This is a genomic window from Paenibacillus sp. NAIST15-1 (assembly GCF_001894745.1).
Classification (GTDB): domain Bacteria; phylum Bacillota; class Bacilli; order Paenibacillales; family Paenibacillaceae; genus Paenibacillus_B; species Paenibacillus_B suaedae.
Map to the genome: position 1 here is coordinate 1 of NZ_BBYF01000006.1, position 57671 is coordinate 57671.

The window sequence follows — 57671 nt, forward strand, 5'->3', positions numbered from 1 at the left end:
CTGGTGCTACTGGTGCTACTGGGGCTACTGGTGCTACTGGTGCTACTGGTGCTACTGGTGCTACTGGTGCTACTGGTGCTACTGGGGCTACTGGCGTTACTGGTGTTACTGGCGCGACTGGCGTTACTGGCGCTACTGGCTTTACTGGTGCTACCGGCGTTACTGGCTCGACTGGCGTGACTGGTATTACTGGCGCTACCGGCGTTACTGGAGCTACGGGCGCTACCGGTGCCACTGGCGTTACTGGGGCGACTGGTGCTACTGGGACGACTGGCGCTACCGGCGTTACCGGCGCTACCGGGTCTACCGGTGCCACTGGTGCCACCGGCCCTACTGGTGTGACCGGCGTTACTGGCGCTACCGGCGTTACTGGCACTACCGGTGCTACTGGCGCTACAGGTGACACTGGAGCGACTGGTGCTACGGGGGCTACAGGAACAAGTACAACTGCAACTTCTGCATTCGCTGCAAATACAACTGGTGCAGCGATCTCCGTTATTGTTGGAGGAACCCTCGTACCACTTCCAAGTGCTCAAAATATTGGCCCAGGTATCACTATCAACGCAGCAAATGACACATTCACTGTCTCCACTGCCGGTAGATATTATATAACCTACCAAGTCAATTTAACTGCCGGTCTACTTCTCGGGTCGCGTCTAATTATTAACGGCGCTGCGAATGTCGCATCCACCATAACGCCAGTGCTTACGCTATCCAGCTTTAATAGTGATGTCATCGTAACTTTGGCTGCAAATTCAACGATTTCCCTTCAATTGTTTGGACTCCTTGGGACAGCTACATTAATCAATAATGGTGCCGGTGCAGCGGTAACAATCATCCGACTCAGCTAAATGCATATATTTATAATCCTCCTTGATAGCCGTGTGAATAGCTTCTATTCGCACGGCTATCGTTTTCATTTGTAAGGTCAATTTCAGCACAACGGAAATATATATCTACTAGCAAGCACCTACAACCTTGTTCGAATGGAGGGATCAACTTGCCAAGCATAAGCCTGTGCATGATTGTCAAAAACGAGGAAGATACGTTGGCACGTTGTCTGTCTTCAGTCGCTGATTTTGTAGATGAAATAATCATCGTAGATACAGGCTCCACCGATCAAACCAAAGAAATCGCTCGTCCATTCACAAGCGATATTTATGATTTCGTATGGATAGATGATTTTGCAGCGGCACGCAATTATGCATTCAGCCAAGCTACAATGGAGTATATCCTCTGGCTCGACGCTGACGATTTTTTACGTAAAAGAGACAGAAGCAAATTTGCTGAGTTGAAAGGCACTCTCGATCCTAGCGTGGATTCCGTCACCAGGGAATACCATCTTGATCACGATGAATACGGCAATGTTACAGTGAAGAACCGACGTAATCGGCTCGTCAAGCGAAGCAACTCATTTCGCTGGATCGGCAGGGTTCACGAGTATCTAGAGGTGTGGGGACATATTATCAACAGCGATGTTGCCGTATCCCATGCCAGCATGCATCATGACAGGAATCGGAATATCGCCATTTATGAAAATGCGCTGCAGCGAGGTGAAACTTTTTCACCGAGGGACTTGTATTATTACGCAAATGAACTGCAAGATCATGCACGTTATGAAGAAGCCATTCAATATTACGAGCGCTTTCTTGAAACTGGCCAAGGGTGGATCGAGGACAATTTATCTGCTTGCGGAAAGATGGCTGACTGCCATCATGCACTTGGAAACGAGCAGCTCGAGTTAGAGAGTGCGATTCGTTCCCTTCAATATGCCGCTCCACGTCAGAAATTTGCTGTCCCCTCGGATTTTACTTTTTGCAAAAGAGTGAATGGCAGAGCTCCATCTTTTGGTACAAAACAGCCACTACCCTTAATCCATCTGACGATGTTCTTGGTTTATCGAATACAGCATGCTCTACATGGCTCCCCCACTTGCAATTATGTGTGTGCTATGATCGCATCGGAGAACATCAATTGGCCTCAGCGCATAACGAATTAGCCGCTCAATATCGCCCAGACGAACGAGCGCTGCACAATCGAGCTTATTTCGAGTCCATCGTCTCCCCATCAGACACCCCTATTACAAGTGATGCATCTCATTAATTCTTATGTTCAAGCTCTCCTTCTGCTTGCTGCTGCACAAATTCAGATACATATCTTCAATACGTGATTTCATGCAGCAGCAAGTACGAGGTTTAATCTTATTTATGTAAGATACTTCTCTAACTACCGATGGATAGTTTGAACTTTTGACGTGAGCCCCCTTCTGGGCCATTCGGAACCATCTCATCTAGAGGCACAAATCCAAATTTCTGATACAGTCTTCTTGCAGGTTGTCCATCTGGAATATCTTCACCGAACGTAATAACGAAAACTTCCGCAGGAGGATTTACCAAGCTTAAAATATGTTCAAGTATTGCCGAACCCACTCCTTGTTGTCTGGCATGGGATGACACCGATAGCCAATGAATTTTATAGATCGAGGCATTCGATGAGGAGAAGAGTACCCCGCCTAGCAGCGGTGCACCAGGGCCTCCGTCATTCTCTCTTATGCAAAACGCCCTTCCCATCTCGATGCTCTTCTCAACAGCTTCCACAAAATGAGGATCGTCCACCATTGGGCCGAATAAATATTCCACCTCTGCAGCCAATTTCAGCCACTGTTCAAGGTCTTCATGTGCAGCTCTTGTGACTTTCATAATATGTACCTCCTAATCTGCTGTACTCTAGTTGTTTGCATTACTTCGATTACCGTGAATTGCGCAGCATGCCAATCAGTTTTTTTATCACGTATACAAGAAGAATGATTAGAATGCTAGAAAAGTATACAAAATACGCGAGTATTAGAAAATAGTAACCTAATAAAGGTATGCCTTCGTTATCATCTGTACTAAGAGTAAGATATTCAATTGGTACAAATTCCTTTTTCCCTTTATCTAAAATGAATTCATTGTTTGAGCAGGGAATTTCCCTTATGCTTATCACTTCTTTTCCGTAATGGCCTGTTACTGACGGTGCTACCTTCGAAGAAGTCGTCGCCCTCCATTCATTCACCGCACCACCTGGCATAATCGAGAAAGGCTGCAAAATGTCTGCTCTTACTACGATCTCTTCCACATTCTCATGGCAAGTGTCTCTATACAATTTATGAAGTGCAGTTTCTATTTTACCCAACGTGTCATAGTGCTGTAGGACTTTCACGAAAAGAGGAAGAGTAAGAAGGACAAAAATAACGATGTACGCGATAACTACTTTGTTTCGAATCCACCTGTTCAAGAAATTTCCCCCTCCGTAAGAAACAAAAGTGTCCTGCTATTGTAGTTCAGACAGAAAAACGTAAAACTCAAGCTTAAGCTTCTTTTTTACCTATACGCTTCCTTCGAATATACGAATGTAGGATATACACCGTTAATACGGTGAAGTAAAAAAGATAAACAATGAAATATAAAAACATTACCTCAAAACTAATCCCTGCTTTATCATTTGAATCCAAAAATAATAGATCTACTGGAATAAATCTTTCTTTTTCTCTATCAAGCACAAAGTGTTTACTCGAACATGGAAAATCGCTGATACTGATTGCTTCATTTCCGTGATGCCCTGTCAATTCCGGGATTTTCACAGAAGACGTCACTGCATTCCAATTATGTCCAGTCTTCCAGAACCCGAATTCTTGAATCAATTTTGTTTCAACTTTGATGTTATCGACATCCCCACCGCAATAATCAATGAATAGTTGATGCAATGCCTTTTCAATCATTTTACTTGCTGCGTAATCTTGATAGAGCCATTTCAATAGAGGCAAACTAATGACAATAAATAAAACTAGAAATTTTATTGCTCGCCTTCTCGTCATGTAATATCCTCCACTAGAACAGATTGAAATTGTACACCTGTGTGCCTCATCCGATATCTATTTCGCGGTGTTCCCTTTTGACTCTTACTGTCATTTACGATCAATTCCGGCGAAAACAAATATCCTCGATGGGATATGCTTTCGCCGGAAAATGTGCCGCTATATTATAGTAGTTGAACTCGATTCGGGAAAAATTGATCCGTTATGGTATATGTCCACGTTGCAGAGGGAATCTTCAATTGCTCATCATTGAAATGAAGCTCGATGCATCCCGAATCGATGTTGGAAAAATGATCGAGCACTCTCTGCACTATGACCCCATCAATCTGCCCAAATGCCGCAATCACGAGTCGGTTGTACTCATCCAACGGATTGTTGTTCCCGAGGCTCTCCAAATGGATGCCTTCCTTCACATAGGCGACATACGCTAAATGGTCAGCCCAGCATTGATCCATGATTGCCAGAAGCACTTGTCTCTCAGCCGAATGAACAGTTGGCACACCGAACTTTTCACATAACAGCTCATATCGCTCTGGTGCATAATTAGCAATAATGTTAGGTATTTGTCTCCCATGCAGGATTTCATTGCGTCGATTGAGAAAGATCATTCGCTGCTGCTCCAATAAATCTGCGTATTTGTTCAACGTCTTCTTCATATTCAGATGCTGTCCATCCACAACTCGCTGTACATGCTCAATCAACTGCAAGATTCGGCTATCATTCAAGGGCTCGTCCTGCTTACGAGCAAGGAGATCATTTGGCAGTACCTCAGCAAGACCATAGCGAATGAATAGATCATCCTCCAAGCTAATCATGTAACGTGAAGTTCCTGGGTCTCCTTGACGTCCCGCTCTCCCTCTTAGTTGATTATCAATTCTCGCATTCTCATGTACATTCGTTCCGATTACATAAAGGCCGCCCAGACTTGCTATCTTCTTATAGTCTTCTGAGCTTCCGCTACCAAGGACAATATCTACTCCCCTGCCTGCCATATTCGTAGACACCGTAACAGCCCCTAGCATTCCTGTCTTGGAGATAAGCGCAGCTTCTTCCCAATCGTTGTATGCATTGAGAACCTGACAGGCTACTCCGTCCTTCTGCAGTGCTTCTGCATATTGATTCGATTCCTCAACGCTGGACGTTCCGATCAGGATGGGTCTCCCTGTTCGATGGACAGCCCTAACTTGATCCACAATGGCTTGCTGCTTCGCAGCTCGATGCGTAAATACCATATGCGGCTCATCTACTCTTCGACTGGCCTTGTTGGGCGGAATGGAGATCACTTGAAACCCGTACATGTCCATGAACTCCTGAGCTGCCAACTGTGCTGTAGTTGTCATACCGCATTTCTTTGGATACAAATGAAGCAGATGCTGTAGCGTAATGGTTCCTAGCATCTGGCCATTCGTGCGTATGTCCAATCCTTCCTTCGCCACTACCGCTGCCTGCAGCCCATCCGGCCAATGCCTGTGCTGTGCGATTCGACCCGTACATTCATCAATGAGCTGGACTCGCCCATTCCTCACTATATAATGTACATTTCTCTTCAAAAGCGCCTCAGCATGCAGCGCGCATTGCAGCATAGTCAGTACGTTAATATTGTGATCCTCGTATAAATTGCCACAACCAAGTGTGGCTTCGACTTTATCGATGCCAGAGTCTGTAGCGTATACATTGCGCAACTCCTTGTCTGTCTCATAATCCACTCCAGAAACGAGCTGTTTAACAATGCCTGCATAAGCCAACGCCTCCTGCTTCGAAACTCCCCTCTCACCCGCAATGACTAATGGAACTCTCGCCTCATCAAGCAGAATCGAGTCAGCTTCATCAACTAGTGCAGCATGAAATGGACGCTGGACGAGTTGCTCTGTCTCCCGAGCCAGCGAATCCTTCAAGTAATCATAACCTGCCTGCTTCGCTGTCAAATACGTAATGTCAGCAGCGTAGGCCCGCTTTCTATCCTCAGTACTGCAGCCCTCTGTAATACAACCAACTGATACGCCTAAATATTCATAAATAGGTCTCGTCCATTCTGCATCTCTGTTGGCCAAATAATCATTGAATGTAAGAACATGTACCCCGCGTCCTGACAAAGCTTGCAAAAAGGCAGGGAGAACGGCGGCTAACGTTTTTCCCTCACCAGTCTGCATTTCAATGATCCAGCCTTCATGTAAAGCCATGCCTGCGAGCCATTGCACGTCAAATAATCGGATTCCCTTTACTCTCCACACGGCTTCATCAACTAGTGCAGCCGCCTCCATGACATCACGATCCGACGCTGCGCCCTCTTGAATCCTTATTTCCATCATTTTCGCACGCTGTTTGATTTCTGAATCACTCCATGCATGTGCATGAAGCTTCCTCATTTCTCTCACTTGCTCCAAGTAAAGCATCAACTTTCGATTGCGATGGTTCTCGCTCCATTTCTCAAACCATTTACTTGTCATTCTCGTACTCCTCCTTACATTGAGCGTTTCTATCCGCACAAAAGGAGGTGTGTATCAGGTTCCTTCCAAAGGTGGTAACGAACAAGAATCAATTGATTTCGAATACGAACAAATTCATATCCTTGTACAAGATGATTAGAGAGTGGCCGGTCTTCGCCTTGTTGCTCTACATTGACATGCACCTTGCCTAGATAAAGGAAGTTCTCCATAAAGAGAAACACACAGTCCTGTACCCGTTCGAAGTCGAGATCACCTGCTAGCAAGCGTTGAAACATGACATATATTCGAATGAGATAGTCGATTTCTTGAGCATGATTAACTTGGTTCATCATCTAACCTCGCCTAAAAACCATATTTTGCCTTGTAAAGAGTGTATCTATTTCTCTCTCCCGCGTCAAAGAGAAGTTGAGTTCTTGCGGGAACATGCTCTATTGGGATGCAATCTGTAGCAGTCCGCGGAACCCATGATTTGACGGGCTTTTTGCCAATGGACTTCCGTTCTGGAAGGCTGAATTCCGTACGTTTCTGTTGATGTTTTACATCACTTTCACATCAACGTTTTGAATACTTGAACTCATCGCTTGCCAGCGATGCGTTCTCCCACCCTTGGGTATTATTAAAATTAAAAATTGACCCAAATGAGAACAGGTTTTCGGCAATAGCCAGTCCTACTGCAGAAATACACCCAATTACCCCTAAAGTCTCTACTTTTGAAGTATTATAGAATTTATCTCCATCTGTAATATACATGCCACCTGTGTAAGCACTCAGCCATTCGGCAGTTGTTTGGATCCTTGTTCAATTACTTCATCAGGTATAGCTTCAATTAGGTATAGGTTTTTTTCGCCGGGAGGAGGGGTTAATTTGAATAAAAAAAATATCTTTTTTGGGTTAGTGGTTCTAGTTATTGCTATTATGGGTTTTATTATTTCTCGGACACAAGTTGGAACATTCCAAGTGATCTTTAATATTTTTGCAATTCTAGTAATTATCCTGATTTCTCTTCTGTTTTTTAGAAAAAAATCGTAAAGCTGACGTGAATATAAGTAACGTATTTTTGACTCCACGTGCTTTACCAAGCGTTTCAAGAGGCGTACAACAAGCGAGAAAACAACGAGACTAGTTTGGTCCCTTAATCGGTGGCTTTTCGCTGAAAAGTAGAATATGCTCGCGTGGTTGCCCACTGGCTCTTTTGTAAAGGAGCTAGGATCTTGCAGGATCGTAGTCTCTTTTTTTATTGTATCCAGCAATCAAACATATTGTTTCATCACCTAGTTTTGAGCCACTACATAGATTTCTTAATGCTTTTAACTTAAAAAGGTTCTTGCCCAACATATCACTTGCACGCACCTTTTCTCCACAGGTACAGGATTTCCAATGTCCGTTTCATTCCTATATAGGGAAGCATACTTCATACATATGACTTCCATTTCGACCCATGGTAATATGAGGAATGATAATTAGAATTGCTTAAGAGGGGGACTTTCCATTGGAGACAAAGAAAAAAGTCATGGTCATCTTCGGAACGAGACCGGAAGCGACGAAGATGTGCCCAGTCGTTCAACAGTTGAAGCAGCATTCCGATTGGTTCGATACCAAGGTTGTCGTCACGGGACAGCATCGAGAGCAGCTCTATCAGGCACTCTCTCATTTCTCATTGACACCGGATGTTGACTTAAGCTTAATGAAGGAAAATCAATCACTTGCCTACTTCACCTCTGCTGCGATCGCAGGGCTGGATAATATCATTTCAGAAGATAGACCGGATATGATTCTTGTTCATGGCGACACGCAGACGGCGATGTGCGGCGGACTAGCAGCCTTCTTTCACAAAATCCCTGTCGGGCATGTAGAAGCAGGCTTGCGTTCCCACAACAAATACTCCCCGTGGCCAGAAGAGGTCAATCGCAGAATTGTAGATGTCGTAACCGATCTACTGTTCGCGCCCACCTCAGTTGGGAAGGACAATTTACTTCGTGAAGGGTACAATGCTGGGCCTATTTATATAACGGGGCAAACGGCTGTAGATGCTGCGATGCAGACCTACCAAGAGGATTATACCTTCCATGAAGCTTCATTAAATGAACTGATTCACCACCGCGGAAGACTGATTACGGTCACTGCTCATCGCCGCGAGAACTATGGGGTACCGATGCAGAACATGTTCCAAGCGATTCGCCGTATTGTAGACGAACATCCTGATACGGCCGTCATTTATCCTATCCATATGAGCCCAGTCGTACGGGATGCAGCGAATACCCTGCTGTCTGGTCATGAACGGATTCACTTGCTGGACACATTGGAGTATCCAGATATGATCAACCTGCTCGCCCGCTCTTATCTGATTATGAGTGATTCCGGTGGTCTGCAAGAGGAGACAACGGTATTCAACAAGCCGCTCGTGCTGATGCGGGATACAACAGAACGACCTGAAGCCGTGGCCGCCAATATGGTCGCGCTAGCCGGGACTGAAGAAGACTCGATTTTCAACATTGCCAATCGGCTGCTTGCGGATGAGCAGGCGTACCAAGACATGACCAAGTCAAGCAACCCGTTTGGCGATGGACAAGCTTCCAAACGTATCGTAGACATCATCGCACATCGCTTCGGCTTTACGCCGGAACTCCCAGTTCCATTCGAAGGCTAGAGAACGATAAGTTCAATCATCATGATCTAACTATTGCGATATCAATCGTGCCCCATAGATAAGACATGGAATACCATCCAAACAATCTCTAGCATCTTTCACGGGGCACGAATCCATTAATAGCTTCATTCAACGCTTTGATCAAATATTTTGGGCGTATCGCTCACTTGGCATTTTCGTCAACACGACATATAGACAGGAAACGGCATCTGTTCCGCTGCGGTAAGAGAAGCTCTCGTCACCAGTAATATGAAGGATGTCACCTTCGGCAACTCTTGTCTCCACCCCATCATTATTCACGATCCCGCTTCCATCCAGAACTAGAATATTGACGGTTGCTCCCGGATGACGATGTGTCGGCAATTCGGCTCCCGGACTGAAGTTCAATACGAATATCACATTGTCCTCATCCTTATGAATAATTCGTTTCGTAAATTTGTTCTCTACATATTCTTGATACTCGGTCACGTGATTTTTCTGCATGAGCTCTCACTCTCCTGGATTTTAGTTGTAGTTCCTTCATTACCCCATTCCACGCAAAGCCAATCCTTCAACTATCACGAAAGTATACGTTTATCTCATAGCTTCCCTTTTGACTTTTAGACTTCATCCCCAAGTACTTCTATTATATTGAACTTGTTTACATACTTTGTGATTCCAATCACATTCAGTAATAGCCAAATATACCGGCCTACGATAAAGGCCTTTTCCTACTCACACATCCGCTTGCAATCAATGGCTAAAAATTGTACGATCGATAAGAATTCAATCACAAAACGTTAGAATTGGAGAATGATCCATGATCAATCAAATCGGACAAGTTATGCTGTATGTCAATGATCAAGACCAAGCGGTTCAATTTTGGACAGAAAAAGCCGGATTCATTGTCGTGTCGGAAGATAACAACGGACAGGGAATGAAGTGGATTGAAATTGCTCCTGCACAAGGCGCACAGACATCCTTCGTGCTCCACAATAAGCAGCTTATTGCCGAAATGCAGCCAGAACTCAACCTAGGGACACCTTCGATCATGCTATTCTCCGACAATCTCGATGCACTGTATGAAGATTTCAAGAACAAAGGCATTACAGTTGGTGATGTAGTGACAATGCCTGGTGCCAGGGTATTCAACTTTGCTGACGATGAGAATAACTACTTTGCCGTTATGGAACGAAAGTAAGCGATATGTCGCAGAATACAGCGCCATCACATCTTGTGCTGGCGTTTTTGCTTGTACGGCAGCATTCTAGATAGCACACCATTGCATGATTGAACCATGGGAAATTAGTGTAAGATAATATAAGGTGATTCATCCATGAAAGGGAGGTTCTCATTCATGAGCCGCCAAGAGCTGCAAGAAAGACTGAAAATGAGGGACGTTGAAATCCGCCACGGCGAGCAATTCAACGCTCTGCTGCGCTATGTATTCCAAGTGACCAATCATGATCTGCAGGCGCTTGGATGGGAGAATCGCGAAATCGCGCAAGCGAAGCTGCCCATACTGAAGCAGGCCGATGTACTAGGATGGTTCGATGGCGACAAGCTGATATCCCAACTCGCCGTGTATCCATTCCAAGTGAATATATTCGGTCAAATCTACGAAATGGGTGGACTAACAGGCGTCGGAACCTACCCAGAATACGCCAATCTTGGCTTAATGAATAAACTAATGCGTCAAGCTCTGACGAACATGCGCAAGCGCAAGCAATCCGTGTCCTACTTATATCCCTACTCCATCCCGTATTACCGTCGCAAAGGCTGGGAAATCATCTCTGATAAAATCTCATTCGATGTGAAGGATACACAGCTGCCGAAGCTCAAGACGGTTCCTGGCAATGTCGAACGCGTCACCATTGAGCATCCGGATGTACGGCAAGTCTATCATCGCTTCGCCCTGCTGACACATGGCGCTATGCTGCGCAACGATCTGGCGTGGGAAGAATACCTGCGATGGGATCTCGATGACATGACGGTCGCAGTCTATTATGACAGCAACCATGAACCGACAGGATACTTGCTCTATTGGATCGCTGAGGAAGTGTTCTATATGAAAGAAATGGTGTATGTCAATCAAGAGGCACGCAACGGGTTATGGAACTTTATTAGCGCACATTTCTCCATGGTGACCCGTGTGAAGGGACATATTTACACGGATGAGCCGCTTGCATTCCTGCTCGAGGACAGCGATATTAAAGAAATTATTGCGCCATACTATATGGCACGAATCGTGGATATTGGATTGTTCCTGGAGCAATATCCGTTCCAGCCGCAAGAATCTCCATGCAGCTTCACCTTCGTACTCCACGACCCGATGCTGGAATGGAATCAGGGCGTATTTACATTAACGGTAGATGAGCAGGGCAACGGGCATCTTACCAAAGGCGGGAATCAGCGGGATGCTGAATTCGATATTCAAACCTTGACCACGATGCTTATGGGATACAAGCGCCCATCCTACTTGGCGAAAATCGGTCGATTCCAAGCCAACGAGGCCACCATCGACCTGCTGGAGAAGCTCATTATTCGGCAGATCCCTTACTTCTCTGACTATTTCTAAATATACGAAGAAGAGAGCACATCCGGCTCCCCTACGGGTTCGGTGTGCTCTCTTTCACGTGATGGACTTTTTTAATGAATCGCCATTATTAATTTTTGTATGTTCTATTTGTTTAAAAGCTTAGCATTGTTCTATAAATTTGTTTACAGAGTAGCCATCCCATCAACCTGGCAAATGCGCCTGCAGCATTCTCTTCACTTCGTAAATATCCGTTAAGGCTTGCGATTCCTGATCCGAATATTTCTCACAAATCATTTTTACAAATACAAACCCGAATTCATGCAGCAATATGGCCAGAAACACCTTATCGATGAACGCCTCGCGGCCGCATCCTATCTCTCTCATGAACAATTGAATCAGTTCTGCATCAAAATCAAACAAGGAGAACAGGATTGGCGGGTACTCGTACTCGGCAGGAGCGATCGTACTGTCTGCAAAGTCGATAATGAATAATTGCCCTCCATCATCCACCATCACATTTTCTGCTGTAATATCTCCATGTACGTGTACAGGCTGGGATATCGAGCTCTGAGTCACGATTTCAGCAATCTGCGCCCGGATGGACTCTGAAAAGAAGTTCCATCTCGTATTGCGTACAACCCTCTGCTGTATTGCACTTGCATCAACATGCTCCGAAGGCAACGTATTCAGCTTGTCCAAATTAGCAAACAGCTGCTTCACGAACGCTTCCTTCTGGTTTAATGTCCAGCCTGAGAGCACCTTCCCCGCTTCCTGACCTTGAATAAAGTCCATAATGATGTATCGGAACAAATACTTATCTTGAATATAGGACGCTGCGATCACATTCGGTGCGTGGATGCCTTGCTGGATAGCACGTTCCATAGCAGTTATTTCTGCTTGATAATCCACATCTGTATTCGCTCCGGATTCCTTGGGTGCAAATATTTTAATCACATAGCTGCCGGCACGAAATACCGCATTTGTACCTGGCGTCAACTGGAATATGTGCTCTGCCCCGCTCAGGTTTTCTTTTCGGTAAATGACTTCGATGAGCTGACGAAAATCCTCAATCGATTGATACACCGCTCCCCATGAATCCCAGTTGTGAATCTCTTTTGCAAAAGCGTGACTCATTGTCTCTCCCCCACAAACACATGATGCACTACTTATCCCGTCTGCGATACAAATCAAAAGATTTATATCCTTCGGCCAAGATCGCCTTCATTTCTTCAAGCCTTTTGTCCTGTGTTTCCTTCCGCTTAGCACTGTACACGTAACGCGCCCAGTCCTTTTGATATCCCGGTGTCAGGCTGTTGTAAAACTCCAGTTCCGCACTGCCTGCTAAATATGCCTGAATATCTGCAACATGCTCAACATAATCATCAACGCATTGGCTCTTTTTAGGAGATGCTGATTTGGCTGCTTTTTTGGCTTCGGACTTCAAGCCGATTACGGTAAAGACGTCATCCAAGCTGACCATCCGTGCGAATTTAAGTTCGCTGCTTCCTACATAGCCGTCCTCATTAACGAATCCGATGCTGAAGAAGCTGTCACGTTCAATATATTGCTCGTATTTAGGATTATTTTTCTTCGGATAAGCGGTAAATAGATATCCCTTGCTGTTCAGCAACTGCTTATCGATAACCATTTGTACCAGCTCTGTAAATTGTTCTAAGGAGTAGATAAAGGCAAAAATAAGATCATAGCTGTCCCGCTTGATCGCAGTGTCATAATCCAACCCATCGAATTCCGTAATATCGTCAGGTTTGCTCAAGATTAATTTCATCGGATATTTGTTCAAATTCAATTTATCAATGATGCTCTTCTTGGAGTTCTGGTTCATATCGTGTCATTTCCTTCCCTTATCATGCTGTCCATAATTATACGCAATCACATCCATGATGCAAACGTTATGCCATCCGTATCTCAAGCCACACACTACGCATACTACAAGCTACAAGCTTTCCTTGTAACCAATGGCTATGAAGTTGGACAAATGAAAAGACACATTGATAGCAAACTCCAAGTCGATCGACTGCGGATAGAACTTCATGATATAGGTCACCACGTAAGGCGTTTCGATATAAAATAGCTTCGCTTGCAGGGTACATTCGTTCACCCAGGATGCATACACAACGACTTCCTGCAGGGACATGGATAGATCTTTGTAAAGTACAGCCTTCGTACGCATCGGCTGCGCTGCGTTTATAGGCAAAGCAATATCCCGCTCATCTCCATATAGCAAATGAAGCTGCACCGTCTCATCCTGAGCATCGAGGCGGATTTGCTTCAATCCACTATCATTCGGTTGCATGACGTACACATGCTGATGCAGTTCCGGCAGTTCCAGTACTTGTTGGGCATGCTTTCCCCCTACTGTATGCCGCGCTTCTCTGTGCAACGGAACCGTCCAAGACCAAGACTCAACGGAAGGCCACTGACTGGAATATTCAATACTTAATGGATGACCCTCTTGCTCCACGCCTTCATGCGGATGCTCCCGAGAATCACCACTGCTGTCAACTTCGTCAAGGAGATCATAAATGAGATTCAGAAGTGTTTGCAGCATATCCATGGTCGGATAGCTAGCCGTCGCAGCAATGACAATCCCATCCTTCGGAGAGACGAAGCATAACTGACCGAATGCCCCGTCTGCTCGGAAGCAGCCGTCTCGACAGCGATGGAACTGATAGCCATAGCCCTGAGCCCAATCGATTCGATTGGTTCCTTTGCGATTATCACTTTGCTCACTTGTCGCCAACTGGATATATTGTTCTGACACGATGCGCTTTCCCTTGGACATGCCCTTGTTCAGCAGCATCTGACCGAATGCCGCTACGTCACTCGTCGTTAGACTTAGCCCCATCCCTCCAGCAGTAACTCCCATCGGACAGGTTTCCCATACAGGTCTATCGATGCCTAACGGCTCGAATAATCGAGGCATGAGAAAGTCGACAAGATTCTGTCCCGTTACTCGCTCCAATATGGCAGACAGCATATAGGTCGAGTGTGTACTATATTGAAATTGGGTACCCGGCTCATCATCCACCTCTTGCGCTAGAAATGCCTTGACCCAGTCCTGTTCCTTAGCGACAACAGGGTAAATATCACCCTTATGACCTGCTGTCATAGATAGCAGATGGTGGATCGTCATCGCGGATAGTTTGTCGGACACTCGTTCTGGAAGCCGTTCGGGAAAGAATGAAATGACCGATTCATCCAGACGGATAAGCCCCATGTCCCATGCAATGCCAACCGCAATGGAGGTCACACTCTTGCTTAAGGAATACAACAGTTGCGGGCAATCCCTGCGATACGGCTCGCGCCAAAACTCTGCAACCGTAGACCCATGGTGACACACGATTAAACTATGAACCGGTAGTTCACATTGCTCGATTTGATTGAAAAATTGCTGGATACACGCGGATTTTCCCCGGTATCCAGCAGTTCGGTCGTTTCTCATACTCAAGCCAGATTCACCCACTTTACCCACAATTCCTGCGGGTTCAGCTCGTAGATCTCCTTTTCTCGGAATAAAAATTGATGCATAATGAACTCCCGGCGAATCGTTGCGAAATCCTCATGGTAGGCCTTAATGAATTCGTTAATTTCCTTCTCGCTATACCTGCGTCCGGCCTCCAGATTAGTCACCATATGCTCCAGGATGATAAGCTTCTTCTTCAACTGTGACGGAATATTTTTGAGCTTGCCCTCTTTCGAGAAGAAATTGCGAATCACAGAATCCCTCAAACGCTGCTGTTCCTCATTCAACATCCCTATACCTCCATCAGCTCCGCGGTAAATGAGATTGATAGCCGCAGCAGCATTATTTTTTAGAAAATAATCATTTAATGAAAAATAAATCGTGTTCTTCTCTCTTCGTTCGTTGATAAGGCTCGCTTCGCGAAGCTTGGCCGCATGATGAGTAATCGTGGCAGGAGTAACCGATAGCTTCTCCGCTAACACCTGACCATTCCGCTCACCTTCCGCAAGCAAGATGAGCATCTTGACACGTGTTGGCTCTGCCAACGCCTTATGATAGGCAACCACCTTGTCTAACTGCATACAGGTATTCACTCCTCCTCAGCTTATTTAAGTAATGATGCGGTAATCGCAGAACATGCACGAATTAAACATCCATCAAATTAGATGATCATTAAATTAGATGGATGTTAAAATAGATAATACACAATCGAGGAATATATTGTCAACCCAATTTTTGTATACTATAGTGGAAAAGGAGCAGAATGATCTGCCAGCACGAAATTACTACTTACAGAGAGAGGTAACGAATGGAGCATACTACGACTGAATTGCAGATTCGTCATTTTCAACAAGAGGACATGCCATTATTAGGGGAGTTATATCAATCCGTTACGTCGCGTCCGAACGCGATATTTTGGTGGGTTGGTGAAGAAGCGAATTGGAGCAACGTGTATTGTGCCTTTGAGCATGGCAAGATGGTTGCCAAGGGGCAAGTCAGCATCATTAATATTGTACCGCCCGGTCGCGCTCAAGAGAACAAGCATGCCATTTACGTTAATATCAAAGCGATCCCAGAACGTGAGCATGACTATGTATTACTTGCCCGCATTTATGAGCTGCTGTACGCAAGAGCCGTTGAATTGAAGGCAACACTTCCTGCCGAATACGGAACGAGACTCTGTGTTGGTAATGATTCAACTGAAGAGGTGAACAGTCAATTCTTCCTGCAGCGTGGTTTCCGTCATCTGATTAGTCTATATCGTATGAAAAGAATGATAGAAGCACCTATCCCAGAATTGCAATTGCCTGAAGGTTATCAATTTTCTCATTGGAATTTGGATACGGATGAAGAAGCTCATGCCTATCTGGATATCGACACAGAAATTTGGCCAGATAATCCGCTTGGATTGGAAAGACTGAATGAATACAGGCAGTATCCGCTCTGGAATTCAATGGTTGTCCGCCAAGGGGATACCGTCGTCGCCGGTCTATTGACGTGGAAAGAAGATGATTATGCCCAAATCGAAAATGTATTCGTTCGCGAGCAATGGCGTGGACAGGGCCTTGCGAAGTTCCTGCTTGCTCAAGCACTCCAATATGCGAAGTCTCATGACATACCACGTGCGAGCCTTGAGGTATTAACCGATAATCGAACAGCATTGCAATTGTATGAGTCGCTCGGATTTGAGCAGAAAGCAGAAGAAATTCGATATTGCATAGAGTTGTGATATAGGAGTCGCATTCTGTGCCATTTTTATAATTTATGTATAAAATCCCCGTAGAGTGGCTCGTTCATACCCATTCTACGGGGATTTGAGAGAATTGCTCAACTTTTACTCTCCTCTAGCATATTCATGATCTCCTCTACTACGATCTCAGGTTCATCATGATGAATGTAATGTCCGCTCTGATTGGCTATTCGAATCTTGCTTGACGTCGACAATCGCTGAAACTCGGATTGTAGCTTTTGTTCTACTTCTAATATTTCCATGTGAGGCCATCCTTCATGGTACTCATCGGGCAACCCTCTTATGATAATAGAGAGAGGAATGTCATGCAGCTTCGCATGTTCGGCAATTTGCTCATAGCTTCGCATTTTGTCGATTCGCTCACTATTCTCCATGGGGTTCATCAGATATTCCCTATTTTCCGCAATCCGTTCTTTCGGAAGCACCTTTTCGTATGCCAACTCTTTGTATTCAGGCGCCGCATCTACCAGCACGATTCCACATATGTCTTGCGGATAAAGGCCTGCATATAATCTAGCGACTAAGCCGCCGAAGGAATGCCCCACCAATACATAAGGAGGTTCTACGTTAAGCACTTGCAGCAATTCGGAAAGTTCTTCGACTAAACAACGACATGTTCGTGTTCCTGATACGGATTGGCTCATGCCAATACCTGCCCTGTCATAAGAAAACGTTGACGCTACCTCTGATATTCTGTTCTGTACCACCTCCCATGTCTCACAGCTATCACCTAATCCGGCGATAAAAATGACGCTCGGCGTGCTGTTTCGCAAATATTTACTATATAACTTTACATTGTCGCATACATGATAGGCTTCCATATATCTATCGCGCTCTTCACTCCTACCTTCCATCATGTCCATCCCCTTCTTTCGATGAATTCGCATTTTCAAAATTATAGACTTCATAAAAATATTACAGAATCAAACGATCTGATTATTAATGGAGTGCCTGTAATGAATGTAGCAATAGGTGATGATGATGTCAGCCAAAAACAGGATTAGGCTGGAACAATTATCTCACTAATTGCCCAGCCTAATCTAATTGTTATTCAATTGTAATACGACGTAACCTTACATATCAAACCAACGCAATTCGCCGCCCTTGAGCTCCAATTCGAAGCTCTTTCCATTCGCGTACACAGTCGTGTTGCGCGGCTCTGCCGTGTTATTGACAACGCAATACGTACCTGTTTCTGGATAGACATGGATTTCCGTATGGGCATCCGAACTAAACCAATTGTGCAATTCGTGATCCTTGCTGCATGACCATAATATTGCACGATGCAGCAAGCGGGCGTTCTCCGCACTATACGGCAGTCCACCGATATAGACAGATCGGCCGCCGAAGTAATTATTAACTGCAAACTGCACTTCTTTATCCTTGCAAGCTAAAATATCAGCGCTCGTTGCGTATACATTTTTCTTGCCTTCACCGAAGTTAATGTCACCATTCATATCGGCGGTAATAAAGTGAGACGGCTTTTCGTCCCAATTATATTTATCGTAGCCGAGGGTAAAGCCGCGCTCCAGCTCAACGCCAAGAGCATCGCCCAGCTGGAAGAAACGACCTTGATGTTGAACCGCAGAAGGTTCACCTACCCCGATAAAGCCGCCTCCGCCAGCAATAAATGCACGGATTTGCTCAACAATATACGGGTCTTTCCAGTTGTCGCCGCCGGTATGTGCGGTGTCAGCGTCACCGACATTAATAATGACATCGATATCTTTTAGCAGCTGCGGCTGCTCACGAATATCGTCAAAGCTAATGAACGATACATCAAAAGGAGCTCCGCTCAAAATCTCAATAATGCCCGCATAGCTGTAGTTTTGTTTCTGGTACAGCGCATGATGCACCATATGACAGCCCCAAGAGCGCATTTTCCCCCAGCAGTTCAGTACAGCAACTTTAGCTAAGCACATTGGCTTCGTGCGTGCCTTCTCATATAAATCGCGGAATTCATCGGCAACTTGCGTTACATAATCCACAAAGTCTGGGAAGTCCAGCGCCAGCTTCAAGTAACCGCCATAGCCAATGCGATCTACAGGCTTACGCAAAATAGCTCGTCTTGCCGTTAACCAGTTCTCTTGAGCTTCTGCCGTTGGATTCCCGCCAGGATGGAACGTATCCGGGAAGAAGTATGGCAGGAAGCGCCCTTCTGTATATTTCACCCCAGGAATGTCGCTAATTAAACGAAGTGTCGAACCATTGCCGACGCTGCCCACGACTGCATCCAGCCCGATGGTTTTAAACTCATCCATATAAGGCTCAGTGCCAATAAAATGATCCCCTAAGAACATCATCGCTTCGCGACCTTCTTCATGGGTAATATCAACGAGCTCCTTAGCGAGCACCGCCACTTCGCGCCGTTGGAAGGCCATAAAGTCCAAGTATTGCTTTGACGGAATCCGATACTGGTTGTTGTAGTACCCTTCGTCAATAATATATTCCGGACGGAACTTATAGCCAACTTCACGCTCGAACTGTTCGAGAATATATGGGCTGACGCTCGCGGAATAACCATACCAATCCACATATTTCTCCCGACGCAGTTCATCGAATATAAGCGTGAACTGATGGAAGAACGTTGTGAACCGTACTACATTTACATAAGGCTTGTCCCGCAAAAATTCACGCAGTCTGCCTTTGGAATATTCACGTGTCTTAGGTTGACGTACGTCAAACGTAATTTGTCGTTCGAAATCCTTCCAATCATTAACGACAGCATTGTACATATGAACGGGATCCCAAATCAGATAGGTTAAGAAGCTCACGCTATACTCATGATAAGGTGTTGTATTCGTAATCATTACACAGCCGCTAGCTTCATCATAGCTCCAGAGATTCGTAGGTACGACCTCGCCAGTGGTACGATCGATTACTTCCCACCAACGGTAAATATCATCGCGGTTGTTAACTTGCAATAAGTCTTCGCTAATCCCCTCCAATAGACGAATGGACAGTTCAGCATCGGTAGCTGCAACAAATCTCGTTGAAATATAACATTGCTGTACTTCGTCAGGGTTTGCTTTCGCCCAATTGTTGTCTTTGCGGGTTGTATAGTAAGTAGCGTATACTTTCGCTCCACATTCAGCTAGCTCTTGCGGGAAAGTTGTGCCGTCTGCATCGCGCACAGCATCAGCTCCCCACAGCTCCATCGTTTTCAGCGTTTCTCCTACGACATCAAGGTCGGTAGGAATGGTGAGGCGCCCTCTGCCTTGCTTGTTCTGGTTCTGCTCGCCCATTTGAAACATGCTCCTTCCACATAACTGATTGTTGATACCATCATACTCAGTGAGAAAGAGAGACCCAAGGACGGATTATGACCTTCCACGGGTAAAATTTTGACCTTTGCTGCAAAAAAGGCTACGTTTAAATAGATGTTGAAAATTAATATATTAATAGAAAACACATAGTATAATTAAGCCATATATACAGGTTTGGAGGTATTATATGGAAAATCCGTTTCTTTGACTTCATTCACAACTAATTAGGGAGTTACTATGTAGAGGTAGAATGACACACCAAGAATTAGAAAATGGAGGATAAATTATAATGATAAAAAATAATTTGAAAATAGAAAATATTCCAGCGATTTTGTGGGGTGACAAATCAGATAAGTTATTTGTGGTGGTTCATGGTAACATGTCAAACAAGGCAGATGACTCGATTATTGTATTTGCAGAAGAAGCAACAGCATTAGGTTATCAAGTACTTAGTTTTGATTTACCTCAACATGGTGATCGTAAGGATGATACTTATCTTTGCAACGTTCAGAACTGTGTTCAAGACCTCAATACAATAATGACCTCTGCAAAATCGTTATCAAATCATATAAGCCTTTTTGCTTGTAGCATGGGAGCATATTTTAGCCTATTAGCATATAGCCATGAGCCGTTGAAGCAGTGCTTGTTTCTCTCTCCTGTGGTAAATATGGAACGTATCATAAATAATATGATGACATGGTTTAACGTAAGTGAGAGTAGATTAAAAATAGAGAAAGAAATTTCTACACCTATTGGACAAACTCTCTATTGGGATTACTACTGTTATGTGAAAGAACATCCTATTGTTGCTTGGAATATTCCAACTTCCATTCTCTATGGTTCAGAAGATAACGTATGTGAGTTTGACGTTGTATCTGAATTTAATAAACGTTTTAACTGTAATTTGCAAGTAATGGAGAATGGAGAACACTATTTCCATACTGAGGAACAGTTGCAGGTTTTCAGACAATGGCTGAAAAAACATATATACGAATAACCTATTCGAGATTTGGGGAGGTACTCCTTTTTCTATGTCTGATAGGTAACCGTCCGTACCCGATAATTCTTAAGTTTCCACATCATTTTTGTATTCTAATTTTCAACTAAAAGGCCGAGCTAATTGACTATTAGAAGTCATTAGCTCGGCCTTTGTCACCTTTTTATATCTCTAAAGCTGACCAAGATCGATATTATTCAAATCCATGTTAGCTTCATCTTCAGCCTGATTTGCAGCCTCTGTTGATACTACTTTTCCTTCGTATTCAAGGTTACCGCTTGTCAAATTGAATACATATAGACGATTACCTTTGAAATTCTTATGACCCACAATATAGAGATAGTCTTGTTTAAAAGCATAGGTAATGTTTCTACTTAAATCTATATTTGTATTCTTCAGAGTAGTCTTATATTCTTTACTCACGAGATCATAAGAAACAACATTAAATCCTATATTTTCCTTACTCGATACAGCTTTTTGCAGGAAATAAATTTTCTGTCCATAGGCATTCATAATATTATTCAATAACATTTCATGCCCTTGGAACGCGAGCGGCGAGATTTGCCCTGTTTTAACATCCACTTGATATGCCTTTTTATGATTATCTTTACTAACACTTAAAATCCATTGATCCGTGTGATCCAGATCTTGATTGGCTAACCTTACGAATTGATCATCCCCATTTGCTGCTACAGATTTAGCTCCTGGTAACGCGAGCGGCTCATTCGTAATCTCCTTTGTTGCTAGATTAACACGGATAATCTGCGGTTCAGATACATAACCTTTGGCACTGTGATTCAAAGACACCATTGCAACAAGCTGTTGATCAACAAGCTGTACATTTTCTACAAAGATATCTGAAACATCATGATCTACATTGATATCGGATCTGATTTCCTGCGTATTGTCCTTCTTCTTGTTAAGCACAGAAATACTGAGCTTAGCATTTTTCTTCGCTGATGGATCATTGGATTGCTGCTTATCTACGGTACAATTCACATAAGCAAGTATATTCTGATTTTCATAGAACCCAGCTAAGTTGTTCTTCCCACGCATGAACTGACGATGCTGATCCACCCATTTATCCAATTGCGTTTTGACTGGTCTTCGGTTGAACCTTTGGCTTATCGTTAACTTTTTATCTGTATAATCTGTACCATTTGTCGTGATATAAGCTGATTCGATGCCAAAAACACTGTCCTTACTCATGTAATTTCCGTATAAAGCTATACCTTCAACGAGAGAAGCATCCCCTTGAACCATCGTCAGCTTATAATTAGGTCGTGTCTCTTGTGAAGCCTGTACATAATACGTCCCGATTGTAATAACCGCGAACACTACAAGAATGGCGTTAACCATATATTTTCTCATTCCTTAACCTCCTAACCCTTCAATTATACCGATATTTTCTTACGCAATAGATACAAGCTGTACCAAAGCGAACCTCCAGCAATGATCACTATTAATCCGAGACAAGTGCCTATGATTTCTCCTGGATAGAAGTAGCTATCGTATCTGCTATAACCCATAAGATAGGGTATTGAGGCTAATCCAGCTAGAACCGCAAAGTATAGTACGATAAAGCCGATCCCTTTCAGTCTGTAGCTCCGCTCCATTAGAATCGCTGTGAACAAGACGATCAAGCCTGTAATGACCAGTCCATAGTATAGTACAAACTCAGAAAAGTAGGGCGGAATCAGAACTTTAAGCACAGTAGGATGCTTCAAATAATCAAATACCGAGATGTTTCGATATAATTCAGCAGGAAGAATCGACTGTGCTATCAAATTCTCCAGTGGAACAAGGACAATTTGCAGGGCGACAAATCCAAATGCGAATAGCAAGATCGTAACCAGCTTGGCAAAATACAAATTCGCCCGATTGGACGGCAACGTGAGCAGGCGATATACTACCGTATTTTTACCTCTCCAGTCACGGTACCAGATGAAGCAGCTATATATTAGCAGCACTGTTATGCTCAAAAATATGGGTCCGAAATATAGAAGTTTATTATAGTGATCATACACCGTACTGTTTAGCTGAATATATCCAGTCACATTGTGATATTGCTCAAGGGTCCATTGATTCACTCTCATTGCCTCATTCGCAGAATCCAGCCAATGATTAGCACCAATGGCGACTGCTGCAAGTTGCAAGGCGGCTGTCAGCACCATGAGTCCAATATATATTTTGGCAAATCGGTTCATTTCAAAATTCAATAGCTTCACAAAAGCTCTCATTTTATGTACACCTCTCTCATTACGTCCGTAATGGACTTACCTTCCTGCTCGCGAACTTCTTCACAGTAGAATTCACGTTCTACCTTCCCGTGCTGTAGCAAGACCGCTTTATCAATTAAATACTCAATATCGTTAATTTCATGAGTTGTAATAATCACACCACGATCCTCGATCAATTCACTCGTGAACACATCAGCAATTTGCTCGCGGCTGAACATATCAATCCCCGAGAACGGTTCGTCCATTAGGATGTAATCACAATCCAAGGCAAGTCCGAGCAACAAATTTAACTTCGCAGCCATTCCCTTCGACAATGAGCGATCCGAAGAGCTCAGTTGGAAGAACTTAAGCAATTCCTTTGCACGTTCAGCGTTCCAATTCCGATAAAAGTCAGTCATAAAGCTCAAGCAATCAGCAATTCGCATATTGGAGGGCATCGTTAACGAATCTGGAATGAAAGTAATTTTCTCATACATCACAGGTGTTAGTGTTACATTATCGATTAAGACTTCACCTTTGTATGGTGTCAGTCCCATGATGGACTTCAGCACCGTTGACTTCCCGGCACCATTGATTCCGATCAGGCAGGTAATCTCTCCCCTGGCAGCAGTGAAGCTAACGCCATTAAGTACCTTCTTGAATCCATAATTCTTCACCATCTGATTCACTTGGATCATTTTGTGTCACCACCCTCTGGAGATAACTTTCGCTCGGATGTATATTTTGTCTTTATGATATCTACCAGTTCTTCAACTGGAATTTGAATATTCCGAATGGAACTGATGAATATATCCACTGCACTTTCGATTAATTCAGCACGAATCGAGCTTAGTATTTGCTGATTCTGTGTAATTCGACTCGGGGAATTTCCTTCTGTTACGATCAAACCCTGTTCCTCCATTTCCTTATATGCCTTCTGCGCCGTGTTCGCATTAATCTTCATTACTGATGCCAGTTCACGCCGTGAAGGAATTTTGTCTCCCGCTCCGATTTGCCCTGTAGCAATCTGTTCCTTGAAGTAGCGGACAACTTGAATATATACCGGTTCTCGAACATTAAAGCTGACACCTAATTTTTGTTCTTCTGTCATACAACCAACTCCATACGGAAAGTGTGTGTACTAAGTGGTTCATACATCTCATTCATGTACTATATGTGTAATACACTTTTGTGTCAATAGTTTGATTTTGAGCACAGGCTTCTGGGGTTATCGTTCTTAGCCATTGTATTTCGTGCCAAAAAAATATAAATAGAGAAGTCTAAGTTGTTAAGGAAAGGAGTTTACCAAATCGATATAAAAATAGTGAACTATAGTACAGACATCGGTATGATGTGGCATCTTCCTCAAGTCTAGTTGGCATACATAGCGAGGGCAATGGGTTTATTTGCAGTAAATCTCATAAGTATATTGACGTTATTAAAGCAAAAAGCACGAGGATATACATAAATTAAAGGCGAATTCTTACTCACCATTTAATTTTGCCGTATCGATTAACTTGCAACACTATTTTCTGAGAGACAGCGACAAGTCTAATCCCTGTAATGATTACTTCCCTAGCTACAATAAATAATGAACCAAAAAGAGCTGCACTAGGCAGCCCATACTAAAATGAATCAATTTCATAATGTTTGAACCTAAAAAACTGTAGACTACTCCAATTCAAATTTTATCGTTTTTTTGCTAAACAGCTTGAGCCTGGCACTGTTTGTTTAGGCGATTACTTGCCAGTTTCATACTATTGTAGACAAAGGTATAAAAAATGATTAATGTATAATCTTCTTTAAAAGCGAATTAAGGGAAGTCAAAATGTCTTCCCTTAAAAGGTATATAGTTTCAACATTGTTTTAAAACATCACCAAAAAAAAGATATAGACCTCCCTGCTCACAGCAGGCTCAGATCTATATCTTTTATTCGCTCACTTTACTTCATAGCCATAAGCTTCAATTTGCGTTAGTGCAGGAAACGGCGACGGGTCATCGGACTTGATTAAGTTCTTAACTGTCAATGACTCTACCTGCCGCGGCGTAAGCTTAAATACCTGCTTGGCATGCGTTTTCGTGAGATGAATCGTCTCACAATCACCGTTTGAGAAGCAGACGGTTACTTGCTCCCAGTAGTTATCGTGAGGAAAGTCTGCTCGCAGCGTTAGAGCAATGCAGTCAATTTCTACAGTACGTCCAAATTGCACGCTCATTTCAGCGTCATCTTGCTGGTTAATGCCCCACGACTCAAATGGCCATGCCCCGTGACCTGCATTAAAACAATTGCCATTTATGGCATTGCGTGCGGCAAACACGGACTCTCCACGCGTCTCCACATTCGCAATCGCATGCGGATAACAACTGTCATTCTCATGTTGGTCGAACGGATTAAGCGCTACATTTTTGTAACTGGAGATTTCCGCTTCAGTCGCTAGACGCACACTAAGGGCATGGATGTCACCACTATATGATTTCGGATTATAGGAGATTTTCTTCTCTCCAAATGGAATCGTAAGCCGATAGCAAGTTGTCGCCAAATATACGAACGTTTCTGGCATCGTATCATCAAGCTGCAACATTACATATTGATTGGGATGCTCGCTCTTTACAACAATTTGGTCACCCTCTTGATAGGGCTGATGATATACAAGCTGGGCTTGCCCCTGATCAGAAGCAGCTGCCAATACGGTATGATTTGCATCGTGAATTTCAATCGTAAACTGCGTTAGTGGTGTCATAAGATGATCATCTCTTTCTTCCGTTATTTTTGATAGATTTACGAGCATTCGTTCTTATACTCACTCGGTGTCACGCCCATATACTTCTTGAACACTTTAGAGAAATAGGTACGGTCTGAGTAACCTAGTGTCAGTGCGATCTGTTCCAGCGTATGCCCAGATGTTTTCAACATTTGTGAAGCAATGTTCATCTTATACTGATGTACATAATCCGTGAAATTGCTGCCAGTCATGCGTTTGAAATAGCGTGAGAAGTAACTTGGATTCAAATACAGATAGCGCGCAATATCAATGGAAGTAATACTATCAGCTAAATTTTGTTCGATATAATGTTGAATTTGCTGTAACTTAGGTTCATAGCTATTAGCTAGTGTACCTTGCCCTTGTTTCCCCTGTTTATCGCTAGGCATAGCCATCGCGGTCAGCGTGCGTTCCGCTAATGCAAGCACATCAACAAGAGTTCGTGACTGCTCTATATAATTGAAGATCGCTTCATCGAGTCTAACCGAAGCTGCAATCGTCAGCTCGCGTAAGCAGACTTGCAGCTCATGCATGAATGAAGCAGGTTCAATCATCCTTGCTTGAAAATGTTGCTTCATACTCCCGATAATACGTTGTATGCCATCTATATCATGAATAGCTAGCGCCTGCTTCAGTTCAACTTTATAGTTGTCCAACTCCCCTGCAGGCAATTGCAGCCATGTTGATCCTATCGCCTGCTGGCGATCGGCAATCTGCATCGACTCCCCAACATAGAACTCATATTTATGGCGCAATAAGGAGTGATAACAAGTACCCATTTGCTTAAGTTGCATCTTATCACTTACCATGACGCTTACAAGCTGCAATTTCATATATTGGGCAACTCGTTCTTTCAATTTTTGCAAATAGCTGTTGAAGTGCAACACGGTGTTATCTGCTAAATTATCGTGATAGTTATACACAATGACAAGATGCTGTTGCTGCAAAAATGGTGTGATCCCTTCAAACTTGCGTGCTAATTCTTCCGCAATATTGTAGACGGCATAGCAAATTAACGATAACGATTGCTGTGAGTAATGTTCATCGTAACTAGCATATTGTACATGTACAAGACTGAGCATATACCAAGGACAGTTCCACCTTACTCCAATGCCAGCAGCATATTTAAGGATTTCGTCAACATTCGTTCGATCAAGCACACTCTGCAATAAACCTTGCTTGAGCAACTGTTGATTGTAGCTTGAAGGTTGTACACTGACAGACGATGATTGTTTTTTCAGTAAGCGCAGAGACTTATGCAGACTTTGTTGCAACTGCTCTTCTGTTAACTGATCTTTAATTAAATAATCGTCAGCTTGAAGCTTAAGCGCTTGTCTCGCGTAGTTGAAGTCTTCATGACAGGTTAAGAAAATGACGCGCACGTCAGGTTTGAGTTGGCGAAACTGTTCTGCTAACTCAATCCCATTTTTTTGTGGCAATCCAATATCTGTTATCACAATATCTGGAACGGTCTGCTGAAACAGGTGTACTGCTTTTACGCTGGAATAGGTGGCAGCTACCACTTTCAACTGTAATTGTTCCCAATCAATCATTTGTTGCAATAGTTTGAGCATTGGCACATCATCATCAATAAGCATCACTTTGTATATCACTGGTGGTCCCCCCGCTTGATGTCACTGGAATCTGCATTCGTGCCGTTATACCGTCATACCTGTTAGGAGCAAAAGAAAGCGTAGCCTCTGAACCAAAAGATAGTTTCAAGCGTTGAGCAACATTAACCAATCCGACCCGCTTATAACTAGGATCAGGTTCATCACTGCAACGCAACACACTTTCATTCAGGCGATGCAACAAAGACTCATCCATACCTGCTCCGTTGTCGGCAACCTCAATGACGATGGTATCCGCGTCCTGATAGACGGAAATCCAAATTTGAGATTGCTGGCGCCCACTATCATTGCCCTCTATATCTACATCAGTATCGACAAACCCATGTAAAATTGCATTTTCAACTAACGGTTGTAGTAATAACTTTGGAAACTTAAGTATCTGCAATTGCGGCTCTACATCGACTTGCAGTTGGATTGGAATATCACTGCGCATTTGCATAATATCAATGTAGTGACCCATTAACTCACACTCTTCTTGCAGTGTTGCCAGTGCATTGAAATTCATATAGGCACGCAGTAAGCTCATTAAAGAGTCAATCATACCGCTATGCAGGCGATCTTTCTGCAACATTAGGCTACACTTAATTGAGTTAAGCGTATTCAACAGAAAGTGGGGACGAATTTGCATAAACAGCGCCTCAAGCTCCAACACTCGTCTCTGCTCCTGTTGCCGTTCCATGTCATGAATGGACTGTTGCAGCTGATCCAACATCAAGTTAATCGTCTTGCTAACCGCTGCTAGCTCATCATCTCCCTTAACTTGCAGCCTAACATCTAGCTTACCGTTGCCAAATTGTCCTGCAACCTGCTGTAATTGCTCAATTGGACGATGCAATCGTTTCGAGATCAGCAGTGCAAACAAAGAGAATATAATGACAAAAAGCATGACTTCAGCAGAACCGATATAAAGCGTCTTTGAAATGATGCCTCTAAACGTGTTGTTGCTCATCTCATACACAAGCTTCCACCCGTTTTTGCTCAGCACGACTTCCGAGCGCATTCGATCGTCCACCTTATTTGAATCGGATGCAAGCAATTGTGTTGAGCCAGCAATCCGGTCACCATGCTCATCCAAGAGAGCAACATCCCATGACTTCACAGCTTGTAATGCTTTTTCGAAATAGGACTGTTCAATTCCAATCAGCAGCACGGCCGTATGCTCTTTACTAACGCGATCATAGATGACACGAGCAATATAATATTTACTAGCTTCCTTGTCCTCGAGCAGTCCTAACCACTGCAGCCTTTCTGGCTGCTGGAAATTAATTTTGCTATACAGTTCAGGTAAATGTGGTAGTAGTTTCGCCGGTTCATCATCTCCTGAAGGGATAATAAAATGCTGGCGGTTAATTAAGTACATCTGCGTCTGCCTATTCAACGTTTTTGAATTGATAAGCGAGAATACAGCTTTGATTTGTGAGAAATTCTCATAATCAGCATAACTATTTAATTGCTTCACATCAGCGAAATTACGTAAGCTAGTTTTGAAGCCTTCATCGTTTACAATGAAATGGGAGGCAAATGTAGCATCATCGATTGTTTTGCTAAATTCTGCTCCAATTACGTTCAACATGTTCTCATTCGTTGCATGCAGCTTATCCAGCATCGATTCTTTAATTAGATAAAAAGATTGCGCAGATACAGCAACCATCGGTACGATAATAAATAGCATGAAGGAAAGTAACATTCGTTTATAGTAAGTTAAATGGAACATGAGGTTAGCGTCACTTCCCTTCCTTCAATCCTTCATCATTTCCGTTACTGTTCAAGCCAACATCATCGACTTTCTCTTCCTATTTCGATTTACGCTCATACCAGTAGCCAGGAATACCGCGTGCAAGACGCATGAGCGCTTCCAAGTAGTAATAATCGCCCCAAATCATATAATCATCAGGGGACAACCCACCATGGACATAGTACGAGCCATGCTTAAGCAAACCTTCCGCTGCATCGTCACCAATCGTAGCATAGTTGGTAATCAGCGACTCCATACTGGTTGTCAGCATCTTCTCGAAATAAGGACGGTCGGGGTCAGCAGCATCCAAATGTGAGATAAGCTCTACCAGTCCGGCAGCTACAATCGCTGAAGCTGAACTATCGCGATACGTATCAGCCGTTACAGGCGCATTGAAATCCCAATAAGCAACACTGTCCGCAGGCAAATGCTCAAGGAAGTAGCGCGCCATACGCTTAGATGTCTCCAAAAATGCTGCATTTCCCGTATAGCGATAGGAAAGTGCAAAGCCATATACGCCCCAAGCTTGCCCCCGCGTCCACGTCGAACCGTTGCTATAGCCCTGATGAGTCGCACCGCCGATTGGAACCCCCGTCTCGGTATCGAAGAAGAACGTATGGTATGAGCTATCATCTCCACGAACGATATAGCGCCGCGTTTTCTCTGCTTGGATTTCTGCAATTTCCCGATACTTCGGATCACCAGTCTGTTCGCTTGCCCAATACAACAATGGCAGATTAAGCAAACAGTCGATAATGATACGACCCGCTTCTTGCTCGTTATCTTTCGTTCCCCAAGCTTGAATGTATCCGCTTCCATCGCTCGTGTTACGCCAACGATTCAATAAATGATCAGCTGCCTCCAGTGTCAGCTCACGAGCACGATTATCGCCTGTTATGATCCACTGCGCTTTGGAAGACAAGCTAAATAGGAAGCCAATATCATGATGATCCAATACAACTTTTTGATCAAAGCGCTGACGGAAACTAGCCACTGTAGCTTCTGCTGCCTGCCGATAACGCTCATCTTGTGAATATTCATAGCATAACCACAATATTCCCGACCAGAAGCCATTGGTCCAGTCGTTGTTATCATTCAGTTGATATTTCCCATTCAGGCTAACATGCGGAAACTGAGTTCCAAACTTATCAATATTGTTCAGCGTCTTCGCTAGAATATTTTCAATTGCTTGTGTGTAAAGCTTATTTGCTTGCATGACCGTTGTTTGCGTTCCCTCTGTAGACATCTGCATTTCAGCCCTCTCCCAGAAAAATAACTTAATGCATTTCTTATGATAGCGGATACATTCCGCAGAATGTACGCCTTAATTTGTGTGAAATGTGAACAATTTTGACTTTTTTGTTGTATTCGCTTTCCTCTATTTCACCTTAACCGTTGTCGTCTGCTCGTTATGGTGCACAATTACGCGATCCGATGTCAGCCTCACCTCAGGCAGCTGCGACTCACAACCAGCAGGAACTCCTGCCATCACACTAACTAATAAATGTGTCCCTGGCTGAAGTTCAGCACGCAGTGCAGGCATCAGAGTACGCTCATAGAATACATTGGTGTTAGGCTCGGTGCGAATCATCTCCGCTTGTGTGAATCCTCTAACCGCCTTGGCGATGGTGCTCCCAACAGGCGAATCGTAACTTGCCCAGCTTGTCTTGACTACGGCTGTGTCGTCACTGCTAACCGTGGCGAACGGCGCTGAGAAACTGGCATCATAGGCAATTAAGGCACGGCTAGTTTCCAACTCGTGGATGCGTACATGGCTGTCACCACAAGGGATAATCGTACTGCGAATCGTAACTCCGACTTGCGACTGCCAGTTATGTATAAGTCGATCTTCATGCAGCTCGTAGCTCGAATCGAGCGGCTTATCACGAAAATGTACGCCATCCTCACTAACAGCAAGCACGCTATCAAAAGCACCTTCATAGTAGTAATAATTACTTCGCGGCACACTAAAGCCAAATACAGTCGAATAGGCAAATTTAGAGTACTTGGCGCAAGCATGGTTCTGATAGCCAATAAATTGACCTACCGGATACATAAGCACATGTTGTGAATGATGCGTATGTTCAATCAACGCCTTCATGCTCGGCAGCGGCAATCGTCCTGGTGATACCTCTTGCTCTACTTCCTCTGCCTGCCAATAAGGATGGCCATCGGGAACAGCAAGCAATAAGAAACTTTTGAATGCCCAATACGGGGAACCCGCACCGTTATAGCCCTCGCCCATCACCAAGTTCTGATAGTGATAGCCTACGCTTAGCACGCCATCTGTCGTAAAAATATCATGATTCATCCAGCTTCGCATATTGCGCGCATACAAACCTTTAATGACGCCCCATGGCAGAGCTTCAACGTCGGCCAGCACAAGCGCGCTCCAGAAGCTTACTTGCGCAAATCGATACGCTAGACTGCGACCGAAAGGAATCGCTTCTCCCTTGCTATCGAACCAATACTGATAGCTGCGCGCAAAAAGAATAGCCCGCTCTCTCAACCTAGCTGCCCGCTCCGGATCTTCATCCGCCATAAACGTAACGTAGATTAAACTATAATAATGGAACGCCCATGGGATGTAATAATCAAACTGCTGATCCACTCCGTCAAAATACCAGCCATCGCCAACATAACACGACTCAATCAGGGCAAAATCTTCTTCGATCTTCTCCTGAGAATACTTCATGCCAAGTCGCTTCAGTGCCACATTCACTAAGATGCGAAAGAAGTGCCAGTTATTCGGTGCCAAACGGCGTTCATTAATTTGCCATAGCCAGTCCGCCAAATGCTGCTGTTCTGTCTTCGAAAGAGTATCCCAAGTTTTGTGCGGTGCAAGCAGCAGTGTAGTCGCGATAGATGCCATCTCGACCAGCAGCTGATCGCCATCCATCGTCTTGCCATAATAATACTCGCTGTGTGGGTTGCAACCCTCCGCTAGTCCACGCATCCATTGATGCTGAAGCTGCTCGTCATCATAATGAACGAGGAAAGGCCCCAATCCCCACAGGATTCGTAAGAATCCTTCGGCATCTCTGCGATTTTCGGTATAGACCGTGCCGTGGCTTCCTAATGCTAAGTGTCCAGGCTGTTCTGCTAACCGTGACCTTAACGGCTCTACTAACGTCAATAGGGCTTCCGCTACATCGTCACGATGATTCCACTGCATGCTACGTATTTTCTCCATCACGATTATTCACGCTTCCTTCAACAGTTTTCACAGCACAACAAACCTCATAACTCACATCGTACACAGATAAATTACAAAGACTAACAGCTACATACTCCTGTTAGTCTCTATTTTGATCTTACTATTCGAAATTAAGGCTGCTTACCAATATAGGCAAGAATTCCACCGTCAACATATAAAATATGTCCATTGACAAAGTCACTAGCTGGCGAAGCTAAGAATACCGCAGGACCTGCTAAATCCTGAGTTTCGCCCCAACGCTCTGCAGGTGTCTTCGCAATAATAAAGGAATCGAACGGATGACGGCTGCCATCAGCTTGAAGCTCACGCAACGGAGCTGTCTGTGGCGTAGCAATGTAGCCTGGTCCGATACCATTACATTGGATGTTATATTGGCCATACTCAGAAGCGATATTGCGGGTTAGCATCTTGAGGCCACCTTTGGCAGCAGCATAAGCAGACACCGTTTCCCGTCCTAATTCACTCATCATCGAGCAAATATTAATAATTTTACCGCCACCTTTTTTAATCATCCCTGGAATAACCGCTTTGGAAACGATAAATGGTCCGTTCAAGTCAATATCAATGACTTCACGGAACTCTTCCGCAGTCATTTCTGTCATTGGAATCCGCTTAATAATGCCAGCATTGTTGACTAGAATATCAATGACTCCAACTTCCGCTTCAATCTGTTGCACCATCGCTTGTACACCTGGCTCGTCGGTCACGTCGCATACATATCCATGCGCCTCAATGCCGGCTTCCTTATAAGCAGCCATACCGATCTCTACCGTTTCTGGCTCACGAGCATTAAATACAATTTTTGCACCCGCACGCGCCATAGCGCATGCCATTTCCAATCCGATCCCATACACTGCACCTGTAACGAGAGCTACCTTGCCATCAAGGCGAAATTGATCTACCGAAAATTGTGACAACTCTTCATACTCCCCTCTCTATAAACCCTATCTATTCATCTATCTACTTTAGATCGTCCATAGCGACCATATCCATATCGGTGTATGTGATATTCTCGCCGCACATTGCCCAAATAAACGTATAGTTGCTAGTGCCAACACCGGTGTGAATGGACCAGCTTGGACTGATAACCGCTTGCTCATTGCCGACAACGAGATGCTTCGTCTCATCAGGTTTGCCCATGAAATGAAATACCTTGTTGTCCCCTTCCATATCGAAGTATACATACGCTTCCATGCGTCGCTCATGCGTGTGGCATGGCATCGTATTCCAAGCGTTTCCTTCTTCTAGGTGCGTATAGCCCATTTGCAACTGGCATGACTGACACACATTCGGATGAATGTACTGATAAATTTTACGCTTATTCATTGTGTTATCAGCACCTGTCTCCATTGGCTTAATGTTATCAATGGAAATACGCACATTCGGATATTTGTGATGAGCCGGGCTAGAAGAAATATAAAATTTCGCTGGATTACTAGCATCTGCACTAGCAAACAGCACTTCTTTCGTCTCTTTGCCGATATAATAGCCATCCTGATTGTTCATCGATTCACGCACACCATCAATCGTAATAAACCCAGGACCACCGATATTAATGACACCTAGTTCACGACGCTCTAGAAAATACTCAACACCCAAATCTTTACTAAGCTTAATCTCTAACGGCTCTTTCGTAGGTGTTACGCCACCAAAGATCAAACGGTCATTATGCGAGTAAGTCAAGCGAATTTCACCGGGAACAAACACCTGCTCCACTAAAAACTCCTTGCGCAATTCTTCTGTTGTCATGCGTGCGATCGATTGTGGCGCATACGCGTAGCGTGTCTCCATAGTTTGCATATTTTCTAGTTCCTCCCGATTTCATAGACTTGGATTCATCACAATGAACAATGATGATCATTCGATATTGAACCTACAATCATCATAGTAAATGCTCCCAGCAATAGTAAGTCAATTATTTTGCTCGATTGTGAACAATTTTGACTTTATTGCTTATTTGACTTTACTTTTTCCTTTTTATGTTATTAGTTCGATAGTAACCTACGCTAAGCTTGCTATAACCGTAGCTCCAAGCGGGATATCCAGCTGATACGTATGTGGCGCGGGCTGTGTTACGGCCACTGCCATTGATGGCTTACCAGAACGGAAAGTAAGCGGAACCGTACTATAAATAACACAAGGCTTGCCAAGCGTAGACGTTATCTGCGCCTGCTGCAGCTTGCCTTCCTTCCAAGCCATATCAACGGTAAATCCACCGCGGGCACGCAAGCCAATAACATGACCCTGACGCCACGCATGCGGAAGAGCCGGCAGTAGCCGGATTTCATCCCCGTGCGACTGCAATAGCATCTCCTGCATCGCTGCTGCTCCACCAAAGTTGGCATCAATTTGGAATGGAGGATGGTCGCCGAACAAGTTCGAGTGTACCGCTTTGCTTAATAGATTGCGCAAACTCAGATGTGCCTGCTCTCCTTCATCCAGCCTTGACCAGAAGTTTGCAATCCACGCTTGACTCCAGCCCGTATGTCCTCCACCATGAGCTAAGCGCCGCTGCAGCGTGAACTTAGCAGCTTGTCCAAGATCAGGGCTGCGATGAGGAATGATCTGTTCCCCTGGATGCAAAGCGAATAGATGAGAAATATGGCGATGCCCCAGCTCTACTTCCTCATAATCAACCGCCCACTCCATAATTTGTCCATGGCGGCCGATTTGCGGCTGTGGCAGCTTACTGCGTACTTGCTTCCACTGTGCCAATAAATCTTTGTCCTCTTGGCCCCCCTGTTCCATATGCCCTTCATCCAGTTGCAATAGCTCACCGGCACGGATGCATGCTGTAAACAACGCATACAAAATTTGCGAGTCCATCGATGGACCATAGCATAGCGCCCCGACTTCACCCTGTTCACTACGATACGAGTTTTCTGGTGATAGGGATGGTACGGTCACCAGCTGTCCTGATGGCAGCTCCAATAAGAAATCTATGAAAAATAACGACGCTTCTTTCAACACGGGATACGCGCGTTCGCGCAAGAACGAAAGTGAGCCGTTATAACAATAGTGCTCCCACATATGCAGCGCAATCCATGCGCCACCCATCGGCCACATATTGGCGCTCACATATTCACCGTAAATGCCTGTATCCGCCCACAGGTTGCTGCTCGTGTGAGCAACAAATCCACGTGCACCATAAATGTTGCGCGCTGTTCGGCGTCCATTGATGACCAAGCGTTCAATAAAATCAAATAGCGGCAGGTGACATTCCGCTAAATTCCCCGTCTCGGCAAGCCAGTAGTTCATTTGCAAGTTAATGTTAAGATGATAGTCCGATTCCCATGGAGGAGTAAAACTATCGTTCCAAATCCCTTGCAAGTTAGCTGGCAGAGTTCCCGGTCTGGAGCTGGCTAGCAGCAAATAACGTCCGTACTGATAAAACAGCGCCTCCAGCCCATTATCAGCGGCACCTTGCCGATATTGTTCTAGTCGCTGCGACGTGGACAAGCATTGCTCTCTAGTAATCTTCTGCTGTGGCTCGGTTCTTTCTCCTTCCTCCGCTTCCAAATCCAACGTTACACGGTTAAACAGCGGCTTATAATCATCCAAGTGTCGCTGCTTCAATGTCTCATATGGCACTTTTGCTGCCTGTTTTGCCTGTTGACAAGCAACAGCATAAGCATCAGCACAGCGAAATGAAGTCTGCGCTGCAACAATAAGCGTGACTGCACGAGCTTGGCGAATATCAAGATAACTGCCCGCCGTCTGACATTGTCCACCCTCAACTTCTGCCCGCAGTACAACGGCATAACGTACGCCATCGGCTCCTAATTGTCCTTTCATGGCAATAGCCTGTCCATCATCTGTCTGAACGATATCACCGGTGAAAGGTCTACGGTCGAATTTAGCTGCAAAGGTTAAGCCTGCAGCATCGGTCGTAGTCATCCGGATGACCAGCACTTGATCAGCGGCACTAGAAAATATCTCACGGCTGTACTGAATTGCATCTTGCCGTCCTACTTCATAATTTACCTGAACCAAAGCATTATCCAAGTCTAGCTCACGACAATAATGATGAATTGCATGAACATCTATATCCGTATCAAAATCCAAGAACAAGTTGCCTAATGTCTGATAAGGGTGGAAATATTGGGGTACGTTCGTCATATGCTTCAACGCTAACTTTTCTGCCTTGCGCACGTTACCCTGCAGCAACAAGTTTTTAATTTCCGGCAACGCCGCTTGCGCTGCTCTGTTATCGTTATCCCTTGGACCACCATACCAAATCGAATCTTCATTCAATTGAATCTGCTCGCGCTGTATCCCACCATATACAACGCCCCCTAAGCGCCCGTTACCGATTGGAAACGCTTCCGTCCATTTGCTAGCCGCTGTCCGCTCAAGCAAATAATAGTTGCTTATATGATTCATTAAGCTACCCTCATTTCTTTACAGAATCCTGTGTAATAGCTCGTATCCCCAATATCGTACTTCGCACCATTATATCGACATTCCACCTAAAAATAGATGCACTTTTATGACCATGTGTGTGTCCCTTTTTGACATATCGTACGCTTCAGCTGCTTACATCCTGATCCATTCGAATCGTGCAACAACCTATACACGTCACTCTATTTTTCTGGTTCATGCTGCACAAAAAAATCGGACGATTCATACATGCTGAATCGTCCGATCTGCGTATATCATTTCGAATCTTTTATATCCCCTTTGCCTGACGATAGGCATTTACATATGCGGCAGCTTTCTTCCGAATCAACGAGAAATCTTTGTTCTTAACTGCTTCATTCGTCAAATCGGAGCCGATCCCTACCGCTACCGCTCCGGCTTTCACCCATTCACCTAGGTTATCCAACGACACACCGCCGGTTGGCATAATGTTAGCCTGCGGCAATGGGCCTTTGATCGCCTTGATTACGGATGGCTCATACAGGTTGCCTGGGAACAGCTTGACGATATCGGCTCCAAGCTCAAGTGCTTCATTAATTTCCTTGATCGTCATCGTTCCTGGCATTACCGGTACGCGATATCGGTTGCACATGGTTACGGTCTCAGCACTAAGGAAAGGGGACACTACGAATTGAGCGCCGCTAAGAATCGCCGCGCGTGCCGTTTCAGCATCCAGCACGGTTCCTACGCCAATAATCGCATAAGTAGATTCATCCGACGAATCCCATTTATATTTTTGAGCTAGTGTCTCAATTGCTTTCAACGCAAATGGAACTGTCATCGTAATCTCTATCACTTTAATTCCGCCGAGAATCGCTTCCTCGGCCATGGCGACAACTTCTTCTGCCGTCTCCCCGCGGAGTACGGCAACGACACCTTCCTGCACAATCTTCTGAGTAAGCTGCATTTTCTTCATATTGTTCTCCTCCCCATTTATCGATTGTCGTTTTCGTTTCTATTAATAGTTCTCAATGAAACACCTTTATCGCTCAACATGCATCTTACCGGCAAGCAATCGCTCGATTTGTGCTCCACTAGGTAGACCTTCCCAATCGCCAACCGTCTGGATTACCTGCGAGCCTATCAAATTACCGAGACGAACCGCCTCCTCAAGACTATATTCCCGCAGCAAACCAGCTAGAAATCCAGCACAGAAGCCATCTCCAGCTCCTACCGTATCGACTACATGATCAACCTTATAGTAAGGAACTGATGACAGTTTTCCGTTATCCAGAATATAGGTTTTATCCTCGCCACCTTTAATAATGCTTACAGCGGACAGCTCACTGAGCTTGGCAACGATCTCATCCATCGATTCCGTCTCATACAGCAGTTTCAATTCATCTAATCCCGGCAAGAAATAATCCGCTTTTCGCGCCAATGGCAACAGAACCTTTCGGGCTGCTTTCACATCCCATAGCTTCAAGCGCAAATTCGGATCGAAGCTCACTTTGACGCCGTGCTGCTTCGCGATGTCCATCGCTGCTGCCGCCGTCTCCGCACAGGATGTGCTTAATGCAGGTGTGATCCCGGTAATATGTAAAATCTTTGCTCCAGCAATATATTCCTCATCCAAATGCTCAGGAGTCATTTTACTAGCCGCCGATAGCTTGCGGTAATAATAGACAGAGCTTCTTCCAGCTGCATTCTCTCGAATCATGAGTCCTGTTGGGGCTTCATCTGTGAATGAAGCGCGTGTAACATCTACGCCTTCCCCCCGCACCATCTTATAAATCCGCTGCCCGAACGGATCATCTCCAAGCCGACCGCACCAGCCTGCGGAATGTCCAAGCCTTGACAAACCGATCGCTACATTCGTCTCAGCTCCTCCAAAGGAAGGCGTCAAATTCGATGTATATTCAAGACCTTTCCCCCCCTCGGCGATCAATAGGGCCATACTTTCCCCGAAGGTGACCACTTCCGGATGAGCATTTCGATTATTCATTCATCTTCACCACCCTGAACCTGACTGTTGTACACTTCGAATGTGGACAAATTTGGCCACCAGCGCGAGCCAGTGATTTGAAGACGCAAGCGACTGCTGCTTATGGCTGGAAAATGGCAGATCCGCTTGTGACCGATAATCGTACCATTCAGAATTGACTGCCATGCCCCTGTACCTGCTGCTGTATCCGTACTTTCCTCTGCAGCCTCAGCAGAATCGTCTTGCCAATACTCCAAGCTGAAACTCTCAATCCTCTGCGTATAGCGATACTCCTGCAGTACGATATGGTCAAACGTTTGCTCTGTTCCTAGGTCGACAGTGATACTCGCCACCTCTGTACCTTGCTCAGGAGCCCAAAACGTATCTCGATTGCCATCCAGTATATTGGCCGCTTCATATCCAGCCATCGCTTCACTAGCCGTAGCAGCAGCATCGCGTGCCATATTCGTCTCAAACGTATTGCGAATCCAAGCTCCGAGCTCCTCTAACCGTTGCACATCATTCTCGTGGAGCAGACCGCGCGTATCGGCAGGAATATTAAGCAAGAGCGTAGCATTGCCTCCGACCGAACCATAGTACACATTCCGCAGCTCATCCAGCGACTTGACTTGATCATCTTGACTCGCATGATAGAACCATCCCGGACGAATCGACGTATCCACTTCCGCTGGATACCAGACAAGCTCCGATACATTTGCAATTATGTCGCGGCTACCCAAGTCTTCATCCTCTGAAGTGAAACGCTTGGCGAATTCAGCATTATCTTCCTGCTGTGAATGTTCCTGAATTCTCTCCTTATCCTGCAGCTGCGCAGGTACTACGCTCCACTCCGACTTGCGACAATGCCCCGCCTCATTGCCACACCAGCGCACATCCGGCCCACATACCGAAATACTCGCTTCTGGCTGCAATTCACGAATCAGTGCATAATAGCCATTCCAATCATATATTTGCCGTTTGCCGTTAGGACCTTCACCACAAGCCCCATCAAACCACACACAGAAAATATCCCCATACCTAGTCAACAGCTCGCGCAGTTGATTGGTAAAGTACTCATTATAAGCTGGCGAATCCCCATAACACGGCTCATGACGATCCCAAGGCGATAAATAAATCCCAAACTTCAACCCGCCTTCACGACAAGCATCTGCCACCTCACGAACGACATCACCCTTGCCATCTTTCCATGGGCTATTCTTCACCGAATGCTCTGTATACTCACTCGGCCATAAACAAAACCCATCGTGATGCTTACAAGTCAGAATCAGCCCTTTCATTCCTGCAGCCTTACAAGCACGCACCCACTGCCGTGCATCCAACTGTGTCGGGTTAAAAATATCAGGCTGCTCCTGCCCACTGCCCCATTCCTGATCCGTAAACGTATTCACTGTAAAATGTACAAAAGCATAAAACTCCATCTCTTGTATCGCCAACTGTCGCTCAGAAGGCCGCACCAACGCTGCCGCTTTAACTTGCTCTTGTCTTATAACTCCACTGCTGTTCATTACCATTTCCCCCCTCTCATTTTCCCGCTGCAACATCTTGAAAAATATAAAAAGATATCATACATATCTATATGGAAATTAAAAACCCAACCTAACTTAGGCTAATAATAGCAAATCAAAGATAGGTAGAAACACGCATTATTTTTTTATATATATGCAATATTTTGACCTTAACATCGAAAGCCAAGATCCTAAAAATCGGATCTTGGCTTTCGATTGGTTATTTTAACCTCTACTAACTACAAACTGGAAATATCTTCATCTAAACTCAAACCTGCTGGGAAGTCACCTTCACTTAGATGATACAGTTTGGCACCTACTTAAGTCGTTGACCTTAAGACATGACTAATGCAGATGGCTTGAATAGACAGCATCTCTTATTTCAAATCATTTAACATGCCTAGAATCAAAGTAACTGCTTCAGCTCTGGTTGCAGCAGCATTAGGATTGAATGTACCAACTCCATTTCCTTTAATCAGGCCTGCTTCTTCTGCAGTTGCCACATAAGGCTTAGCCCATGCTGGCACTTGATCCGCATCTGTAAACGTCAGAGTTGCATTTGGATGTACTTCAAGACCCCGTGCACGAACAATCATAACAACGAGTTCACTTCTGGTGATATCTTTATTCGCACGGAATGTACGGTCTTCATAGCCTGAAATATATCCAGCTTTAGCAAGTGCTTGAATGTATGGCTGTGCCCATACTGGTGTTTGACTTTGATCCGCGAAAATAAACCCTGTATTTACGGGTTCCAACTTTAGCGCTCTAGCTAACATTGCTGAAATCTCACCGCGAGTTATCGTAGCATTCGGCCTAAAGGTTCCATCCTCATAGCCACTTACAAAACCAAGCTCAACTGATTTTTCAATGGAAGCCTTCGCCCAATGATCTGCGATATCAGACAAATCTACTGTAGGGGATACTGGATCAGTAGGTTTCACTGGTTCAGTTGGTTTAGGTTTAGGTGTTGGTGTCGGCGATGTTGGTGTTGGATCCGCTGATGGTGTCGATCCGCCACCTACCGGTGTATCGTCTTTATACGTTGCTGTTACTTTAACTGCTTCACCTGGCATGATGAACGTATAGATGTTGTTATTCGTTGTATCTTGGGTCAACGTCAAGCTTGCTGGCGTAACGATCCACTTATCGAACACTTTACCCACAGGCGTATCTAGTACTACAGTTACGGTTTCACCTTTCTTAGCAGTCTGTTTATCTGCTGTTACACCTTCCATGGTTACGGTGTAGGTCTTGCCGAGATCAAATGTTGCCGTGTACGTCTTACCGAGCGATCCCGAAGTGTTGACTTCAATGCTAACTCCATCTTGTATCGGTGTAACTTTTATCCCCGTATCTGCAGTCAGCAATGTCAAGTTCGGTTGATGGATTTCAACCGTCACTGTGTTTTGCTTTTGCGTTGGATCGGATATCGCAATTTTCATTTCGCCGCTGTCTTCTTTCATGATGACCGTAGCTGCGGATTTAGCTTGGATGCTTCCCGCAGTATCCGCACTCCAGAAATTCGCAGCGGTGATGCCAAGCTGCATATTGCTAACAGCCTGTACGGTTGATATATTGCTTAGCACATTGACAGCTGATTGTTCACTATAAGCTTGTGTTTGTGCCGCTGTCTTACCTGGAAGCAACACATATTCGTAACTAGCTGCTTGTGGATTATTCCCATGTTCAAAGGCAATGCTGGCATAGTTGCGCGTCAGCTTATCTTGCGATTGACCGTTGTTAATCTCAGACCACGAGCCTGTTCTCGCCTCGCGTACGACATGCAGTGTGGGTGTAGTTGGGAAATAATAGCCCATATCCGTACCAGAACCTGCACCATTGCCCGCCAGATGCGCCCAGTTTACATCATCAATATCTGCTGCATAATCCAATGCTGTAGGCACCTGTACACCGTTAATCACAAAGGCGTTATCACCGCTGCTATTCAACTTGCGATTATCAACAATCGTTTCTACCGATTTTGTAGCGGCCGATGTTTTACGAATATCTGTACCGAGGGCAACAATTTCATCATCGAACATGAACCATGATTTCTTACCACTTAAATCACTGCCCGTTACTTTCGTTAATGAGAAATCCATGCCGCTTGCACTATATAAATGATCTAGTGTTGCACCGCCAACATGGCTTTTCGTATTGTAATAGTACGCCCATTCGCCCGGCATCTTCCCTTCTCCAGATCCGTCTGTTGTTGTTCCTGGCAGACGGAAACTGTTAACCGTTGCCCAAAATCCATCGCGATATTGCAATAAGTCTTCGTTATAGATATAGGTCATGCCAAGACCGGTATCCCAGCCTTTTACATTTTCTTTATTACCCATCTCAAAGGCAGAAATGCGGTCTGAGAACATGCTTAGCCCAAAAGCGTAGTTCGGACGATGATGCGCGACACGGGCCATACCGTTGAACATATAACTGCGCGACAGCTCACCGCGCGGTGCGACAGTATCATCGTTCATCACTTTCTTCAGCAGCATCACACTATAAATCGGCAAGCCTTTATAGTAATCATGAAAGGTTGTATCCTTGCTTACCCATTCCTTAACCATACTGCGAATAGTAGCGCTAACCTCTGGTGGTGCGCCCTCTGCTAAACTAGCTAAGGCTACAATCGTACCGCGAGCCGTACCCGAATCTTTTCTGGAGATCCCCCGCCCGTTAACCATATCCATGTACAGCCCTTTGTAAATAACCGGTTCGAATGTATCACTTGCCCACTTATAAATGTTAGCTACACGCGCGTCAGTCACAGGCCATGGTGAAGTGTTGAGCAAATAAGTGATGTCCGCCGTGCGGCTGAGCCAGACTGCACCATAGCCAGCCGTGTAAGCGATATTCGCATGCTGCACCAGTGAACCATCCTCATATACACCATCACCTTTCGTGACATAGTTAAATTCGGAACCAATCGAATCCCGTCCTTGCGTAATTTTAGCGCTATTTCTACCAATTACGCCGCGAAGAGTTACAACAAGTGCTTTGTCCAGCAAATTGCCACCGGTTTCGATCACGGAGCTATTTTGCACCCGCTTTGTTGGATTAGGACAATACTTATCTATTGTCCGCATGAAGTTGCCTATTTGCTGATCGTTCAACTCATCATACATAAGGATCAAACAATCATTTAACAGCTGCGGTGCACCGATTTCAAATCCCCACCAGCTGCTGGCGCTGCTGTAGGATAAACGCTCGTTATAACGCTTAGCGTACATCCAATCCAGAGCACCTATAATTGCATCCCGCAGCTGCGGATCGTGATAGAAACGGGAAGTCCCTGTGTTGTAAGCGGTTGCAATTGTTTTAATACGAGTAAACTCGCTAACGATGTTGTTGGCATGCTGCTCCTTCGTGTCGGCGTTATCGACAAGATCCGACCATAAGTATCTACGGCTGCTATCATTAGCACTAAGCGTATCGAGATAACCCGTCTTAGCGGCATTGGATACATTATTGTCCATCTCAGCTACTAGTGCCTGAATAGCGGGATCAGAAGCGAGGTTATCGTCTACAGCTCCTACTAACTTCTGCTTCCAACGTGTACGCAATTGGTCGTAAGCAACTGCTGTCTCTGTAGAGTCTACACCAATGTTACTTTGTGCCTTTATCATCTGGTCTTCTGTTGCAACCGTGATTGTTGCTACACCCGCAGCAACTGCTGTTACATTGCCATCTTGATCAACAGCAGCTACATTCTCATCACTAGTACTCCATATTACTTTGGGAGAGGGCAGGTTATTTGGAGTGACGGTTAATGTTAGCGGCTTCGTCTCCCCAACCGTCATCATCGTTGCCGTCGGTTCAAGCGCTAACCCCGTTATGCCGTCATATTCCTCCAGCCGAATGTTATCAAACCACACTTTGCCGGTGCTATTTTCTAAAAACAATTCAACAAAAAATTTGGCACCACCAGCCGGCACCGTTATAAAAATTTGCTGCATCGTCCAATCGTTCGTACCATACACCTTCGTTGAAGTAGGTCCATCTATTAATTTTGTGTTAGAAGGATTCAGCACAGAAGTGCGGAAATAAGCTCCGCTGCCACCTGCAATATTTTCGGTTTTATACCACACTTGCAAGCGATACGATTTCCCAGCCTCCACGGGTGCCTTAGCATTAATCGATACACGGCTTGTGCCGGAAGCATCTATCAGCATCGATTGCTGACCACTATAAGAATCATAGGTAGCGACCGTTACACTTACTGTCCTACCAGCTGGTTTACCAGAACCTACAGGAATCCATGTGTCCCAATTGACAGGTGCAGGGTTCGTATCCGTATATTGAGTCCAAGTACCGCTCGGCGCTGCAGTTGATTCGAAATCACCATTCGGAAATAAATTAGCAACATTTGATGACATCGCTACACCTGTGCCAACAGGCAAGAACGTGACTACTATCGCAACTACTAGTAACAAACTTAGTATTTTTTTCATCACTCTTCACCCCTTCTCTGAGCACCATACAGAAAAGGCGTCCCTCTTCCCACTATTTGTACTTTATATAGCATGGAATATAGAGACGCCTAGTTTCAGCGGATTTCTATTTATTATATTACTTACAAATCGTTACTTCTTCTCTTTCTCATTAATAATCTTCGTTGCTTCTTCAACCATCCATGCTTGTACTTTTTCAATTGGCTCCGTGCTAAGCATAAATTTGCTGAAGCCATCGTCGATCACTTTTGTTAAGTCAGCGCTTGAAATGGTAAGCACCTTGGAAGCATCCAAATACTTAATATCGTCGCCAAACAGCGTGTTCTTTAACGACTCTACATCGTACTTGTCCGTGTTTTTACCGATCATGCGCTCCAATAGTTTTGTCTGATCTGCTTTCTTCCAACCGGAAAACTCCTGTCTATTGGCTGAATCTGCTGTAGACATGAAGCGCATCAGCTTATATGACTCTTCCTTGTGCTTCGTTGTTGCACCCATTGCTAATTGTGAACTGCCAACAAAGTATTTACCGCCCTCATAATCTTTAGGCAAAGCATTCTTTGGAGGCAAAGGAACTGGCGCGAAAGCAGTCACAAAATCATGTGGGTACTGCTCAAGATTGCCTGGATCTGGAATCGTGAAGCTGCCTGACATAATCATCGCTGCACTACCACCGAAGAATTCACTGCGATAGTTAAGCTTAGATGCTAGCACATCCGCATAGGGTTTCGCTGACTTATCAACACTTTCCATGTCTTTGCGCAATTGGAAGAAGTACGGATAGGTTGGGTCAGACAGAATTGTACTGCCATCGTCATAGCGGAACGGATCTTTCATTACCGTTTGCGCTGGGGCATTCATATACAACTCCCACGTATGGAAGTAGGTTCCGTATCGTTTGTCTACGCCTTCGCCTTTTGTCAGCTTCTTCGCATACTCGCGATAGTCATCCCATGTCCAGCCGAATTTAGGAACGGGCAGTCCCGCTTCATCCAACGCATTCTTATTGAGCATGACATAGGTATAACCTGATGTATATGGCATCCCGTAATATTTGCCGTCTACTTGCGGATTTACATAATACTCATCTTCCGCTTTCAAACCTTCTTTATCATAGAATTCATTTAGTGGCGTAAATGCACTGCGAACTGCTCTTTCAACGACCGCTGAAGTACTTGGCAATTGAACGACGTCAACTTCATCTCCGGACGAAATAAGGAAGTCCAATTTCTTTAACATTTCCAATGAATTACCTGGAACGAGCACGACATGTTCCACTTTAATACCAGGGTTAGCAGCTTCAAACTCACGCAGCATTGCGTCTGTACCCTCTTGTTGAGCCTCATTGTCCCAGTTATAGTACTTAAGGGTCACTTCCTTCTTCTCTGTACCGTTCGATTGTGCGGATTCGTCAGCTTTGTTTCCACAAGCGCTTGTAAACATCATTAATGCTAGTAGTAGGCATGTGGACAGAAGAAAATAACGTTTACTTTTAGTTGCCATGTGCAACTTCCCCCTAAAATGAATGATAGTAAGCTTTGAGTCAAGGCCTTGTTAGCGCTTACAGACAGTATATAACGTTTGCAAATTGCCTGCGTGTATAATTTTGTGCTTGTGCGATAACGATTTTGACTTATTAGAAGACTCTAAACTAGAGATGTCTACAGATTTATCTTATCATGAGTCCATATGCTTACCCTTTCACACCACCAAGGGCAATCCCACTAATAACTTGTCTCTGCAAAACAATAAACACAATCAGCAGAGGAATAATCGCTGATACTGCCGCCATCATCATAATCGCATCGTTGGTCGTATAATCATCCCTAAACAAGGTCATGCCTAGCGGAACGGTATACAAAGATTTCGATTGCAAGAAGATTAACGGATTTTGATAATCATTCCACGACCAGATGAACTTAATAATCGCCACCGTCGCGATTACAGGCTGACAGAGCGGAAGCATAATCGAAGTGAAGCTGCGCAGGTGCCCTGCACCGTCAATTTTAGCAGCTTCCAAAATATCATCACTCACACCGGCCATAAACTGACGCAACAAGAATGTAAAGTAAATCGAAAACATACCCATCAATATTAGCGCTGCATGGGTGTCATATAGTCCCAACCAACGAATAAGCATGAAGCGAGGAATGAGCGTCGCTTGATCAGGAATAATCATCATGGCTAACAGCCCGGCGAATACAAGGTTTCGACCGCGAAATTGTAGTTTCGTAAAGGAATAGGCTGCCATCGTTGATATAAGTAGCGAGAGTAAAGTAACGATAATTGCCACTTTAATGGAGTTGAAATAAATCTGACCAAACGGTACCTTTTGCATCCATACTGCCTTAAAGTTATTGACAAAGTTAGTTGCAGATGGAATCCATTCAATCGGGAAGCGCATGACATCTTTTTCAAATTTAAACGCTGATGACACCATCCATAATAATGGAAAGATAAAAAGTATAGACAATGCCCCCATCAACACGGTAGCAATAATTTTAGTAATCTTATTACGTAAGGTTAGCATCGTATTCTCCCTTTCTATTAAAATGATTCTTCTTGGCGCATCTTCCACGTTGCCGCAGTAATCAGACCGATAATCGCAAATAACAGCCAAGAGATTGCAGATGCATAGCCCATATTGTAGTTGACGAAACCTTCTTGATAGATGCGGAATACAATTACCGTTGATGAATTATCAGGACCGCCTTCGGTCAAATACGAAATAATATCGAACACTTTAAATGAACCAATAAGCATCGTAATAAGCAAGAAGAACGTTGTTGGACGGAGCAGCGGGATCGTGATATTGAAAAACTTCTTCAGCCCCGTCGCCCCATCAATTTCTGCCGCTTCATATAATTCTTCGGAAATATTGGACAATCCCGCCATGTATATAATAATCGTGTAACCGAGCCCTGCCCACGCGCTAATAATAGCGACCGCGATTAGTGATGTTTTCGGATCAACGAGCCATTTCGGAGGATTCGATATACCAAGATCCATTAGAAATTGATTGATAGGGCCTAGTGAAGGGTGGAACAAGATGCTCCACACTGCTGCCACAGCGATAATCGAAGAAATGTAAGGTATAAAGAATACGACTTTAAAGTAATCTTTAAAGTAGACTTTACTATGAATAACAACTGCTAACACAAGCGCAAGCGCAATCGGAATTGGCACGGTTAACACCGTATATACTAAGTTGTTATATAATGCCTTCCATATCGTTGGATCTTGAAATAAATGAATGAAGTTTTGTAGACCAGCAAATTTAATACCTGATACCCCAGATAATAAATCCCAATCTGTAAAACTTAAATACAATGAAAACCCAAGGGCAAATACATTAAGCATTAACATACCCACTATTTCTGGCAGTAAAAACAGCCAACCAACTAATGCTTCCTTTCTCCGTGGCGACCAAAATTTTTTCACTCCGCTCTCCGCCTGCTGTTTTGGAAGCTGATAACTTGATTTTGTCTCTTCCACTTTTTATGTCACCTCAGCTTATAATTTGTTGACTTCATCATAAGCCGCAGGCAAGGGAGAACAAAGGATGGATTATGACCTAGTGTGGGTAAAATTTTGACCTTTGTCGTGTAAGGAAACATGCAACCGAGTTGACTACTATTGAGCATCATTTAGATGAAGGGCTTGATGAGATAAGTCGGAGATGGAGAGAGCTGGATCACTCGAAACGGGGAAGAAATGTAAATGTAAACAGAAAAGCGCCCCCTACTTTTCCATGTAGGGGCCGCCCATCACTCTCTTTCGCAAGGCTGAGATACCTAATCAATGATTAGAAAGTGTTTGTTGATATTGAGACCAGAGGGTATTCACGTCTATGCCAGTAATCAATTGAAATTGACTTTCTTTCCACAATTGAATTTGTTGCTCATTCATGCCATAGGGGATCCTTGCCGCATTTAATGCACGAATGAATCCGCGATGTTTCGAATCTTCAATCCAGCGAATGAAGTTCGCCGTTCCATTGCTAGACCAAGTTCCACCCGGGCTGATACCATAACGATTATGATAACCCGTTTCGTAACGCAAGCTATCAGCTACTGCTTCCACATCAAAGTCGCTATATTGATAAGCATGACCCAATTCATGGTAAAGGATCCCAATAATTTCATCGCGTAATGAGTTGTTAGGATTATTAGCTACGAAGCTTGCGAGATACTGAGAACTGATACCTAGCGTTTTTAACTCATTGTCTCCTGACATCCAGGCAACTCCAGGGGTGTCTACGATTTCCACCAGAATTTTCTTTACTCTAACCGGCATTTCTGCCGGACTCTTGTATAAAATTTTATTTAATTTACGCAAGATCGTCAAAATTTCTTGCTGGGCATTGGGTAGCGCTTGATCGAATAAACTGTAGCCCGCAAGATTCTGAACTTCGATGATCGGGTTCTCGGTATGCCACATGTCATTCGTGCGCGAAAATTCAACTTCGCTTACTTGCAAAGCGTAGCCGCTATGATTTTGGATATTGTTGAGCCTATAGTATTGATAGGCATTTGTATTGTTATTCAATAAGTAATGTTTACGTTGATGGCGAAGCTTGAAGTTCTCATCGCTTTTCGTATCTAAATCCGTCCAGTTGATAGAATCATTGGATCCCTGCAGAACCCAGCTTCTCGGATCAGCATCGGGACTATTATTGTACGATTTAGCCGACGTAAGCGCGTAACCATCGATCATAACCTGTTCGCCAAAGTCGAACTGCAGCCATGCCGTATTGTTCCAAGTTAGCCACTTGGTATTGCTTGATCCGTCAACCAGATTCGCCTTGATATCGTCTGGCGCATTTTCTCCGCTGGCTGTAACCGTGGGCTTAATCGTGCTGAAAGTCTGCACATCATTACCGAATAGCTTAATTTCGGATAACTGCAGCATCCCGCCGTCATCGTACTGATTAGCAAAGTTATCAAACTTTACAAATTTATAAGCAGCCGTATTGGCAAATGAATAGGTTTTCGTTTGATGTCGGGAGGTGAAGCTTTGATTCTGCTGTGTGTCCAGATCATCCCAGACAATCCCGTCATTGGATCCTTTTAACACCCAGCTTTTCGGATCTCTTCCAGGCTCATCCTCCGCAGTTGTAATGGAGTACGAGTTAACGATCTTTGCACTCGTGAATTCATATTGCAGCCATGCTGGAGTATTGAATGTTAACCACTTCGAAAAAATATACTGATCGAACGCTTTTTCCTTGCCTTCATGCGACCCATTTTCACCACTTGCGGTTACCGTCCCGTCTACAGCTAAATTGATCGGCAGGATAGTCGGAGTCGACTCGGCTGCAATAGCAACCGGAATATGTACATTGCTGCAAAAACCTAATCCTATTGCGGCCGCTAAGATAAGTACTCCTGTTTTTTTCATGTTTGTCCTCTCCTTTTTTTGATTAAGAAGTTTCATGATTTCCCCTACTTTTCAGTTCACTTTAAAATTAACTTCCGGGTATTTTGCGGCCAACCTTTCTAGTGCTGAGCTGTCGCCTGTCTGTTTCACATAAAGGTCAAAAAAAGCGAGACTGAATTCGTTAATGATACGATGAACGTACCGTGGATCTTCGCCAGGGCTTCGCAATAATGGTGAAATCAGATGAAAATCAGTGAAGCTCGTATGATCCGTGTGAGGAACGACCATCGACATGCCACCGCCGGCAAGCGCACGCTCGTTGCGGTTATTTATTACCTTGATATCTTCAAGTGGATCATCGATGATCCCTGCGCTCATGAGCAGAAACGGTTTGCCGATTCCCGTATCTGGCACATTTGACCCGTATAACAGACCGTCCATATTAATGGCTGCTTTGATACGGGAGTCCTCCACCAGCATTTGTGCGGCGGTAGCTCCACCATAAGAATGGCCGAACATACCGATTCGAGAGGTGTCGATCCTTCCCCTAAAGCGGTCGTCTACATCGCCTCGGTTAAGCTTCTCCACTTGATCTAGCACAAAAGCGGCATCTTCCCGCCATAATTTGATATGGCGATCTCTTTCAGCAAGTTCAGTTAGATTCGTAGACTGAAAGTATGCGGTTCGACCGTCTGGATAGACGGTCGCCGCAGCGTCATAGGCATGGTCGATACATAAGACGATATAACCTTGACTTGCTAGCTCCTCGACTTGAAACGTATTTTGATTGCGAAAACCGTTCAAACCATGGGAGAAGATCAATACGGGATAACGGTTCTCGGCGTCTGATAGCCGGGCTTCCGTGAACGCATTCGATTTCACCACATTCAGATGGCCTAGTACGAATGCCGGGACGGACACATCTTTTTCCAGCCCCTTTGCGACCTCATGCGCATTGCGGATAAAGGGCTCGCGATTTCCCTCGCCTTTATCACCTGCAGGATAAAAAATCTGTACCATTAGCTCGCGCCGGTCATTCGGATCTTCCGTAAAAAGTTCCTCCCGCTGATCATCAACCCAATGATACAGCGTTGTGCCGACCATAAATGGGCCGGTCGGTTTATGAAATAAAGATACAGGCATGAGTGCAGGCATTGCGACCGCTACAGACAAATAAATGACAAGCAGCAATGTACGAACCGTTACCGTAATTCTGTTTCTGGGGCTCTCTTTGCTCCTGGCCAATAGATAGCATACTGTCAATATAACAGGGGACACATAAGCCGGAATCATCTGCCAACGGTAGCCTTCAGCGATAAGCTGTATGATAAGAACACCGTAGGCAACCGTCAAGGCGGTAACAGACCACCGTTTTGTCTTCCAGCCTGCAAATAGAGTCCATCCGAGGAGGACGAAATTAACAAAGATCAAACCGATTTCCCAAAATCCCATCGGATTCTCCCACCTTTCTTCATTTTCATCTAAGTACTAGTGGTACTAAAATATTATTTTCGGTACTAACAATAAGTATTGCATACATTTGCTCTTAGTGAATCCACGAAAACAAAAAAGCTGAGAAGAACGGAAACCTGTAAGTTTTGTTTTTCTCAGCTCTAACAAATGGGAGCCTCATTCTACTTCCTAATTCCATTCAATATGATATCTACCATCATGGAAAGAGATTCTTGCACCGTAATTTGGCTGGAAGCTAAATTGCGCTGATCGAAAATCGATGTCATTAAGAAATTGAGGGTTTGGATCAGTGTTGGAATATGCATCGGACGAAAATCACCATTATGGATGCCTTCTTCAATGAGACTAGTAATGATATTCCACTCATCATTAATGCCTTGTTCCATTTCCCTCCACCGTTCGGGGTAGTACCGCCGAAGTTCGACCAGTAAGCGTACATAGCTGTTCTGGAAATCATGAGGGACAATCAAGAGTATCCCTTTTAATTTTTCAGATATGGTCAAATTCGTATCTTGGATCACTTCTCGAAATCGTCTTTCCGTTTCTTCGTTTACTTGCTGAACCACATAACCTATAAGTTCGTCCTTGGACGGGAAATGCTCGTACAACGTGCTTTTGCTTACACCTAATTCGCGCGCCAAATCATTCATTGTAAATTTGATTCCTTTTTCATGAAATAGCGCGATAGCAGTTTTGGCAATTCGTTCTTTCATCCTTAGTTCACCTCAAACCAAGAGTAGTACCGATAGATCCATTTATGGTACTTTGGGTACTAGGAAAGTGTAACTCTTTATCTCCTTGGGGTCAAATTCTGCGACCAAGTTAGCACTAACTACTTTAGATTTTCGGGGTTTAGCTTTTCCAGTTCTGGAATCACGAAACGTCCGTCTTTTCGAATCAGTCGATCATCAAACCAAATCTCTCCACCGCCATACTCTGAGCGTTGAATCATCACCATGTCCCAGTGGATTGCTGACTCATTCCCATTTGAAGCATTATCATAGCATCGTCCCGGTGTGAAATGAAAGCTGCCATCGATTTTCTCATCGAACAGAATATCCTGCATTGGTTCCCTAATAGCAGGATTCACCCCAATTGCAAACTCCCCTATGTAACGTGCACCTTCATCCGCATCTAAGATATTGTTTAGCCGCTCGGTGTTGTTTGCTGCCGCATGGATGATCTCTCCATCTTTAAACTCCAATCGGACATTTTCGAATGTAAATCCCTGATAGGGTGATGGTACGTTTTTATGCACGGCTTTCACAAGTTCCTTTGCCAAAGATGTGTCGATTCCAGTTGAATCTATTAATACATTGTCTCCCTTTTGCACTTTTGTAGAATAGTTTACGAGAATATCAGCTAATTTCGTAAGTCGTGGATCTAACATACATATACACCTCTCCCATCGTTTTTTAGCGATAACCTATTTTCTAATTCGTTGAATTTCCTTCACCTCCTCATCTGTGAAAGAGACCCCCTCTACCCTTACATTAATCTCTACAACGCAAAGTCCAGTCATACTTTGAACCGCTTCGCGGATGTTTACCTGCAATTGATGACACACTTCATGAATTTTCATACCGTACACAACCATAACTCGCAGGTCTATAGCAGCTTCAACTTCACCTACCTCGACGGACACGCCCTTTTGCACGTTCTTGCCACTCAACATCTTCACCCAATCATCTGATAGTCCGCCAGACATAGCAGCAATTCCTGGAGTCTCAAGCGCTGCAAGACCAGCAATTGTGGCAACGACATCATCGGATATCTGAATGTTACCTCCATGCTTGTTCAATTGATTCTCAGCCATGGTCATCTTCCTTTCTGTCTCTCCAAGTTAGATAGAGTAATCTATCGTTGAACATGAAATTGAATACTGTACGCAAAATGGTTCCTCCCGCCGACCATCAACCCAATCTCTCAAAATTCATCGTATTTCTCCCTCGGTCTGCATTTTCATCATCAAAGGCATCCCGATAGGTAAGAAACAATCGGAAAAAATCATAATTACTTCCATTCGTTTTCTACTGTGCTTATTTCTTTCGTACCTGTAGTACCCGTTTAGTATTTATAGTACTGATATTGTTATCATACCATAAAATAACTCTAAGTCAACTCTTCAAAAATTCCGGAAGCAGAAAGCGTTCAGAACTTAGAAGTCGCCTTCCACAGCGTCAAATCTATCTCAATTATCCTGTAAATTTAATCAATAAAGCTCGCCAGAGCCGAAATTTCCGGACCATATCCCCTTACTTGATCCCTGCCATGGCAAGCGTCTGGGGAGCACTGATGTTGGATGAGCCAATACACCCGATTTGCTCGCTGGGCTGGTACTGATCCTGAGTGGGGTCTTTCTAACGGGTCATACGGTCCGCTGCGCAGTCCAAAGTAGAACCCAATAGAGCTCTTGCCAGATAGTTGCATCTGTGATATAATATGATATTGTAATTTAAATTTAACCCCTTTTACGTTCCTCGCTAGAAGAATAACCCTTCGTGACCACGAGGTTTTAAATTCCTATTTTGAATAACCCAAACGAAGTATGAGTTTATGTAAAGACGAAATTCTGATTCACACTGGCGCGGTCATCGGAGCCGCAAGGACAAAAGAGAGGTAGGGCTTTTGTTGTTTTAGAAGTGTCATTATTCTGTTAACCTATATAAAATGATCTGAAGTTAAGGTAATCTCCCGTTCATTTTATGCAACTAGAAAACAACCAGGGACCGGCTGCAGCCATACTACAGGCTGTCAGGGGTTAAATAGTTGGCGTCATGCTGCGCCAGACCAAAACACAAACCCCCGGGGCGCTGCCACAGCAGCTTCACGGGGGTTTTCCATTTGCCCTATACTTTGTAACCATTAATCGGCGATTTGATCTGCGTGCCTCTCTTCATTATTCAAGCAACGCCACCGAATTGTTATCCATGCCGCCACATTGACAAGGTAGCCGATGTATTGCCCCGACTATTATAATGAACGTTACATACAAATGATTCACAGCACTCATTTCTCTCAAATCTTCAAACATATGCTCTTTATGAACAACGGCTGTATCCACAGTTCGCACACGTCTTGCAGCCTTCCATATTGATAAGAGAAGCTGAGCCGCAGGAAGGACATAAGTCTCTCGACATCCCGCTCATCATCGGTGGAGATGTATCTTTCTGAGCAGATGATGAATCTTCAATTGCAGCTGCGATTGGTTCCTGTTCGATCGATTCCTGTCGTGAAGAATTAACCTGTTGATGATTGCCACTGGCAGTCTGATTGTTGCTGTTTGACTGATGGCCATTTTCAATCAATTGTTGGTTATTATTGTTGTTCGACTGACCGCTGTCATTTTGATGGTTCTGCTGACCGTTTCTCCCTTCGCCATTTCGCTGGCGCTCTTGATCACATGCCTGCTCCTGCATATGTGTCTCCAGCGCTTTTGCGACTGCATCTGCAATCGACTCCACCCGATTAGCACCGAAGCCAACGGAGCCTGAACCACCGATTCCCTTCAAATGCTTGATTAACAGCTCTACTTTGTTGCCATGGTCGCCATAGCGCAGGAACAGGGAACATACGCGGCCTAGCGCTTCCGCCATCGCAAATACATCGGACCCAGCCTTGCCGACGTTTAAGAAGATTTCTGCAGGAATGTCATTCAAATCATTAATCGTAATGTACGCCATCCCGAACGGCGTATTAATCTTATACGTTGCGCCGCGCAATACCTGTGGACGGCGCTTGTACACATTATTTGAGCTTGCTGATTCAGACTCTCCCCCCTTGGTTGCAGTTACCTCAGCAGAAGGAGAAGCATTGCCATGTGTAGATTCCTGAGTAGATTCCTGACCGTCATTACTTTCCTGCGCTCGGACTCCATCCTTCTGTTCATGATCTGAAGAGACACTCAAAGACGATGCACCAGACGAGCCAGTATCCTGACGATGAAGCTGCTGCTCATTTCCGTCCCCATTGTTCTTCGTCTTCTGTTGACCCTCAGAGACAAAGGAAGACTCGCAATGAAGAACCCCTCCTTGTGTTGATTGTGGCTCCTCCTGATTGTTCGTATGGGAATCATCCTGTTCAGAGTGCTTTTGCTGCGAGTTCGAATGGGAATCAGCTTGCCCCGATCCTGAATGGTTGCTCTCTTCCTGCTTCGACTCTTTCTCCGTCGACAGCACTTGCACGTCTCGACTTCCATCTCGGTAAATGGTTACACCTTTACATCCGAGATCGAACGCCAGTTCATACAATTCCTTTGTCTGCTCGATAGTAAAGTCATTCGGACAGTTCGCCGTTTTGGAAATCGAGCTGTCCACCCAGCGCTGAATCGCTGCTTGCGCACGAATATGATCCTCTGCTGACAGATCCATCGCTGTTACAAAGTAATCCGGCAGCTGGTCGTTCGGATGCGCATCCTTCCATTGCTGCGCAATCGGCACGAACTGCTCGTCATAGCCGAGACGGCTCTGGCGGTAATATTTGAAGGCGAAGTACGGCTCGATCCCGGTGGAAGTGCCAACCATGGTACCCGTGCTGCCCGTCGGCGCTTGTGTAATGACCGTTACATTACGCATCCCCTTCGCTTGAATTGCTTCTTCGACCTCAGGATATACACCGCACATTTGCTTCATGAAGCCGCTTGACAAGTAAGGCTCTGCTTGAAAGGCAGGGAAAGCCCCTTTCTCCGCAGCAATATCCGCAGAAGCCAAGTAGGCCTCGCGGGCAATAAAGCCGAACAGCCGGTCAAGGAATTCGAGCGAGTAAGGACTTCCATATCGGATGCCAAGCTTGATCATCAATTCTGCCAATCCCATCGAGCCAAGCCCGACACGCCGCTCCTTCTGTTGATTGTTTTTATTCTCCTCAAAATGATACGGAGTCTTATCAATGACGTTATCGAGGAACCGCACCGCATAACGCGTTACCTTCGATAGCTCCTCCCAAGCAACATCCCGCTTCTCAGCATCATAAAACTTGGACAGGTTGAGCGCAGATAAATTGCAGACACCCCACGCCGGCAGTCCCTGTTCTCCACAAGGATTCGTACAGATAATCGGGTTGAAATACCAGCTGTTCGACATCTGATTATAATGCTCCATGAAGACAACACCCGGTTCCGCCGACTTCCACGCCGACTCTATAATCGTATGCCAAATGTCGCGGGCCTTAACTGTCTGATAAGGAATGACGGCCTTGCCCGCCTTCTTCCACTTTTCCAAATCTCCATCCCACTGCTCATCATAGTCCGGATCACTCGTATCTGGAAATACAAGCTCCCAGTCCAAGTCCTCCTTCACGGCCTTCATAAATCCATTGCTAACACAGACAGATAAGTTCGCATTCGTCACTTGACCTGCAGTCTGCTTCACCGTAATAAAATCCAAAATGTCCGGATGCCAATCATACATCATTAACATTAAGGCACCACGCCGGCTGCCGCCCTGCTCGATAAGTCCTGTCGTATAGCTGAATAAGCCTCCCCATGAAACCGCGCCACTGGATGAGCCATTAACACCACGCACAATAGCCCGTCTTGGACGAAGCGAGGATAGATTGATGCCAACGCCGCCACCCCGAGCCATAATCTCTGTCATTTCCGAGAGCGTCTGCATAATCCCGCCTCGACTATCCTTCGGAGACGGAATGACATAGCAATTGAACAAGGTTAGCTCCTCGCTTGCTCCTGCTCCTGCTGCGATTCGTCCACCCGGGACAAGCTTCCAATCATCGAGAATATATCTGAATTTATCCGTCCATTCCGCTTGCTTCTCCGTAGTCTCAACGGAGGCAATTGCAGATGCCAATCGATCCCACATTTCCTCCGGTGTTTTCTCCACGGTCAGGGTCACATGCTCAACAGATGTCTGGATGGTCGCCCCGCTTCGGAGTGCAACAGATAAATTCCGGCCATTACGTGCAGTAACCTCTCCAACCTCCTTCGTCGGAAATTTCGGATCTTCCTT

Annotated in this window: 42 protein-coding genes and 2 pseudogenes (1 of these 44 running past the window's edge); 7 read left to right on the plus strand and 37 right to left on the minus strand. The window is 44.7% G+C overall.

Translation table 11 applies throughout. The features are described 5' to 3' along the window. Together PBN151_RS15010 and PBN151_RS15015 are read left to right on the plus strand one after the other, a co-directional pair. On the plus strand, positions 1 to 851 hold an 851-nt coding region (locus tag PBN151_RS15010; RefSeq protein ID WP_072729648.1), incomplete at its 5' end, for a BclA C-terminal domain-containing protein. Positions 852 to 1000: 149 nt separating this feature from the next. Then, positions 1001 to 2103 (plus strand): annotated as a pseudogene (locus PBN151_RS15015) (tetratricopeptide repeat-containing glycosyltransferase family 2 protein). A 119-nt stretch (positions 2104 to 2222) separates the two neighbouring features. Here PBN151_RS15015 and PBN151_RS15020 read toward each other — a convergent pair. From PBN151_RS15020 to PBN151_RS15040, 5 genes are all read right to left on the minus strand, one after another. Then, positions 2223 to 2699, minus strand: coding sequence for a GNAT family N-acetyltransferase (locus tag PBN151_RS15020; protein WP_072729649.1), 477 nt, complete (start codon positions 2697 to 2699; stop codon positions 2223 to 2225). Between the two features lie 49 nt (positions 2700 to 2748). Continuing rightward, positions 2749 to 3276: a hypothetical protein gene (locus PBN151_RS15025; protein ID WP_072729650.1), complete on the minus strand. Its 528-nt coding sequence runs from the start codon at positions 3274 to 3276 to the stop codon at positions 2749 to 2751. 73 nt (positions 3277 to 3349) lie between these two features. Continuing rightward, the gene (locus tag PBN151_RS15030) at positions 3350 to 3856 is read right to left on the minus strand and encodes a hypothetical protein (RefSeq protein WP_072729651.1); all 507 of its coding nucleotides are present in this window, start codon (positions 3854 to 3856) and stop codon (positions 3350 to 3352) included. A gap of 164 nt (positions 3857 to 4020) precedes the next feature. Next, complete coding sequence (secA2, locus tag PBN151_RS15035; RefSeq protein ID WP_072729652.1) at positions 4021 to 6303, minus strand: accessory Sec system translocase SecA2; 2283 nt, start codon at positions 6301 to 6303, stop codon at positions 4021 to 4023. 29 nt (positions 6304 to 6332) lie between these two features. Then, on the minus strand, positions 6333 to 6635 hold the full coding sequence (locus tag PBN151_RS15040) for a hypothetical protein (protein WP_139295353.1): 303 nt from the start codon (positions 6633 to 6635) through the stop codon (positions 6333 to 6335). Positions 6636 to 7792: 1157 nt separating this feature from the next. Between PBN151_RS15040 and wecB the strand changes: the two genes are divergently transcribed. Beyond that, the gene (gene wecB, locus PBN151_RS15050; protein ID WP_275936813.1) at positions 7793 to 8950 is read left to right on the plus strand and encodes a non-hydrolyzing UDP-N-acetylglucosamine 2-epimerase; all 1158 of its coding nucleotides are present in this window, start codon (positions 7793 to 7795) and stop codon (positions 8948 to 8950) included. A 141-nt stretch (positions 8951 to 9091) separates the two neighbouring features. Here wecB and PBN151_RS15055 read toward each other — a convergent pair whose 3' ends face one another. Further along, positions 9092 to 9433 carry a cupin domain-containing protein gene (locus PBN151_RS15055; RefSeq protein WP_072729655.1) on the minus strand — a complete coding sequence of 114 codons (342 nt, stop codon included), beginning with the start codon at positions 9431 to 9433 and terminating at the stop codon, positions 9092 to 9094. A gap of 316 nt (positions 9434 to 9749) precedes the next feature. Between PBN151_RS15055 and PBN151_RS15060 the strand changes: the two genes are divergently transcribed. Both PBN151_RS15060 and PBN151_RS15065 read left to right on the plus strand, forming a co-directional pair. Then, complete coding sequence (locus PBN151_RS15060) at positions 9750 to 10130, plus strand: VOC family protein (protein WP_072729656.1); 381 nt, start codon at positions 9750 to 9752, stop codon at positions 10128 to 10130. 156 nt (positions 10131 to 10286) lie between these two features. Further along, positions 10287 to 11507, plus strand: coding sequence for a GNAT family N-acetyltransferase (locus PBN151_RS15065; protein ID WP_072729657.1), 1221 nt, complete (start codon positions 10287 to 10289; stop codon positions 11505 to 11507). Between the two features lie 162 nt (positions 11508 to 11669). On the opposite strand, the gene PBN151_RS15070 is transcribed toward PBN151_RS15065, so the two are convergent. From PBN151_RS15070 to PBN151_RS15085, 4 genes are all read right to left on the minus strand, one after another. Then, complete coding sequence (locus tag PBN151_RS15070) at positions 11670 to 12602, minus strand: aminoglycoside phosphotransferase family protein (RefSeq protein ID WP_072729658.1); 933 nt, start codon at positions 12600 to 12602, stop codon at positions 11670 to 11672. 28 nt (positions 12603 to 12630) lie between these two features. Next, the gene (locus PBN151_RS15075; protein ID WP_072729659.1) at positions 12631 to 13311 is read right to left on the minus strand and encodes a YdeI/OmpD-associated family protein; all 681 of its coding nucleotides are present in this window, start codon (positions 13309 to 13311) and stop codon (positions 12631 to 12633) included. Between the two features lie 111 nt (positions 13312 to 13422). Continuing rightward, positions 13423 to 14931: a serine hydrolase domain-containing protein gene (locus PBN151_RS15080; RefSeq protein WP_072729817.1), complete on the minus strand. Its 1509-nt coding sequence runs from the start codon at positions 14929 to 14931 to the stop codon at positions 13423 to 13425. 2 nt (positions 14932 to 14933) lie between these two features. Next, positions 14934 to 15533, minus strand: coding sequence for a DUF2087 domain-containing protein (locus PBN151_RS15085; RefSeq protein WP_072729660.1), 600 nt, complete (start codon positions 15531 to 15533; stop codon positions 14934 to 14936). Positions 15534 to 15760: 227 nt separating this feature from the next. On the opposite strand from PBN151_RS15085, the gene PBN151_RS15090 reads away from it, so the two are divergent. Further along, positions 15761 to 16681, plus strand: coding sequence for a GNAT family N-acetyltransferase (locus PBN151_RS15090; RefSeq protein WP_072729661.1), 921 nt, complete (start codon positions 15761 to 15763; stop codon positions 16679 to 16681). Between the two features lie 98 nt (positions 16682 to 16779). Here the strand turns inward: PBN151_RS15090 and PBN151_RS15095 are convergent, their stop codons facing one another. Together PBN151_RS15095 and gnpA are read right to left on the minus strand one after the other, a co-directional pair. Beyond that, positions 16780 to 17559, minus strand: coding sequence for an alpha/beta fold hydrolase (locus tag PBN151_RS15095; protein ID WP_072729662.1), 780 nt, complete (start codon positions 17557 to 17559; stop codon positions 16780 to 16782). 216 nt (positions 17560 to 17775) lie between these two features. Further along, the gene (gene gnpA / locus PBN151_RS15100; RefSeq protein ID WP_072729663.1) at positions 17776 to 19947 is read right to left on the minus strand and encodes a 1,3-beta-galactosyl-N-acetylhexosamine phosphorylase; all 2172 of its coding nucleotides are present in this window, start codon (positions 19945 to 19947) and stop codon (positions 17776 to 17778) included. 310 nt (positions 19948 to 20257) lie between these two features. Between gnpA and PBN151_RS15105 the strand changes: the two genes are divergently transcribed. After that, positions 20258 to 20965 (plus strand): alpha/beta hydrolase, encoded by a 708-nt coding sequence (locus PBN151_RS15105; RefSeq protein WP_072729664.1) that lies wholly within the window; start codon positions 20258 to 20260, stop codon positions 20963 to 20965. Positions 20966 to 21136: 171 nt separating this feature from the next. Here PBN151_RS15105 and PBN151_RS15110 read toward each other — a convergent pair whose 3' ends face one another. The 25 genes and pseudogenes from PBN151_RS15110 to PBN151_RS15230 all read right to left on the minus strand — a co-directional run. Continuing rightward, complete coding sequence (locus PBN151_RS15110; protein WP_072729665.1) at positions 21137 to 22336, minus strand: hypothetical protein; 1200 nt, start codon at positions 22334 to 22336, stop codon at positions 21137 to 21139. Positions 22337 to 22359: 23 nt separating this feature from the next. Beyond that, complete coding sequence (locus tag PBN151_RS15115) at positions 22360 to 23205, minus strand: hypothetical protein (protein WP_021254853.1); 846 nt, start codon at positions 23203 to 23205, stop codon at positions 22360 to 22362. Beyond that, positions 23202 to 23882, minus strand: a complete 681-nt coding sequence (locus PBN151_RS15120; RefSeq protein WP_072729666.1) for an ATP-binding cassette domain-containing protein — start codon at positions 23880 to 23882, stop codon at positions 23202 to 23204. Before PBN151_RS15120 ends, PBN151_RS15115 begins: the two co-directional genes overlap by 4 nt. Then, positions 23879 to 24295 carry a GntR family transcriptional regulator gene (locus tag PBN151_RS15125; RefSeq protein WP_072729667.1) on the minus strand — a complete coding sequence of 139 codons (417 nt, stop codon included), beginning with the start codon at positions 24293 to 24295 and terminating at the stop codon, positions 23879 to 23881. The genes PBN151_RS15120 and PBN151_RS15125 overlap by 4 nt, the downstream gene beginning before the upstream one ends. An 827-nt stretch (positions 24296 to 25122) precedes the next feature. After that, the gene (locus PBN151_RS15130; protein WP_072729668.1) at positions 25123 to 25926 is read right to left on the minus strand and encodes a carbohydrate-binding protein; all 804 of its coding nucleotides are present in this window, start codon (positions 25924 to 25926) and stop codon (positions 25123 to 25125) included. A 38-nt stretch (positions 25927 to 25964) separates the two neighbouring features. After that, on the minus strand, positions 25965 to 27560 hold the full coding sequence (locus PBN151_RS15135; protein ID WP_083545154.1) for a response regulator transcription factor: 1596 nt from the start codon (positions 27558 to 27560) through the stop codon (positions 25965 to 25967). Continuing rightward, on the minus strand, positions 27535 to 29151 hold the full coding sequence (locus tag PBN151_RS15140; protein ID WP_227774705.1) for a sensor histidine kinase: 1617 nt from the start codon (positions 29149 to 29151) through the stop codon (positions 27535 to 27537). Before PBN151_RS15140 ends, PBN151_RS15135 begins: the two co-directional genes overlap by 26 nt. Before the next feature lie 220 nt (positions 29152 to 29371). After that, a complete protein-coding gene (locus tag PBN151_RS15145) occupies positions 29372 to 30565 on the minus strand; it encodes a glycoside hydrolase family 88 protein (RefSeq protein ID WP_175560724.1) in 1194 nt (397 codons plus the stop codon). A 126-nt stretch (positions 30566 to 30691) separates the two neighbouring features. Then, the gene (locus PBN151_RS15150; protein ID WP_227774707.1) at positions 30692 to 32506 is read right to left on the minus strand and encodes a DUF2264 domain-containing protein; all 1815 of its coding nucleotides are present in this window, start codon (positions 32504 to 32506) and stop codon (positions 30692 to 30694) included. A gap of 134 nt (positions 32507 to 32640) precedes the next feature. Continuing rightward, positions 32641 to 33447, minus strand: a complete 807-nt coding sequence (locus PBN151_RS15155) for a gluconate 5-dehydrogenase (protein WP_021254845.1) — start codon at positions 33445 to 33447, stop codon at positions 32641 to 32643. 43 nt (positions 33448 to 33490) lie between these two features. Further along, positions 33491 to 34321, minus strand: coding sequence for a 5-dehydro-4-deoxy-D-glucuronate isomerase (gene kduI, locus PBN151_RS15160; RefSeq protein WP_090512700.1), 831 nt, complete (start codon positions 34319 to 34321; stop codon positions 33491 to 33493). A gap of 210 nt (positions 34322 to 34531) precedes the next feature. Then, a complete protein-coding gene (locus tag PBN151_RS15165; RefSeq protein ID WP_072729671.1) occupies positions 34532 to 36913 on the minus strand; it encodes a glycoside hydrolase family 95 protein in 2382 nt (793 codons plus the stop codon). Between the two features lie 286 nt (positions 36914 to 37199). Then, a complete protein-coding gene (locus PBN151_RS15170) occupies positions 37200 to 37865 on the minus strand; it encodes a bifunctional 2-keto-4-hydroxyglutarate aldolase/2-keto-3-deoxy-6-phosphogluconate aldolase (RefSeq protein ID WP_072729672.1) in 666 nt (221 codons plus the stop codon). A gap of 66 nt (positions 37866 to 37931) precedes the next feature. Next, on the minus strand, positions 37932 to 38894 hold the full coding sequence (locus PBN151_RS15175; RefSeq protein ID WP_072729673.1) for a sugar kinase: 963 nt from the start codon (positions 38892 to 38894) through the stop codon (positions 37932 to 37934). Beyond that, positions 38891 to 40405 (minus strand): alpha-L-fucosidase, encoded by a 1515-nt coding sequence (locus PBN151_RS15180; RefSeq protein WP_072729674.1) that lies wholly within the window; start codon positions 40403 to 40405, stop codon positions 38891 to 38893. Before PBN151_RS15180 ends, PBN151_RS15175 begins: the two co-directional genes overlap by 4 nt. 371 nt (positions 40406 to 40776) lie before the next feature. Beyond that, complete coding sequence (locus PBN151_RS15185; protein ID WP_072729675.1) at positions 40777 to 44856, minus strand: polysaccharide lyase family 8 super-sandwich domain-containing protein; 4080 nt, start codon at positions 44854 to 44856, stop codon at positions 40777 to 40779. A 132-nt stretch (positions 44857 to 44988) separates the two neighbouring features. Beyond that, a complete protein-coding gene (locus PBN151_RS15190) occupies positions 44989 to 46359 on the minus strand; it encodes an ABC transporter substrate-binding protein (protein ID WP_072729676.1) in 1371 nt (456 codons plus the stop codon). Positions 46360 to 46549: 190 nt separating this feature from the next. After that, complete coding sequence (locus PBN151_RS15195) at positions 46550 to 47386, minus strand: carbohydrate ABC transporter permease (RefSeq protein ID WP_021254837.1); 837 nt, start codon at positions 47384 to 47386, stop codon at positions 46550 to 46552. A gap of 17 nt (positions 47387 to 47403) precedes the next feature. Next, the gene (locus PBN151_RS15200) at positions 47404 to 48351 is read right to left on the minus strand and encodes a carbohydrate ABC transporter permease (protein ID WP_021254836.1); all 948 of its coding nucleotides are present in this window, start codon (positions 48349 to 48351) and stop codon (positions 47404 to 47406) included. Between the two features lie 303 nt (positions 48352 to 48654). Then, positions 48655 to 50256 (minus strand): basic secretory protein-like protein, encoded by a 1602-nt coding sequence (locus tag PBN151_RS15205; RefSeq protein WP_072729677.1) that lies wholly within the window; start codon positions 50254 to 50256, stop codon positions 48655 to 48657. 51 nt (positions 50257 to 50307) lie between these two features. Beyond that, positions 50308 to 51687, minus strand: a complete 1380-nt coding sequence (locus PBN151_RS15210) for an alpha/beta hydrolase family protein (RefSeq protein ID WP_072729678.1) — start codon at positions 51685 to 51687, stop codon at positions 50308 to 50310. 182 nt (positions 51688 to 51869) lie between these two features. Beyond that, entirely contained in the window at positions 51870 to 52421 is a 552-nt protein-coding gene (locus PBN151_RS15215) for a TetR/AcrR family transcriptional regulator (RefSeq protein WP_072729679.1), read from the minus strand. Positions 52422 to 52540: 119 nt separating this feature from the next. Then, a pseudogene (locus PBN151_RS15220) lies at positions 52541 to 52957 on the minus strand (aminopeptidase); the annotation flags it as partial. Positions 52958 to 53134: 177 nt separating this feature from the next. Continuing rightward, entirely contained in the window at positions 53135 to 53524 is a 390-nt protein-coding gene (locus PBN151_RS15225) for an Asp23/Gls24 family envelope stress response protein (RefSeq protein ID WP_072729681.1), read from the minus strand. A 1225-nt stretch (positions 53525 to 54749) separates the two neighbouring features. Further along, positions 54750 to 57671, minus strand: the 3' portion of a protein-coding gene (locus PBN151_RS15230) for an adenosylcobalamin-dependent ribonucleoside-diphosphate reductase (protein WP_083545171.1). It continues 117 nt past the right edge of the window; the window shows 2922 of its 3039 coding nt (coding positions 118-3039); its start codon lies beyond the right edge, outside the window; its stop codon occupies positions 54750 to 54752.

Bases quoted from the DNA above. Each gene is read 5' to 3' on its own strand.
- PBN151_RS15020 (WP_072729649.1), bottom strand. From the start codon at position 2,699: ATGAAAGTCACAAGAGCTGCACATGAAGACCTTGAACAGTGGCTGAAA.
- PBN151_RS15030 (WP_072729651.1), bottom strand. From the start codon at position 3,856: ATGACGAGAAGGCGAGCAATAAAATTTCTAGTTTTATTTATTGTCATT.
- secA2 (WP_072729652.1), bottom strand. From the start codon at position 6,303: ATGACAAGTAAATGGTTTGAGAAATGGAGCGAGAACCATCGCAATCGA.
- PBN151_RS15040 (WP_139295353.1), bottom strand. From the start codon at position 6,635: ATGATGAACCAAGTTAATCATGCTCAAGAAATCGACTATCTCATTCGA.
- PBN151_RS15055 (WP_072729655.1), bottom strand. From the start codon at position 9,433: ATGCAGAAAAATCACGTGACCGAGTATCAAGAATATGTAGAGAACAAA.
- PBN151_RS15060 (WP_072729656.1), top strand. From the start codon at position 9,750: ATGATCAATCAAATCGGACAAGTTATGCTGTATGTCAATGATCAAGAC.
- PBN151_RS15065 (WP_072729657.1), top strand. From the start codon at position 10,287: ATGAGCCGCCAAGAGCTGCAAGAAAGACTGAAAATGAGGGACGTTGAA.
- PBN151_RS15070 (WP_072729658.1), bottom strand. From the start codon at position 12,602: ATGAGTCACGCTTTTGCAAAAGAGATTCACAACTGGGATTCATGGGGA.
- PBN151_RS15075 (WP_072729659.1), bottom strand. From the start codon at position 13,311: ATGAACCAGAACTCCAAGAAGAGCATCATTGATAAATTGAATTTGAAC.
- PBN151_RS15080 (WP_072729817.1), bottom strand. From the start codon at position 14,931: ATGAGAAACGACCGAACTGCTGGATACCGGGGAAAATCCGCGTGTATC.
- PBN151_RS15085 (WP_072729660.1), bottom strand. From the start codon at position 15,533: ATGCAGTTAGACAAGGTGGTTGCCTATCATAAGGCGTTGGCAGAGCCA.
- PBN151_RS15090 (WP_072729661.1), top strand. From the start codon at position 15,761: ATGGAGCATACTACGACTGAATTGCAGATTCGTCATTTTCAACAAGAG.
- PBN151_RS15095 (WP_072729662.1), bottom strand. From the start codon at position 17,559: ATGATGGAAGGTAGGAGTGAAGAGCGCGATAGATATATGGAAGCCTAT.
- gnpA (WP_072729663.1), bottom strand. From the start codon at position 19,947: ATGGGCGAGCAGAACCAGAACAAGCAAGGCAGAGGGCGCCTCACCATT.
- PBN151_RS15105 (WP_072729664.1), top strand. From the start codon at position 20,258: ATGATAAAAAATAATTTGAAAATAGAAAATATTCCAGCGATTTTGTGG.
- PBN151_RS15110 (WP_072729665.1), bottom strand. From the start codon at position 22,336: ATGAGAAAATATATGGTTAACGCCATTCTTGTAGTGTTCGCGGTTATT.
- PBN151_RS15115 (WP_021254853.1), bottom strand. From the start codon at position 23,205: ATGAGAGCTTTTGTGAAGCTATTGAATTTTGAAATGAACCGATTTGCC.
- PBN151_RS15120 (WP_072729666.1), bottom strand. From the start codon at position 23,882: ATGATCCAAGTGAATCAGATGGTGAAGAATTATGGATTCAAGAAGGTA.
- PBN151_RS15125 (WP_072729667.1), bottom strand. From the start codon at position 24,295: ATGACAGAAGAACAAAAATTAGGTGTCAGCTTTAATGTTCGAGAACCG.
- PBN151_RS15130 (WP_072729668.1), bottom strand. From the start codon at position 25,926: ATGACACCACTAACGCAGTTTACGATTGAAATTCACGATGCAAATCAT.
- PBN151_RS15140 (WP_227774705.1), bottom strand. From the start codon at position 29,151: ATGTTGAACGTAATTGGAGCAGAATTTAGCAAAACAATCGATGATGCT.
- PBN151_RS15145 (WP_175560724.1), bottom strand. From the start codon at position 30,565: ATGCAGATGTCTACAGAGGGAACGCAAACAACGGTCATGCAAGCAAAT.
- PBN151_RS15150 (WP_227774707.1), bottom strand. From the start codon at position 32,506: ATGGAGAAAATACGTAGCATGCAGTGGAATCATCGTGACGATGTAGCG.
- kduI (WP_090512700.1), bottom strand. From the start codon at position 34,321: ATGGAGACACGCTACGCGTATGCGCCACAATCGATCGCACGCATGACA.
- PBN151_RS15165 (WP_072729671.1), bottom strand. From the start codon at position 36,913: ATGAATCATATAAGCAACTATTATTTGCTTGAGCGGACAGCGGCTAGC.
- PBN151_RS15170 (WP_072729672.1), bottom strand. From the start codon at position 37,865: ATGAAGAAAATGCAGCTTACTCAGAAGATTGTGCAGGAAGGTGTCGTT.
- PBN151_RS15175 (WP_072729673.1), bottom strand. From the start codon at position 38,894: ATGAATAATCGAAATGCTCATCCGGAAGTGGTCACCTTCGGGGAAAGT.
- PBN151_RS15180 (WP_072729674.1), bottom strand. From the start codon at position 40,405: ATGGTAATGAACAGCAGTGGAGTTATAAGACAAGAGCAAGTTAAAGCG.
- PBN151_RS15185 (WP_072729675.1), bottom strand. From the start codon at position 44,856: ATGAAAAAAATACTAAGTTTGTTACTAGTAGTTGCGATAGTAGTCACG.
- PBN151_RS15190 (WP_072729676.1), bottom strand. From the start codon at position 46,359: ATGGCAACTAAAAGTAAACGTTATTTTCTTCTGTCCACATGCCTACTA.
- PBN151_RS15195 (WP_021254837.1), bottom strand. From the start codon at position 47,386: ATGCTAACCTTACGTAATAAGATTACTAAAATTATTGCTACCGTGTTG.
- PBN151_RS15205 (WP_072729677.1), bottom strand. From the start codon at position 50,256: ATGAAAAAAACAGGAGTACTTATCTTAGCGGCCGCAATAGGATTAGGT.
- PBN151_RS15210 (WP_072729678.1), bottom strand. From the start codon at position 51,687: ATGGGATTTTGGGAAATCGGTTTGATCTTTGTTAATTTCGTCCTCCTC.
- PBN151_RS15215 (WP_072729679.1), bottom strand. From the start codon at position 52,421: ATGAAAGAACGAATTGCCAAAACTGCTATCGCGCTATTTCATGAAAAA.
- PBN151_RS15225 (WP_072729681.1), bottom strand. From the start codon at position 53,524: ATGGCTGAGAATCAATTGAACAAGCATGGAGGTAACATTCAGATATCC.